The following is a 55,913-nucleotide window of genomic DNA, read 5'->3' on the forward strand; positions in this document are numbered from 1 at the left end:
AAGGTTAGTAAAAACTACGGATTAAACAAATCACAGACTTATGCACAGGTCACAAATACTACCATGGATGGATAAAATCCGGCATATCAAGACCTTGTCACAGTAAAAATACACAAGATATTCACGTAAATTTAGAAATGTAAATATAACTTAAGGAAATTTTTGCTTAACGAAATCAATTAAAGTGCGGTTATTTTTTTATCAGAAATATTGGCTCTATTTTGAAAAAATAAGATTGAGAATAAATGTTGATAACGCTACGTGAATTCTGATGAAAAATCAGGATAAAAAGTACAGAAATGTACAGATAATTAAAATGCTGTTAGCTTTGTTATTTCTGAAAAAATGTATTTCATGATAGTCGATAAGCAAAGTCAGGAAATTTAGCTTTTTTACATTTTATTAACTCATATAAAATACATCAAATTCTCATGTGACAAGGTCACCTTTAAATTTAAAATCTTTGTTACTATTTTTATCTTTTTGTTTTTACTGTTATTTTTCAATTGCTTTTGGTGTATTTTTAGCCTTTACACCTTGCTTTATGGTAAAAAATTATTTGTGATCCCTTTCACAAAAGCGAAATAAATCCATTTACTTGTTGTGAGTTTATGATATTAATTAACGGTTCATTAACAAAAAATTTCATTGGAGGTCTTATGACTTTTCAACTCGCAAATCCCCTCTCTGATTTACGTCGGGAAATTACTCAATACTATCGAATTGATGAAAAAATTGCGGTCGATAATTTGCAAAAAACACTTATTTTCACGCCTGAGCAAGAAAAGACGATTACGCAAAATGCGGTTGAATTAATTCAAAAAGTGCGCAAGATTAAGCAAAAACAATATGGTGTTGATGCCTTGATGCAAGAATTTTCCCTTGGTGATGAAGAAGGTATTGCGTTAATGTGTTTAGCGGAAGCATTATTGCGTATTCCTGATGATCAAACACGTGATGAGTTAATTTCTGATAAATTGAAAGAGGGTGATTGGAAATCCCACATTGGTAAGTCGAATTCTTTCTTTATTAATGCTGCCAGTTATGGGCTGCTGCTGGGAAAAAATATTAGTAACTTAGATGATCAACAGCTCTCCAATGCCCTCACCAAAACCCTCACTCGTCTCACTACCCCTTTAATGCGCTTGGCAATGTTACGTGCCATGAAAATTTTGGGACAACAATTTGTCACCGGTATCACAATAAATGATGCCCTTGAGCGTATTCGTAAAAAGTAAAAAAGGCTATAGTTTTTCTTTTGATATGTTGGGCGAAGCGGCTATGACTATGAAGGACGCCGATCGCTATTTCCAAGATTATATTAATGCTATCAAAGCAGTTGGCGAAGAGGCGCAAGGAAAAGATATTTTTCGCGCCAATAGTGTTTCTATCAAACTTTCAGCGCTTCATCCCAAATATTATCGTGCCAAATATGAGCGCGTAATGAATGAACTTTATCCTCGCATTAAACAACTTTTTGTATTAGCAAACCAATATAATATTAGTGTTAACATTGATGCGGAAGAAGCCGGCCGCCTCGAACTATCCCTTGATTTAGTTGAAAAATTATTGGATGAACCGGAATTACAAGGTTATCGCGGAATTGGTTTTGTGATCCAAGCTTATTCTAAACGTTGCCCGAAAGTGATTGACTATTTGATTACCTTAGCGAGAGAAAAGCAGGCGTATTTGATGATCAGATTGGTAAAAGGTGCTTATTGGGACAGCGAAATTAAATGGGCGCAAACTGATGGATTAAATGCCTTCCCTCTTTATACTCGAAAAAATCACACTGATATTTCCTATCTTGCCTGTGCGAAAAAATTGCTTGTGGCGCAAGATGTGATTTATCCGCAATTTGCCACCCATAATGTACAAACACTTTGTACGATCAATGAGTTAGGCAAAGGCAAAAAATTTGAGTTCCAATGCTTACATGGCATGGGCGAAACCTTGTATGACAATATTGCCGGCAAAGAAAATTTTGATCGCCCGGTGCGGATTTATGCACCGGTCGGTACTCATGAAACTTTACTGGCTTATTTGGTTCGTCGCCTATTGGAAAATGGTGCCAACTCCTCTTTTGTGCATCAATTAGTGGATGAAAATATTCCTGCCGAGCATTTGGTGGTGCCGCCTTGGAAGATTTATGCCTCATCTCAAGGGTTGCCAAATTTAGCAGTACAAACAGCGGATAAACTGTTTTCTGATCGCAAAAATTCCTATGGCTTTGATTTAACGAATGAAATTGAATTAGCAAAATTGGAGCAAGAATTAAACGCAAGTCAAATTGAAAATGCATATTCTTTGCTGAATATCACAGCGCAAGAAGATGCAAGCTTTCATGCTCCCGCACGGAATGTTTTCAATCCTGCTACGCAGCAACCGCTGGCGAAAATTCAATTTTTAAAGACAGAACAGGCAAAAAGCGTTTTCAATGCTGCAACTACTGATGAATGGAAAGCCAAAAGCGCGGTGGAAAAAGCGACGATTTTACGCAAAACCGCAGATCTTTATGAACAAAATTATGCTTTATTAATGAAATTAGCGGTTTTAGAAGCGGGCAAAACCTTACCGAATGCTATTGGCGAAGTGCGCGAAGCTGTAGATTTTCTACGTTATTATGCGGCGCAATTGGAAAAATTGGCAAGTTTAGATCAATTAGCCGAACCACGAGGCAAAGCGCTCTGTATTTCCCCATGGAATTTCCCATTAGCGATTTTCACTGGGCAAATTTCCGCCAATTTAGCGGCGGGAAATGTGGTAATTGCTAAACCGGCAGAACAAACTTTATTAATTGCCTTTGCCGCAGTGCAATTATTTTACCAAGCCGGACTTCCCCGCTCCGCGTTGCAATTAGTGTTAGGTGATGGTGAGTTAGGCGCAGAATTGGTTAAACAACCATTTAATGCGGTCGTCTTTACCGGTTCAACGGAAGTAGCAAAATTTATTAATACGCAATTGGCGCGACGTGATGATGAACCTTTATTGATCGCAGAAACCGGTGGGCAAAATGTTTTGGTTGTGGACTCCTCTGCCTTGCCGGAACAAGTGGTGGCAGATGTATTAACTTCCGCCTTTGATTCAGCCGGTCAACGTTGTTCCGCGTTGCGTATCTTGTTGTTACAAGAAGATATCGCAGAAAAAATTTACCCAATGCTAACGCAAGCTATGCAAGAATTGTCAATCGGTAATCCGCAATTTTTAGCTACGGATATTGGACCGGTGATCGATTTGGAGGCAAAACAGCGTTTGGAGCAACACAAAGCGAAAATGCGCCAAATTGCACAACGTTACGTCGAATTAGATACGCCGACAGATGGTCACTTTGTCGCCCCAGCGATTTATCAGCTCGCCGATTTATCACAACTTAACCAAGAGGTTTTTGGACCAATTTTACATATTGTCACCTACCAAAAATCTGAATTATCGACGCGTATTGATGAGGTCAACAATAAAGGATATGCTTTAACTGGCGGTTGCCATAGTCGCATTCTAAAGCAAGTTGACTTGGTGGAAAATCAATTAAAATGTGGGAATTTTTATGTAAACCGCAATATTATCGGTGCGGTTGTCGGCGTTCAACCTTTTGGTGGGCATGGATTATCCGGAACCGGTCCGAAAGCCGGTGGCGAATTTTATTTACAACGCTTAACCCAAGCGAAACGCTACTACAGCGAGTTTGGACAAGCATCACATTTAGTCCATCAACGTCCGATTGTACCGAGTATCACCGGTGAAGAAAACTCCTTAGCCTATTTGCCTTGCGAAGTGGCTATTTTAAACGGGAATTTGGAACAAGCACGAAATGCAGCAGATAAATTACTATCCCAAGGCTTTCGTATTTTGGTGGAACCAAATCATCCGCTTGCAAATATAGCTGACAAAGGTATTCGCGTATCAACGGAATTAGGTACCTGCCAAAAAGGAATTTATCTTGCGCCATTAAGTCAAGCGCAACGGATTTGGCTGGCTGAACATAGCAAGGCGATTTTTAAATGTGTTGATTGGCAGCAAGAGCAAGACACCTTATTGTTATTTGACGAATTTTCACGTAGCGAAAATACCACTGCCGCCGGTGGAAACGCCTCTTTAATGGCGATGGAAGAACAATAATTTAGGAGCGTAATTATGCAAAATTATCAAATTTATATCACCTTTGGTCTCTATTTAGTGATTATTTTAGGCATTGGCGTGTATGCTTATCGTTCAACGAAAAACTTTGACGACTATATTTTGGGTGGACGTCGTATGGGCGGCTTTGTAACCGCCATGTCCGCCGGTGCATCCGATATGTCCGGTTGGTTATTGATGGGGCTGCCCGGTGCCATTTTTACCTTTGGTTTATCCGAAGCTTGGATTGCTATCGGCTTAACGATCGGAGCGTATTTAAATTACCGAGTAGTCGCGGCGCGCTTACGGATTTTTACCGAAAGCTACAACAACGCTTTAACGTTACCGGAATTTTTTGCACAACGTTTCCCTCGCCGAAAAAAAGCATTAAAAATTATTTCATCTTCTATTATCTTGTTTTTCTTTACTATTTATTGTGCCTCCGGTGTGGTTGCCGGTGCGAAGTTGTTTCAAAGTTTGCTTGGTTTGGAATATTCCGGCGCACTTTGGCTCGGCGCATTAGCGACCATCATTTACACCTTTATCGGCGGTTATTTGGCTGTTTCTTGGAGCGACACAATTCAAGCAACCTTGATGATTTTTGCTCTATTATTAGCCCCGGTTATGGTGTTAATTCATCTTAGTTGGGATGAGATTGGAGTAGCGTTGGAAGCCAAATCACAACTCACCCAAATCCCATATTCCGATTGGTTGTATAATGTTTCCGGTATCGGCGTCATTTCCGCTTTAGCTTGGGGATTGGGCTACTTTGGTCAACCGCATATCCTTGCCCGTTTTATGGCGGCAAGCTCAGTACAGGCTTTGGATAAAGCGAGAACCATCGGGATTACTTGGATGTTTTTATGCTTAGGCGGTGCGGTGGCGGTTGGCTATTTCGGTTTAGCCTATTTTACGGTCAATAATATTGCCTTGGATAATAGTGAAGCGATTTTTATCGAATTATCCAAATTAATGTTTAACCCATGGATTGTCGGCATTGTATTATCGGCAATTTTAGCGGCGGTAATGAGTACGTTATCGGCGCAATTATTAATGTGTTCCGCGGCAATCACCGAAGATTTCTACAAAGGCTTTATCCGCAAAGATGCCTCTACGCAAGAATTGGTGTGGATTGGACGGATTATGGTATTAATCATCTCAGTCGTGGCAATTCTTATTGCTCAAGATCCGAACTCTAAAGTGATGGGATTAGTATCTTATGCTTGGGCAGGCTTTGGCGCCGCATTCGGTCCGGTGGTGATTCTGTCCTTATTTAACCGTAACATCAGCTCAAAAGCCGCGTTATGGGGAATGTTATCCGGCTCAGTCACCGTTGTCGCTTGGTCTCCATTAATGAAGTATCTTGGTTGGGCAGATTTAGCAAAACTTTACGAGATTATCCCCGGCTTCCTTATCTGTTCCTTTATTACACTCACCTCCTCTATCTTTGCGCCGGTACATCCGCAAGTCGCAGAACAATTTGATGCCGCATTAGCGGATTTTGAGCAGAAAAAAGCATCGAGTTAATTTATCTCAAACTAATAAAGGGGAAATTTAGTTTCCCCTTTTATCTATAACCGCTATTCTATTGATCACTTTTCTTACGATTACAGCCTTTACACAACATTTGCCCATTGCTCAAATCTGTCTTACCGCCTTGCGACCAAGGGGTAATGTGATCAGCTTCCATTTGAGTAATTTCAAACATCTGTTTGCAATACGGACAAACGCCTTTTTGTCGTTCAAACAAAATCCGCTTATCTTTATCGCTAAAAGTGCGTAAATTCAAGTAACGTTCATCTCGTGTTAGCACATAAGCATAAACTCCAGCTTTTTTACTGACTTCATCATCTTCCATTAAGGTTTTGATTTCATTTTCAAGTGCGGTTGGATTTAAATCAGTATCTTTAAATTGATTATAAAACACTCCCCATTCCAAGCCTTTCATCTCTTTGCGATAAGTTGGAAATGTATTTTTTACCCAGTTAATCACTGACTGAAAATAATTCCATAATTTCGTGGAGTGCTCATCGTGTTGATGCAATGCCATATAGCTTTCAATGCTTTTATGTGGCTTATTTTCAGTGTCATTTTCGGTGCAGTAAATCCATTCTAATGCTGTTTGCAATAACTCTTGGCGAATAGGCGAACCTTTGACATATTTATCGCCTAGGTTGGATGCTACACAACCTGATTTTGAAAAATAGCGTTTAGCATCGGTTAGCCAACTGCCCGCATAAACCGCATTACGTAACTCTTGGTCGGTCAGTTTTTCGCCTGCAATATTGATCGTCTTAAACCATTCCAGCTTTTCGCTATCCGTTCCCTCGCATTGATAAACAGTTAATTCATAATCCAAAAATACGTCTTGTTTGTCTTTGGGGAGATTATGAAAATATTGATATTCAACCGAAAATCGCCTTTGACAAATTGGCAAATAGAAATCGTCCGTTGCTGTCCGTCTAATACTTCAAATGTGCCATCTTCACGTTTTACCCAGTACATCACATTAAGCGGAAAACCTTTACGAACCGTATCAATCACGGCATTACGTTGTGCTTCTTTATAGACAAATTCACGCTGATATTTGGGGCGAATATCTAGTTTGCCGTGATAACCTGTTACGCCGTTTTCGGCAGTGTCGGTATAATCAGCGACCAAATCACGTATTTTGATTTTAGCTAATTCGATTTTCATACTCATTTTATCCTTTTGTCATTTACGCTTAATTAAAATACGGGCATATAATTGCTTTCCGCCTATCAATCCACGATGCCTATTTTTCATATCCAATCGTAAATGATCAGTTTCTTGGCTTGTATCTCCACTATGCGTTTGACCAATAATTTCAAATTGATTAGGATTATATTTATCCAAAAAAGTAATCGGGACTCCCATTGCACCATCGTAATCCATCGGAATATCTTTTACTTTATTGACTTCAATCGCATCATAATTATCATATTTAGGATATTCTTCGGGCGAATAAGTTTTATAAAGCAATAATTCTTCGTGCCGTTTGGCGTGCTCTAAATTGGTGAACCAACAAATATTTCCCAAACTACGCCATTTTTGTCCGGTTTCATCTTGCCAATAGCGCGTTGCTTTTTCTTCGTAAGAATCCGGTACTTTAAATGCCATATCGCCACTTTTATTGCCTAGCCAAATTTTATTTTCTTTAATTAGCTTAAAGGTTTCTTTATAAGTAATTGCATTTTGATTACCTACAATCACAAATTTTTTCTTATATTCCATTAACTGTGCGACATATTCACGGAATAGGGAGAAAGGTGGGTTTGTAATCACAATATCCGCTTGTTTGAGAATTTCTACACATTCAGGGCTACGAAAATCACCGTTTTGCGTTAAATGAATACGCTTAATGTCGGCAAAATCAATTTTGCCATCTGCATTTAAATCTAATTCACGGTCAATTTCTAATTTGTAAGTGGGGTGCTCTGCGTCAAAATGCGTGGCAATGAGTTTTTTAATGCCAAGATGTTCAAAATTGAGTGCAAAATAACGGAAAAAATTACTCTCTTCCGGATCGTCACAGTTGCAGAAAATAATTTTGTCTTTGAAATGTTGAGTGTAATGGCGTAATTCGTTTTCAATATCGACAAGTTGAGTGTAAAACTCGTCATTTTTCTCACGGTTAGCGCGGTGAAGATTTTTGTTACCTGCCATTATGCCACCGCCTTTTTATTTTCAAAAAGGCTTGACAGGCAAGCGATTGATTTTAAACTACGTTTTGTTTTGTTTTGTTTTGTTTTGTTTTGTTTTGTTTTGTTTTGTTTTGTTTTGTTTTGTTTTGTTTTGTTTTGTTTTGCATTTTAACCTCACTATATAAATGTCAAGTAAATTTTGATAAAAACACAAATAATCCGATATCTGGTAAATATTTTATTTACTTCTTTTTTGTGACGATGTCACTCATCATCCCAATAATTTCACGCCATATTCATACACTTGCTGCAACAACGCTAATTTTTCCGGGTTATCTTGCTGTTCTTGAGCCAGTTTTTGCAAATCTTGCTCAAATTGTACCGCACTTTTTTCCAGCTTTCGCCGGCGGTATCTTTGCCATTGCAGCTGTTCTGTACGCGTCAAGGTTTTATAAAAATGTCTGGCACGATAATGAAATAACAAGGGTGCTATGCGCTTGTCTTGGAAAGTTAATTGATGATCTGATAATCTTTCCGGCGGTAAATCGCGCAAAATCGCCATATTATTTTTATCGTTATAACCAAAAAAGCCGCTGTATAATTCCGTTTCTACATTTTCACCGGGTTCAAATGACCGATCATCATTAAAAATTTCAATTACTTTATCCCGAATATTAATTTGGCGCAGTTTAGCCAAATTTTGCAAACAAAAGTCGCGATCAATGCCCAAACGTTGCGCGTTTTCAGGTAATAAGGTTTTCGCCGGCGCTAAAATCGGACATTTATTAATATGCACCAATTTTAACGGAACCGGCAGCACACCTTGCGCTTCAAGCGTGACTTTGGGCGTATATAAAATCTCGCGTAATTCCACCGCACTTTTCGTTAATAAGTCGCTGATATCGCGTGCTAAATCGCATACAATAACCGCATTTTGATTGCTCGGATGCCATGCCAAAGGAACTACCCAACTGGTATTACCGCGATAATTGCCCAACATACCGGAAACGTGAACCAGCGGTGTTAATTTTGCAGTGTCAATCAGTTCTGCTAGAGATTTTTTATCTCGGTGCGTAAAAAAATAGTGAAATAATTTACTATCTATACTGTCAAAACCAAAAAGATTTTCTAACCTATTCCAACGACTTGGATTACCAGACATACGAATAACAGAGCCAGATATTTTTATGCTAACTTGATCACAATAACTACCTTTATGATGATATGTACCAGTTCTCACACTTGTTTGTATTTCACCGGTATCTAAATGAATTCCTATCATTCCAAAATCAAAAATAGAACAAAGGATTGAATTTGGAATATCAACTCCGAAATCCTGTTCTATCTCTAACCAGTCAATAAAGTAATTCATAAATTGCTCACAGTTTCACAAGTGATAATAAAATAAATCAAAAAGCATTTGTGAGCAAGTGAAAATATTCACAAAACAAAAAATAATTTTGTGAGCTATTATATAGTTTCACAAGAAACCATTAACAAACAAAGAGAATGAGATGAATAAACGAAAAAATCTAGGTGTGCCTCCTGATACTCATATGAAAATTGAGAGAGTGGCTGTAGAAATTACTGCTAAAACGGGAAAAGTCACTAAATGGACTGATGTGGTGAATTTTATGATTGATAACTATCTTAACGAAGCTAAATTAGATATGATCGGCAGGATTGACCCTCAATCGAAAGAAGCATTTATCGCAAATGCAGCATTCAGAGAGAATAAAAAACTCTAAAACTACCGCAGAATATTGTGGTAAAGTTCGGGTGTAACAGAACTTCCGAACTTTTTTGAACAAAAAACAACCATTGAAATATAAGGAAATTCATATGGATATTCTACAAGATACCAACAATATACTAAGCTTTATACTACAATCAATTTCTAGCAAATTTCTATTTTGGATATTACTCATAGGTTCAGTCTATGTCCTGTTAAAATCATATGATAAAAATTGGACAAGATTATCCTGGCTGACTGCTACCATTAGCTTTTATATAGGAGTGATAGTTCCTATTTTAAATTGGAAATCTGGAGCTTATAAATGTATTGTACAAGGAGAAAAGACAAACCGTGGCGGATTGGATTTTTGTCGTGAAGGAATGTATGCATGGTATGGAGAAAACCTATGGCAATGGATTTTTGGAATAGCGATATTTCTTATTTTTATAGGATATTTTTATATAGATAGAGATAAATATTAGCTATCTGAAAAATTTCTTCCCTGATTAATATCTATATTGTTTTATAAATTCTTCTAAATCAACAGGAACTGATGAATTTGTCAGTTCCGTTAAAAACTCCCCCAAATGTTCCATTTTCTCAAATCTTGCTTGAGCCTGTTCTGCATTCCAATCTATCAAAAACAAAACGAATTTCAACCGTATCATAGCTAAATCTTATATTATGCTCAGTTTGTTTGAGAAGTTTCACTGCCTCATAAAAATGTCTTGGTGTGATATGCTGAATGGTAATATTTGACATAAATTCAATAACTTAAAATTTCGCATAATGGCGGATTATGTGTAAATTCTTGCGCGGTGCCAATGGCGATTATACCGCGCTGCGAATTGTAACATAATCCGAAAAAACATTATGCGAAATTAGTTATTGGGTGAGCGGAAACTACGGATTAAACAAATCACAGAGTTATGCACAGGTCACTTTTACTAGTTAAACAAGGGAGAATAATGATTTTACGAACCTGTCACGGACTGATTTAGGCAGTTGCATACCTATACAACTCAAATGTAAAGAAAATTTAAAGAAAAATGTGCTTTACAACTGTAATGATAACAGTATCTCAAGCTACAAGAATTGAACGTGTTATACAAGGCTATAAAATAATAGCCCCGTCCTCACAAGGTTGCGAGCGGGGCTATTATTTCATAGCACTTTTCTAAATTTTTAATGAATCCCTTGCTTATTTTTAACCATTTCCATTAACTTAGGTAATTCTAATGGAGGGAAATATTCTGCATTAGGATTATCTAGCAATCTTAATGTATTCAGTAATCTGTAAAGTCCGGCATATTCAGCGTATTTGACCAAAAATGTTGTTTCATTTTCTACACTAAGATTTTCAGCTAATTTAATTGCTTCCAATAAAGTAGTATTCATTTCATCTGCTACTGACTCTATCAAGGTTGAAATTTGCTTTGCAAGTCTGACTAACTCCAACAGATATTCTTTTAGAATTGGATCATCTTGCTCTTCAATTTTTTCTAATATTCCCATAACTACCGCCTTTCGCTTCGCTCCAGTTGCTGAAGTCAAAAAATAATCTAAAGCAAGTTTAGATTATTTTTTAACTTTACATTAAATTTTTATTAAAGTTACGTTGTACCATTCATAGTCTCTATTCAGGATTATTTGGAGACCACAAATTTCCATAATTATAAATAGTTTCTCATACTAAAATCATATTTATTGATTTGTTCAAATGTTAGCAATTTTTGACTATACAGCATTTCCGACACCAATTTCCAATCAACACAAGGGCGATAAAAATGGCAGGACCATTTCGGAATGCCTAATGCAATATCATCAATAATAAGATCTCCATAGGCTTTAGGAGAACTGGTAAACTTAGATTGTTCAGGATTGATATTAACAGCGTATAAATCAATCCCATTATTTTTGAACCATGCCAACGCATCATTAAGATAACAATCTTCCGATCTCATTGTGAATAAAATCAAGTTATGACCATTCTTAACCAAATCTCTTAATACTTGTGCAGCACCAATATCTTCGCCTATTTCAGGAAAATTATGCGTTACACAAGTACCATCAAAATCAATTAAAATATTCAACCCTCTTCTCCTCTATAAATTTTAGTAAATAAAATTATAGTTGTTACGTTGTCTCTTTTATTTTATTTACCAAATACCTTTTCATCCTGCATTTCTAGATATTGCTATTATCAATATAACTTACGAAGTAAAGTTGCTCCATATTCATATACTTGTTGTAACAACAATAATTTTTCAGGATTATTTTGATACTCTTCTACTAGACGTTGTAAACTTTCCTCAAATTGAACCGCACTTTTTTCCAGTTTACGTTGGCGATATTTTTGCCATTTTATCTGTTCAGAGCGATCAAGCGTTTTATAGAAATGTCTTGCTCGATAATGAAATAATAAATCCGGGATACGTTTATCTGAAAAAGATAAATTATGCTCGTTTAATTTCTCAGGAGATAATTGACGCAAAATCGTCATATTGTTTTTATCATTATTACTGAAAAACTGATTGTATAACTCAGTTTCTACATTATCACTGTGTATTACTTCTCTTTCATCATGGAAAATTTCAATGACCTTATCTCGAATATCTGGAGATTGACGCAGTTTTTGCAAATTTTGCAAACAGAATTCTCGATCAATTCCCAATTTGGTTGCATTTTCCGGCAATAACGTTTTTGCAGGAGCAAGAATAGGACATTTATTAATATGCACTAATTTAAGCGGTACAGGTAAAATATTATGTTGTTCCAATTCAACTTTTGGTGTATACAAATTTTGACGTAATTCGACCGCACTTTTAGCCAATAAATCATCAATATCCTTTGCTAAATCACAAACAATAACGGCATTCTGATTTATAGGATGCCAAGCTAATGGCACAACCCAGCTAGTATTACCTCGATAATTACCCAACATGCCTGATACATGTACTAAAGGTTTCATATTAGCGATATCAATCAACTTCTCAACTTCCCTCTTTCCTCTATTTTCAAAGAAAAATTGAAAAAGTTTTGGTTGTTTTTGTTTAATCAATTTTGCCATTGCAATCGTGGCATAGACGTCAGCCATTGCATCGTGAGCATTACCATGCTCTATACCATTTACCTGTGTTAATTTTTCCAAACGAAAACTCGGCATTCCATCATCATCGTAAGCCCAATTTATTCCATCCGGACGTAAAGCGTAACAAGCTCGGACTACATCTATTAAATCCCAGCGAGAATTGCCGTTTTTCCAACTGTATTCATAGGGATCAATAAAGTTACGATAAAAGGTATAACGTGTCATCTCATCGTCATAACGGACATTGTTATACCCCATAATACAAGTGTTGGGGTGACTAAATTCAGCTAAAATTTTCTCTGCGAATTCTGGTTCGGGAATACCTTTCTCATTACAAATTTGCGGTGTAATACCGGTTACCAAAACCGATTCCGGCGACGGTAAATAGTCATCGGTTTGCTTACAATAAAACATTACAGGCTCGCCAATAATATTAAAATCTTGATCTGTACGAATACCGGCGAATTGAGCCGGTCTGTCAGTGGCTGGATTAATCCCAAAACTTTCGTAATCGTAGATAAAAAAACTGAAATCATTTTGCATATACAAAAACCTTAAAAAAACTTACCGCACTTTGTGCAATTTATTAAAACCTTCCCCCAATCCCCTTAAATTTTTCCACAAAGGCGGAAATCTTCTCAAACACCGTCTGTTTTTTCATTTTATATTGTGGGTTAAGCGGACTCATTTTCGGCAAAATATCATTTAAATCTGTACCGTTCTCACTCGCATATTCTCGTTTAAGAGAGGTCATTATATACCGTTTTGCTGCATCTATATTTAAATTTTCGCTCTCAATTAAGTTCTCCGCCTCTCTTTTTTGCTCTTGCTGAGCAAATAGGAAAAACTCTTCAATAATAGTTGCTTTATCCGGAATTTTATCTAAATCAGTTTGATGGATAAAATTAACAACCAGCCCTTCTTTTGCTCGGTTATCCAAACTCGAACGAATGGTTCGGCTAATTTCCTCAATGAGTGCCGGTTTATTTTTGCGTTTTTTATTATGTTCAAAAATCAATTCTAAAATATAATCTAAATTGATTTCTTGTGATTTTAATAAATCGATTTCAAAAACCACATCGCTCCAATCAATTTGAGATTTTCCAGCATTACCATTTTGATTTTGTTTTCTCTGCCATTCCCGAATATCATTATATGTTGAACGATAATCTTGTAATTTTCTCTCCGGCAAAATCACATTATTTCCAACAATATATGTGCCATCAGGCTCTTTTACGCTATTTTCATTCTGTTCAGTATTTTTTAACTCGTGAAATTCATCGTAATTATGCAACACATTTTCCAAACGCAGATATTCACCAAATAATTTGGTAAACTCTTTTTTACCTTCCTCAGTTTCGAGTTGAGCAGGATCAGGGAATTTTGTTTGCAGCTCTTTAACTACTTCTTTATAACCTCGATGATAATTTCCCTGAGCATCTTGATAACCGTCCATATATTCTTTAAAGCTGCGTTCTAATACCACATTACGCGTATTTTTATTACCAAATAAGGTAATGGCATCAATGGTATCCTGCTCTAAATCACGGAAAGTCACGATATTACCAAATGCCTTAGTCGCATCATAAATTCGATTTGTACGGGAAAAGGCTTGCATTAAACCGTGATAACGCAAATTTTTATCGACAAATAAAGTGTTTAACGTTGGGGCATCAAAACCTGTTAAAAACATTCCAACCACAATCAATAAATCGATTTCCTGATTTTTAACCCGCATTGCTAAATCACGGTAATAGTTTTGAAATTCTTTACTCTCTACGCCGTAATTTGTTTTAAATAAAAGATTGTAATCATCAATTGCCAAACTCAAAAATTCTTTTGCCGAACTATTCATTGCGGTAGGTTCAAAAGTTTCATCGGCAATTTCACCAATCGCATTTTGCTCTTCATTTGCGGCAAACGAGAAAATGGTTGCAACTTTTAACGGATTTTGAACCGCTTGTTGTTGCAATTTAAACTGCTCGTAATACAGTTTTGCTGCTTCAACCGAACTTACGGCAAACATTGCATTAAACCCTTTTCCTGATGAATTTAAACGGTGTGTTTTTTGCTTGAAATGGGTCAAAATATATTGCGTAATTTCCTTAATACGTTCCGGGTGTAATAACGCCTGTTCATTTTCAAGTGCGGTCAATTTTTCTTGATTTTTTTCACATTCAATTTCTTTGAATTTAGGACGAACATTATTGTAATCCACCTTAAATTTCAGCACTTTTTCATCACGAATAGCATCGGTGATGACATAAGAATGTAGCTGCGAGCCAAAAACTGTCGCTGTGGTTTCCGCACCCAGTGCGTTATCAGCAAAAATTGGCGTACCGGTAAAACCAAACTGACAGAATTTTTTAAATTTCTTTTTCAGATTTTTTTGAGCTTCACCAAATTGAGAACGATGACATTCATCAAAAATAAATACCACAGGCTGTTTATAAATTGCTAAATTATCTTCTGATTTCATTAGGTTATTCAATTTTTGAATAGTAGTCACAATAATTTTATTGTCTTCTTTCTCTATATTACGTTTTAAACCTAATGTACTCTCAGAACCATTTACACTATCAGGTGAAAAACGTTGGTATTCTTTCATTGTTTGATAGTCTAAATCTTTTCTATCTACCACAAAAAAGACTTTATCAATAAAATCCAAATCGGTGGCAAGGCGTGCTGCTTTAAAGCTAGTTAGGGTTTTCCCCGAACCTGTAGTATGCCAAATATAGCCACCACTTTCCGTACCACACCAATTATTTGCCAAATATGAACTACGAATTTTCCATAAAATCCGCTCTGTTGCAGCAATTTGATAAGGACGCATCATTAAAAGTGTATTATTCACATCAAATACCGAATAATGAATCAACACATTAAGCAAAGTATTTTTCTGTAAAAACGTAGCGGTAAAATCTTTTAAATCCTTAATCAAAGTATTATCCGATTTCGCCCAATTCATCGTAAAATCAAAACTGTTTTTGTCCCGCTTAGTCGTATTCGCAAAATAACGGGTATCCGTACCGTTTGAAATCACAAAAATTTGTAAAAACTTAAATAACGAATTTTCAGTATTAAAACTCTCTTTGCTATAACGATGAATTTGGTTAAAAGCTTCACGAATTGCCACCCCACGCTTTTTCAATTCAATTTGTACCAACGGCAAGCCATTTACCAAAATAGTTACATCATAGCGATTAAGATGAGAACCTCTTTGCTCAAATTGATTGATTACCTGTACTTTATTACGGGCAATTTCTTTTTTATCTAACAAATAGATATTTTGAATACGCCCATTATCAAACACAAAGTCATAGATATGATCCTGATGAATTTTTCGGGTTTTCTCAATAATGTTCTCGGAGGCTTTATCGAGATATTCATCAAGAAAGCGTTTCCATTCCGAATCTAAAAAACGCACATTATTCAAACGTTCCAACTGCTCACGCACATTGTCTAATAAAGCCTGTTGCGAGTTTAAATCAGGACGATATTCATATCCCTGAAATTGTAAATCAGCAATCAGCTCTTTCTCTAAATCAGATTCAGATTGGAAAGAACTTGGTTGGGTGATTTTTTCATATTTATCTAAAACGATGAAATTATTGGTTTCGGTGATGGGGGTGGTTTCTAACATATTATGTCTCTTTGTTACGGTTCGTTTTGGGGCGAATGTGATTCGCCCCTACGGAATTACATATCTAAATCGATACACATAAAATACCATTGTAGGGGCGAATTACATTCGCCCCAATTTCATATCCAATGGTATGGTTAGTTTATATTCTATTTCACGAATTATAAAATCTATCTTGTTCCCACAATATCGGATTATTCTCAATATATTCTATGATTTGATTATAGGATTTTTCATTCCGAATAATGTGTTCATAATAATTCCGTTGCCATATATCATAATGCTCTGTGTTTTTTCTTGCCCAAGATGTTACACCAGCCTTAAATCCTCGAATCATTGCACCTATGGTTTGAGATGTTCCATTAAATGTTGATTGATTGTGTAGGGGCGAATCACATTCACCCCAATTTTCATTCGATGCAATTTCAATAATGCCGTGAATATGATTTGGCATAATAACAAATGGATGTAAATTAACCTGTGGATAATAATTTTGGATTTTTAGCCAACATTTTCTAACCATTTCACCCAAATTGTTTAAATTCATTTCATCATCAACGATATTACCTAAAAGGCACTGTCTATTTTTACAACAAATTGTAATGAAATATAATCCATTTTGACGATAATCATAATGTTTAAATCGTAATGATTTTCTGTGATGAATGTCAGGATTGAATTTCATTATTTACACCTGTTTTCATTTTATGTTGATTTATTTTTGGGCGAATGTAATTCGCCCCTACGGAAATCACAAATTCAACCAATATACGTAAAACACCATTTAGGGGCGAATTACATTCGCCCCAAATATCAATTATCGGGGAAAATCCAACAACTGCTCCCGATAATACTCATATTGTTTCCGTCTTAACGCAATTTCTTTTGGTAATCCTTCGCTGATTGAATTTGTTAGACTGTCGAATTTGTCTAGGATATTGACGATTTTTTGCTGTTCAGATAATTCAGGGACCGGAATTTCATATTTCAGTAAATTTGCAGAATTAAGCCGAATAACTTTCGTTCCCAGTGCATATTTTTCTTTATATTTTGCAAAATGTTCTGTCTGCAATAAATAGGTAAGATATTTTGTATCTAAATTTTTATTAGGTCTAAATGCAAACATATCCCCAGAAAAAACAATGTCATCGCCCAACCAACCTAATGGTTTCATTACATCTTCAACATTTTCACTTACTCCTGCAATTAATACATCACCTTTTTGTGCTTTTTTCAGTTTTTTAGCCAATTCCGCAGAAACGAAAGATTTTGTTTTATCTGCAAAAGTACCGTAATAAGTATAAATCTGCCCATAATGAATTGCAGGTACGCCAGTCTCTGTAAAATCTTTTTTCTGTAATCCATTCCCTCGAATTAATTCACCCATTTCCCCCAAAGCCTTAAACACCACTGGCGTATTGTGATACAAGGCTTTGGCAATTTCGTTATACCCCCTATCTAAATCTTGTGGGAATGTCAATAGGTTTTCTCGGTAATACTGATATTGTTTTTTACGCAGTGCTAATTCAGCTTCCAGCGTAGCTTCCAGCTCGGTGAATTTGTCAAGTGTTTTTACAATTTTTTCTTGAATTTCGAGTGGGGGGATTGGGATTATTATTTTAGCTAATTCCTTCATTGGAACACTTTTAACCGTACCTCCAGCAGATTTACTTAAAAAATCTTTTCTAATGAAATCTATTTCAAAAAGATATAAAAGGAATTTAGGCAAAATTATATTCTTCTTTGGTTTTATGGCATAAACTCCTTCTTTGATATTCCAATTCCTAGGTTCTTTGTCAATCAGTGCTACATTTCCAATAGTCCCTGTTCCAGAAAATAAAATATCTCCAATTTCTAAATTAGAACGGTTATTACATAATTTCAACGCTTCATCATTTAATTTATCAGTTTTATCAGTAAAAATGATTTTATGATTTTGTAATTCTCTAATTGTTACATAGTAATTAGTTGCATCAGGTGTATTTAATGTAAAAAATTGTCTTGGATTTAAACCTGTTTTTATCGAATGACAAACTTCCCCCAACGGCTTCCATTCCACCGCTGCCCCATTTAATAATTTCTCAATAATTCGATTACTCATTTTGCAAATTTTCCTTGATTTTATACCGCTTGTTTTAGATTGTGGCGAATGTAATTCGCCCCTACGTTTTGTATTTAACCCAATAATGTTTTAACAATGCTTTTGTAGGGGGGATTACATCCGCCCTTTTGTATTAGCCTATGTTTTCGATGGGCTAAAGCCCATCTTACTCTAGTAATTTAAGAAAAGTTCAAACAAAGGTTTGTTAATATAAAAATTATATTTTCCTATTTTAGCTTTCTCTAATAATCCGATTTTTGTAATTTCGTCTAAATATCGTTTAGCCGTTTGCCAACTTACCCCTAATTCTGTTTCTATAAATTCAATTTTAGTGTAAGGGTGTTTAAAAAGTTGGTTAAGCAATTCTTGTTTATAAATTTTTGGCAATTCATCTCGCAAACGATGTTTAAAAGAATGCATCTGTTGTTTGATTTCCTGAATGAGATGTAATGTTGATTTTGCCGTATCTGCGATTGCATCTAACATATATAAAATCCATTCTTCCCATTGCCCTGTATCTCTCACATTTTGTAAATGATGGTAGTATTTTTGTTTATTTTGAATTAAATACCGACTTAAATATAAAACAGGAATATCTAGAAGTCCTTGTTGCACAAGATATAAGATATTCAAAATTCGTCCTGTTCTACCATTTCCATCATAAAAAGGGTGAATACTTTCAAATTGATGGTGGATAATTGCCATTTTTATCAATGGATCGGTATCCGGCATTATCGTTTCATCATTAATAAACTCAATCAGATTATTCATCAACCTTTCCACATCATCTTTATGTTGCGGTGGAGTATAAATAACTTTACCGGTTCGAGAATTTTTTAATTCTGTTCCCGGAATTGATCTAAGACCGGCTTTATTTTCCTCTAAACGATTTTGAATACCGATGAGTGTTTTAAGGCGAATAATCTTATCTTTTTGAATTTCAGAGAAACCATAATGTAACGCAAAACTGTATTGTTGTACTTCTTTAGCTGCCGGATTACTAAAATATTCTGCATTCAAATCAGCTTTAAATAGCTCATCTTGAGTTGTAATGATATTCTCAATTTCAGAGCTATGTTTTGCTTCTTGTAATGATAATGTGTTTAAAAGAATTGCTTGATTCGGTATGGAAAATAAAACCCCTTTTAATTCGGCTAAAGCACGGTTTGCAATCGTTACTTTCTTCAAAATTGCAACAGTATCAAATTGGTTAGGTTCTAATGGTAATTCATCAACAGGACAATCAAATAGCATACACACACTCATTTTCTATTAGTATTGTGACTCTCATCGATAGAAAAATGCCATTTTCTATCAGTATTGTGACTCTCATCGATAGAAAAATGCCATTTTCTATCAGTATTGTCATTCTCATCGATAGAAAAATGCCACTTTCTATCAGTCATAGGATTTTAAACTATGGTTTCCGTAACTCTGTAGGATGGGCTTTAGCCCATCATCATAAAACCGATTGTTTTTGATGGACTAAAGCCCCTTCTATTTTGGTTATGATTTTTCAATCTCCGCTACAATGGCATCAATATCTGCCCGCAAGCGGTCAATTTTAGCAACAGTTTCGCTAATTTCGGTATTAAGCTCGGTGATGTTAATCACTTCTCGGGTATCTTTTTGCTCCACATAAGAACTTACTGCTAAATTGTACTCATTATCCGCAATTTGGCTGTTTTCGACAGATTTTGCGAGATGCTCAACATCAACTTTATCCGCAAAGAGTCTTAAGATTTCCGCAATATGCTCATTAGTCAGTACATTGTTGTTGGTTTCTTTTTTAAAGAGACCACTTGCGTCAATAAATTGGGTTTTAGTATCGGTTTTATGTTTGGAAAGCACCAAAATATTCGTTGCAATACTTGTGCCAAAGAACAGATTTGGCGGTAGTGCAATCACAGTTTCTACAACATTTTGCTCAATGAGATATTGACGAATTTTTTGCTCTGCACCACTGCGATAGAAAATGCCGGGGAAAGTGACAATCGCAGCACGCCCTTTTGCAGAAAGGTAATTTAAGGCGTGCAGAATAAAGGCAAAATCGGCTTTGGATTTTGGGGCAAGAATACCTGCCGGTGCGAAACGTTCATCGTTAATTAAGGTTGGGTCATCTGAGCCAATCCATTTAATCGAATAAGGGGGATTAGAAACAATAGCATCAAAAGGTTTATCATCTTTTAATTTTGGATTGATTAAGGTATCGCCTAGTTCAATATGGAATTTGTCATAATTGATATTATGCAAGAACATATTCATTCGAGCGAGGTTATAGGTGGTATGGTTAATTTCCTGCCCAAAGAAACCTTCTTCAATTAAATGATCATCAAACTGCTTTTTGGCTTGGAGCAATAAAGAACCTGAACCGCACGCAGGATCGTAGATTTTATTGACCGCACTTTGACCGTGTAGAGCAAGTTGTGAAATCAGTTTAGACACATTTTGCGGCGTAAAAAATTCACCGCCGGATTTACCTGCATTGGAAGCATAGTTGGAAATCAAAAACTCATAGGCATCACCAAAAAGATCGATCTGATTATCCGCAAATTCCCCGAAATTTAACGCTTCAACGCCTTTTAATACCGCTGCAAGTCGTTTATTTTTATCTTCAACCGTATTCCCCAAACGGTTACTTTTAGTATCAAAGTCAGCAAACAATCCTTTAATATCATCTTCAGAAGCAAAACCCACCGCAGAACTTTCAATATCGGTAAAAATATTTGCCAGTTCAATATTCAGATTTTTGTTTTGTAAGGCATTTTTAGCGACATTTTTAAATAATTGACTCGGATAAATAAAATAGCCTTTGGTTTTGATGGCATCTTCTTTGATACCAAATGCATCAATGTCTTCATCTGAATATGTAGCGTAATCAATATTTTCATCACCTTGCTCAATATAGGCGGCAAAATTTTCACTGATGAAGCGATAAAACAGTGTGCCTAATACATATTGTTTAAAATCCCAACCATCTACTGCTCCACGAACTTCGTTTGCAATTTGCCAAATTTGGCGATGGAGTTCAGAACGTTGTTGAATGCTGATTGTCATTTAATTTTCCCTAAACCCGTAACAACAAAATAGCGACAAGACCTAATAAGATCCCAATACCATTGAATTTGCTGATTTTTTCTTTAAATATAGTTGTACCGACTAGTGTACCAAGACAGATTACGCCGAGATCCATTGTGGCAAAAACAATGGTTGGATTTTCTTTGAAATGTTGATGTGCGTAGATATAAAACAGGATATTACCGAAATTCAAGCAACCTAAAATAATGCCACCAGTCAGGCTGGATACTGTCCAATTAGTGCGTTTGATTAATAGGTAGATAAACATAATCACGGCGGCTAGAACAAAAGTGATAAACAAGGTTGTAGGAAATGCACCGCCCATTAGTGCAATTTTCTTAAATAAAATCCCTGTTGCTCCCCAAATTAACCAAACGCCGGCAAGAGCAAAAGCGGCTTTGACCGCACTTTTTATCCCTCCGGCAGGTTTGCTTAATAGGAAAAATAAAGCGAAAAATGCGACAATGATACCGACAATTCGCATATCGCTTAAGGTTTCACCGAAAATCACAACTGCAGCGATAATTTGCAAGAACAATGCCAAACGTTGTGCAGCATCTGTGCGAATAATACCGCCATATTCCACTGCTTTCGACATCACTAAAAAACCGACAGGCAATAAAATCCCTAAACTAATAAAGATCGGCTTAGCTTCACTTTGTACAAAAAATTCGGTAAAAGTAAGTCCTTTAAAATTAGGTGCTAATAAAAAATAGCTCAATGACAAGGCAACCACATAACCAAAAGCGATCATTTGTGTGGTTACAATTTGATATTTTTTGGTGAATTTAAATAAAATGGAAACAGAAACACTACAAAAAATAGCAAGAATTAGATAATACATTATTTCTCCTAAACAGTTTGTTTAACTAAACTCATAATATATTCAATATAGAGAGCTTTTGTGTTTTTTCTTTTTGGAAAACCAACATATATTATTTTCCTCAAAAAAGTGCGGTCAAAAATTGCTTATTTTTAACCGCACTTTCTTTTATTTGACTACTCTGTTGCACCAAATCCACGCAATCCGACAACATGAACATGTTCTTGATTGCCTGAAATTTTACGCACCAATTTGTAAGTTGTCCCTTTTTCCGGACTGATATTTTCCGGCGCGGCGATAAGCAATTGCATATCCAAGCGTTCGCATAATTCAAACAAGGTGGAAATAGATTTTGCATCCAAACGCGCCGCCTCATCTAAGAATAATAAACGACATGGAACAATATCTTTACCACGAATTCGGCGACTTTCTTCCTCCCAACTTTGAACGACCATCAATAAAATAGACATCCCGGTCCCGATAGCTTCACCGGTGGACAAGGCGCCGCTTTCCGCGCGCAACCAACCGTCCGCGCCACGATAGACTTCCACTTCAAGATCGAGATAATTACGATAATCCAGCAATTCTTCACCAATGGTTTGCGCGGTACGCTGCCCCATATCGATATGAGGATTAATGCGTTGATACAATTTCGCCATCGCTTCAGAGAAGGTCATACGGTTGTCGCTGAATAAATCTTGATATTCCGCCTGATTGCCGGATAATGCATCCAACAACATGGCATGAGTATCGCGAATATTAACCACCAAACGCACGGATTTAACTTGACCAAAAGCAATATTTTGTAATCCTTGGTTCAACATACGAATTCGGTTTTGTTCGCGCTGAATGGTTTTGCGCATAATATTCGCTACACTTTCCGAGCTGATCGCCAATTTTTTCTCGCGTCCGGTTAACTCGGACGTTAAACGAGAAAGCTCAATTTCCATTTGCTCAATCGCATCAATCGGATCGTCGGTTTTGATAATATCTTGACGAATACGTTCGCGTAGATGTTGATATACCGCAATAAAGAACCGCACTTTGTTTTCCGGTTTACGACTATCTTCAGAAATACGTAAAGCATCACGCAAATATTCGTTATCGGCAACCGCTGTTCTCAACGCCCCCAAGGCTTTATCCGACATTGATCGCAAATCATCCGCGGATAAATATGCCAATTCGCGACGATTGAGGCGTTTTTCCACATCGCTGTTGCGAGATAAACGCAGCACCACACACCAACTCACTTTCGCCGCCACTACTAATTCGCGCTGGGTTTTATAATCCCGCTCCGCTTTACGAATACGACGCGTTAAATTCTCGCTTTCTGTTTCAATTTGCGTTAATTGTTTTTCAATATAAGTACGACGTTGGCGACCGGTAGAAAGTTGTTGATACAATTCATCACGACGAATACGAGCGCGCTCTTCTGCGCCATCATCAGCGCACACGCCAAGCTGACCGATCTCTCCAATCAGTTCGTTTAACATTTTATTTTTTTCATCAAAGGAACTGCGCAATTCAATATAAACTTGGTTATATTGCGCAAAACGCACTTGTTTTTGGCGCACAATTTCGCGTTGCTGTTCCCGTTGTTTTTGCACTTGTTCCAAACGTTGGCGCAACTGTTCATTTAATTCGGAAGTTTCAGATTTCACCGTATCTTCATAACTGAAATGCGCTTTACGTTGCACTACATCCGCCAAAGCAAAAACGCGTTGTTGAATTTGTTTTTGTAAACCGACCGCACTTTCGTAATCCGCTTTTAAACGCTCATAATTTTCAGGATCGCTTTGCAAGGTATTCGCAATCGGCTCCAATTGCGCTAAGGCGTTGCCATATTGACGGATAAAATGCGCAGCTTGTTCTGCCTCATCCAATTGTTCGCGACATTCTTCAATGCGATCCATTAAGGTCTCATCCGCTAAAACATTGACTTGCGGCAACAATTTATTCAACAACTGCATTTTCTCTTTGGCATTATCCAATTGCATCCGGATTTGTTGTTCACCGCTACTAAATTGGTTAAGTTCGCGCTCAATTTCATTACGTTCGCGTTGCACTTCCGCCATTAAGGTTTCCGGATTAGGTAAAAATGCCAAGGCTAAATGCAACCCCACAAATTGGCTGAAATGTTCATGTAAACGCTGACATTTTTGCACATCAAAAGCACGCTGCGCATATTGTTCAGCAATTTCATCCCGTTGTGCTTGTAATTCTTCCAAGCGTTTTTCCCGTGCGGCACGACCGAACAACGGAATTTCTGGGAATTTGGAATAACGCACTTCGCGATTTGACACTTGCACCACGACGCCCAATTCCAACTCTTGTGCATTAAAGACACTGTCGTCGAATTCTGCCGGATCGCCTTCAATTAAATATAAATCTTCCGGACAATCTTCCAATTGGCTCAATTGCTCTTTCACAGCGGTTAAATCGCGCACCACAATCGCATGACGCGCCGGTCCATATAACGCCGAGAAATAAGGCGCATCTTCAATCGGCACATCATCATATAATTCAGATAATAATACGCCGCCAAAACTTTCGGCAAGCGCATTTAAACGCGGATCTTCCGAACCGTCCGGCTGACTTAAACGAGAAATTTGCTCATCTAAATGTTGACGTTTTTGCTCCAATTGATCGCGTTCAATGGTAAATTCACGCTCTTTCACCAATTGTGCCTGCATAAAATTCATCACATCTTGGCTATCAGCAAAATTTGCGCCACTTTGTTCTTGTAGACGTTCCAAGGCTGCTTGTGCGGCTAACCATGCCGGTGCTTTACGTGCATTTTCTTCATAAAGTGCGGTCAATTGTTCGCGTTTTTGGCGTAATGTCGAACGCTGTTCCACTTGCTCGGATAATTCGGCAGACAAATCGTCCGCCAGCGCTTCCTGTTCGGCATAGAAATCTTCTAATTCCTCAACGCTTTCCAAGGCTAAATTTGCACGTTGGTTAACATCTTTTAATAAACGCACCGCACTTTGTTGTTGAGCGTAACGTTGTTCTAATTCATGTAATTTACCGCGCAATGATGCACTTTGCTGCGCTTGCACTTTTTGACGCGGATATTCACGCAATAAAGTTTTCGCGCTTTCCCACGCCGCCGAACGCGGCATCTCGCCCGCAATGCTACATACCAATTGATAAGCTTTATCAAATTGCGTTTTTGCCGCTTCGGAAATGGACATTTTCTGCTCTAATTCCAGCACTTTCGCGGTAATATCTTCTGCCTGCGCTTCAAATTCCGCATAATAATCTTCCACATTTTTTACCGACAACTCGGCTAAACCGCATAAATATTTGGCTTTTTCCAAGGCGCTAATCGCTTGGTTATATTGCAAAGCACGGGTTTGTTGCGCATCAAGCGCTTGTTGATAATCTGCCAATTGGTTACGCAGCTGATCCGCTTCCAGTTCTACTTGATCCAATTGCGCCTGACTGGCTTCTTGCTGTTCATTGGCTTCTTCTACCGCCATTTTTTGTTCTTCTAATTTTTCCCGTAAGGTGGCGACATTTTCATGATAACGGGAAATTTTTTCTTGATGGCGCAAGGCATTTAACACTAAATTTAAATGATCGACCGCACTTTGGTGATCCGCTTCCAGCATTTTTTCATTTTCCGCCAACTCTGCCGCTTCGCGACTTAAATCAATTAAGCGATGTTGCGATAAGTCTTGTTCCGCTTTGGCTTTATACCAATCTTGACGGAAAGAAAGTGCGGTTTGAATATTGCCTAAACGCTCGTTGGCGTTACGCATATAATCGGAGGCGACATAATTAGTGGTTTCCGTGATCAAATGTTTAAATAAATCGCGGTCAGCTTGCGTAACTTTAATGGCTTCAAGGGTCATGCGGTTTTCGCGTAACGCACTTTCCATATCTTGGAACGCTTTGCGTACGCCTAAATTTTCCGGTAATAAATAATCACGCAAGGATTTGGTAATCGCACTGGAAATCCCGCCATATAAAGACGCTTCAATCAATTTATAGAATTTGCTACGGTCGGAAGAAGAACGTAAACGTTTTGGAATAATACCCAAATCAAACATCATCCCGTGGTAATCTGTGATGGAAGGATATTGTTTAAATTGCGCGCCTAGGTTTTCAATTTTATCTTTTAGCTCATTTAAATTTAATACGCGCGCTTGTCGCTCGCCGACGGTTTCCGTAAAAACTGCGGTCGGATTAAGGGATAATTCCAAACCTTGAATCGAAAAAGTTTTAATATCAACTTTTTTATCGCGCCCCGCCACTTGCTGCAAACGAACACCGACAACAATACGCTGATGACGAGAATTAATCGTATCTAAGGCAGCATAACACACACCCGGACGCAATTTACCGTGCAATCCTTTATCACGCGAACCGCCGGTTGAACCCGCTTCCGTAGTATTACGGAAATGCAACAAGGTTAAATCCGGAATCAATGCGGTGACAAATCCTGCCATTGTCGTAGATTTACCCGCACCGTTTCCGCCCGATAAGGTCGTTACTAATTCATCCAAATCAAAAGTACGCGCGAAAAAACCGTTCCAGTTAATCAAGGTTAAAGAACGAAACTTCCCTCTTTCTACACCGACTGATTGTAATGCCGGATTAAATTGTGACATTGTCACAGAGTAAGTCTCTAAATCCGCTTTTTCCAAAGACATTTCGTCAATGTCATTTGCAATAATGCCCTTTTCAAGATCAAGTATTTCGTTTTCTTGCTCAAATATATCAGACATTATTCTTCTCCCTCTTGATCTTCAACATCTTCAATTTCTTCGTCTTTTTCTACCGCACTTTTTTCTAATTGCAAGGATTGCGGATTAGCCGCTTCTCCATCACGAATTAAACGTAATTGCGCTTCTAACGGATCATCCCCGGAACGTACTTCCGCGCCAAAACGGAAAACCGACTCGGAAATGGTAAATTTTCCGCTGTTTTGCTCGCCAATCGTATGAATCATGCCCAAACGACGCAAACGCGTTAACGCCGCACGCACTTTTTCCGCTAATTTTTGTTTATCCAAATCAGAACCGGAAGAACGCTGATTGACTGCTTTTAATAGTTTGCTTTCATCCGCCAAATTCAATAATTCGTCATACACTTCTTGGATAGTAAAAATCCCTTGTTGAGCCAAACGTTCCGGACTTAAATATAAATAACACAGCACTTTGCCCACTAACATTTCCAGCTCTGTCAATACGGAACGCGCGATTAATGTTGTCGCTTTCGGGCGAAGATAGAAAAAACCTTCCGGCGCACGAATAAGTTCCACATTATAACGACGATAAAAATTATCCAACTCCCGCTGAAAATCCAGTAAAAATGCATGGTTATCCAAATGCTCCATGCCGATATGTTTACCGGAACGTAATTGACTGTCCACCACGGGAAACAGCGGATTGGCAATTGCCGCCACCAATTTGCTTGAAATTGCATCTTGAAGATTATCTGTCATTCATTCATCTCTTTATTTATATTCGTCAATAACCTGTGCCTGTACTTCGGCACCTTGTTGATTAATCGTTTCCCATGGCGCATAAACACCGGATAAATCCGCACTTGCCATTCCTAAACGCACCGCCTGATCAACGATAATACGCGCCACATCAAAATGACGGGACAATGGGTAATTTTCTAATTGTTCTTTTAAGACCAAACTAAGGTTAATCGGACGATTTTGCTCACGATAGGAGATTAATAAGGTTTGCATCTGCTCCATAATTTGATCTTGTAATGTAGAAAATTCTTCAAATTGCAACGCTTCCGGCAACTCGCCTAACGCATCTTCTTCGCGCAGTACCAATTCCTCATCACGCAAATCAACTAAGCGCTCTGCCTGCGCGGTCCACAAATACCAAGGCTGATCGAAATAATGGCGGATGGATTGACGTAAACGCTGTGAAAAGACTCGGTTTTTATCCATATCAATGGCGGTACGAATGAATTTATGTACATGGCGATCATAACCAATCCACAGATCGATTGCTTGTTGCCCCCAACTAATAATTCGGTCAAGTTTCGACTGTAAATCAATAATCAGTTGATCAATAAAATACAACTCATCACGCCCAATCACACAATCTTGAATGCGCAATAGTTGCGCTTGCAATTTATCACCGGCGGCATTTAGCGTATCTTGCAATTCACGCAAATTGCCGGAGGTTTCATCTAATAATTTTTCACAACTGCTAATTGCCGCCTGCCAATCTTTGACCAATAAATCAGCAATCTCTTCTTTAATGGTTTGCTGATTTTCATCCATAATACGCTGTGAATAATCGATACTATCAAAAATTTCCGCCACCGAATATTTCAGCGGGGCAAACACATTGCGACGCCAATGATGCTCGTCACCATTTTCTTCCGCCACTTCAGAGGCGCGCTGAATTTCATCAGCTACAATTGAAAGTTGCACGGATAAACGTAAGGCGGAAAATTCTCGCTGACGAATATAATAATCAGATATTCCAACACCCAGCGGCGTTAAACGATAAATCGACAAGCCTTCCGTAAATTCACTGCTAAAACGATTTAAAAAACGCTGTTTTACCATTTCATTAATGGCATTATTCGCTCGCGTAGCAATGGTTTCTTGTGACTGTTCAAAAGCGGAAGAAATATGGCGGAAAATATCAATTAAATCGGTTTCCAGCATTTCACCATCTAAGCGCTCGTTATTATAAATCGCAATCGCCAGTAAAAATGCCAAGCGTTCCGTAGGAAGGTTTAGGCTAAATTCACGTTCCTTGACCCACATCACCAATTCAGGAATGGTTTGCGATGCTTCAAACATTTAAAAATCTCATAGTAAAAATCGACATAAAAGTGCGGTCGATTATACAGGATTTTTTAACGTTCTTGTAGCGTGAATTTTACACGAAAATTACCTCAAAATGACCGCACTTTTGACAAGCTTGCAATTTCCGAATAGACCAATGAAATTTGCTGCAGTGGTATAAATAATATTTTTCATTGCTTTCATGAAGATCATGTTTCTAAACATTTCATCATTCATTAAATGCATTTCACCTTTTTGAAACATTTTTAAATCAGCAGAAGATAACGTAGATCCGATAAATTGATTTTTATTATCAATTTGTATATTTCGATCAATGCCAACAACTTTGCCCCAAAAATCAAGACCAATTCCTTTGGCGGTATTTAAATTCCAAATCAAATCATAAAATGATTTAATATCAGATTTGGGATCAATAGATTTATTCAAATCCAGTAATATTCGACAAATAATTGGACTATTGGCGTATTGACTGATCATGGTTTCTTTTAATTTCATCATGCTAATATGACCTTAATATTGTCGCCGGATAAAATAGGATATTGATCTATCCCTAATTCAATTGAATCAACATATAGAGAGGGCTTTATTCACTTTTACCGAGGAAATATCTCGACTACAAAATCCACACATCCCAATATCGCCCACTTGAGGATCAATAATGACCGCATTTTTCCCACCTTGTAAGCGAAAATAAGGAATATTATGAATAATGCCATGCTCATGTGCGTTTTGGATAAAAAAACGCCCATAAAGAGCGGTCGGTTTTCGTTAAGTTTTACAAGTTAAATATTAACCAATCTTGCTAAGCATTGCGGTTGATAAGCGCGCAAGGTTTTAAATGCGCGATAGTAATGTGCGTCTTCATACGGATCGACCTCATAATCCGCAAGCATTGGTTCAAAAACGCGTTTCATCGCCCCTAGTGTAGTTTTATACTCAGCAGCGTGAGTGTAAGCAACAACACCGTAGTGAGAGCCTAGCATTTGAAGCGGTTTGTGGATTTGAGCCAATAACTCTAAGCTGTTGTATAACGCAAACCACATACTCACTAAACGTACTGCATGGTCACGTTCGATTTTATAGTCAGCCTTTGGCTCATTGGAAAATAAATCAAATAATTATAATAAATTGTTTGATTTATTATAATTTTAATAACATATTCACATCTGGCAAGGGGTTAGATACAAGAAACCCCGCCTTGTGGAAGCGGAGCTATCTTAAGGAGAACTAAGTAATGAACGAATTTGAACGAACTTTCATTATCTTAGTTATCTGGGGAATTATAATGCTAAGCATTAAATCCTAGGTAAAGCAGGTGGGGAATGTTCCAATCCCCACCTAACTCCTTAAATCTTAATCAACTTTAACCAACAAATCAAGGAGAAAAATAACACTACCTGCTTTCGATCTGCCCCCCTTTCCGATCTAATCTGGCGAAATCTTTACATCCTTGAGCGTTGCCGTTATCACATGCTTGACCGTAGAATGCTTTAGCTGTAGAAACATTTTTTTGTGCCCCTTGCCCTTTTTCATACATCACGCCGAGATAGAGTTGTGCTTCTGCAATGCCTTGTTCAGCGGCTTTTGTGAACCAATAGACGGCTTGTTGATAGTTTTGAGCAACGCCTTGTCCGTTTGCATACATCACGCCGAGATAGAGTTGTACTTCTGCAGCTCCCTGTTCAGCGGCTTTTGTCCACCAATAGACGGCTTGTTGATAGTTTTGCGTAACACCTAGTCCGTTCGTATACATAAAGCCGAGCATAGATTGTGCTTTTGCATCTCCTTGTTCAGCGGCTTTTGTGTACCAATAAACGGCTTGTTGAGAGTTTTGTGTAATACCCTGTCCAAACATATACATTGTGCCGAGCACAGCTTGTGCTTTTGCATTTCCTTTTTCCCCCAGTTGTTTGAATAAGGGAAAAGTAGCAGAATAATTTTGTTGTTTGTAAAGTTGAGTAGCTCGGTCAAATTTTTCGCTATCTGTTTCGGCAAGTGCAGATTGGGCAATACCGAAAGAGAGCAAGGCGATAAGTAGGGATTTTTTTAGGTTCATTTTATGTTCCTTAGTAGTCATTGTTAAATAAATTTATTTCACTATGTTGGATTTTATCATCTAATTTATCAAACTCATATTGGTTGATAATTTTAGTCTCTCTGAAAATAACTTCTATATCTTGTGTTTTAGAATCTGATTGTTTTAACCAATTTATTTTCCATATATCAGAAAGATTTCCGGATTGAGTTACTGAATCACATAATTTTTCATTAAACTTAAATGTGTGCAGTTTAAAAGTAGAGGTGCTAAATTTACCTATACAACTGCTTGCTAAGTTTTGTGTAATGAGAAGATTAACGCACACCCTGCTGCTTTAATCTGGCGAAATTTTTACATCCCTGAGCGTTGCCGTTATCGCATGCTTTACCGTAGAATTCTTTAGCTGTAGAAACATTTTTTTGCACCCCTCGTCCGAATTCATACATCACGCCGAGACTGACTTGAGCATCTGCCAATCCCTGTTCGGCAGCTTTTTTGTACCAATAGATGGCTTGTGTATCGCTTTGGGCAACACCTCGTCCGAGTTCATACATCATGCCGAGACCGAATTGTGCTTTTACATATCCCTGTTCGACAGCTTTTATGAACCAATAGACGGCTTGTTGAGAGTTTTGTGTAACACCTCGTCCGAGTTCATACATCACGCCGAGATTGAATTGAGCATCTGCCAATCCCTGTTCGGCAGCTTTTTTGTACCAATAGATGGCTTGTGTATCGCTTTGGGCAACACCTCGTCCTTCTGCATACATCATGCCGAGCTTGAATTGAGCATATGCAAATCCCTGTTCGGCAGCTTTTATGAACCAATGGACGGCTTGTTGAGAGTTTTGTGTAACACCTCGTCCGAGTTCATACATCACGCCGAGATTGAATTGAGCATCTGCCAATCCTTGTTCGGCAGCTTTTTTGTACCAATAGATGGCTTGTGTATCGCTTTGGGCAACACCTCGTCCTTCTGCATACATCACGCCGAGATTGTATTGAGCATATGCCAATCCCTGTTCGGCAGCTTTTTTGTACCAATAGATGGCTTGTGTATCGCTTTGGGCAACACCTCGTCCTTTTTCATACATCACGCCGAGATTGTATTGAGCTTTTGCAAATCCCTGTTCAGTAAGTTGTTTGAATAAGGGAAAAGCGGCAGAATAATTTTGTTGTTCAATAAATTGGTAAGCACGATCAAATTTTTCGCTATTGGTTTCGGCAAGTGCAGATTGGGCAATACCGAAAGAGAGCAAGGCGATAAGTAGGAATTTTTTGAGTTTCATTTGAGTTCCTTATTTGACGATTATTTGAATTCAATACACAAAGTTTGTGGATTGAGAAAACATCTTCTTCCCGTTTCAAGAGGGGTGATTGGATTCAAAATATTTAAATCAGGCTCAAATAATTGAGAACTGCCATTAGCAATCATTTTATTGACGATTTCATCCACCTCTTTTTGTTCATTAGGATTGATGGCTTTTATATTGTCGTAAACATAAGGCGAATCTGAGGTATCTCCAAAATAATTCTTATAAATATTAACAGTAATTTCAATACGATTTGACATGTTTTTTTCCTCTTACTTGATTTTATATGTGGCGTCCGCTACCTACTATCAAGTAGGTAGGATGTAGAGTATACTCTACATCCTATAAAGGATTGCTAAACCCTTTGCTCGGTGTCGATTGGTTTATTGAGTGTTATTTATACAGCAGTATATTACAAAACAACTCCGGTTTGAAAACCGGAGTTGTTTAGAGGTATTAGGCAAAAGTATCTAAATATTGATCTGTTATTTGGAAGACTTATTTGACTAGCCCGCCACTTCTTCATTACGAAAAATAATTAAGTGAGAACGATGGTATTTTTTCCCGTTGATTTGCCAATATGTCGGATCATAAAAATATTGTGTCGCCGGATTATTTAATTCACCCGATACCAAGATAGGGATACACCAATAAGGATCGACTTGGATAATTCCTTTATAGCTATTAGGCTCAACGCCATCAATATTGAACGGTTTTTCATAAAAATCCGGGTCACTTGAATCAATATCAAAAATCGCAATTCTTATACCAAAAATACGACCAAGCCGAACAAACTCCTCACAATTCTTTTTAATTTTGAATTTTTTATCGAACTTTTGAATTATTTTTATAGTTTCATCCGGAATATCGTCACCGTTAACAGTAACGATATTAAATCCATTTCTCGTTGCATCCCTTGCCGGTGTTGAACAAGCTTTCCCAATAAGCCAATTTTGAGACAAAATCGCACACATCTGATAACCGATAAATGATTTACCGGCATACCAGTTAGCTAATGCTATACTGATAGCACTAGGTCTTTCTGTCGGCATTTTAAGTGAGCTGTCACCATTACTATCTTGACCTGCAACAAGTGAGGCTTGTAATTTGTTATTCGCATTCACAAGTTCATCTAATTGATTGATAAAGAAGTCATTCTTGTATTGGTGATGAAAATGGCCGCTTGAGTAATAGGAATACTCTTTCTTTTCCTCTACTTCATCAGGTGCTTTTATTTTTTTGAAAAATCCGAACATATTTTTTTATCCAAAGTAAGAACTTCTATATGTAATTAATGGTTCTAATGCATAACGAATTGCATCAATATAGTGATTGTTTTCATCAAGCAGAACAAGCAAAATATCCCCCGATTTCTTATCTACTTTGTAACTGTATAAACGAAATTCTTTTGCGGTATTTTCGCAACGAGGGTGAATAACAACCTGTTTATACGACTTAATATGCTCAATACCATCTTCAACGCTCCCTTTCCATTTTGAAACAGGTTCAAGGCGATTTAATCCGTGACGCCTTAAATAACTAATACTTTCAGGACGCGCATTATCTGCACGAGACACATATTTTTCATAATCAGGAATGCGTTTTAAAATAAAAGAGGCGGTATCGTCCAGCTCTAATCCAATCCCCCGGGCTTCATATTCCACATAAAGCGTTTCATCATATACCCAAACCCGCACGGTAGCGGTCGGATCTTGCGCAAAGCCAAAATCCAATCCTTGATAGGGACCGGACCAATTTTCTTGTGGTTCAAACTCATCAATACAGAATTTCCCGTTAAACACTTGTGCATCAGATTTGGTGTTATATTCACCAAGCCAAACATGACCAAAACTCGAGGGATTATACTTGCGGTCATACTCCATCTCTTTTTTCAGCTCATCAGGCAAAAATGGATTTTGATCGAAATTAATATGGTTAAGCAAAAAACTATCCGGATCGTTTTTTACCCCCTCTAAAAAGAAACTATCTACTGCATCAGTACTTTGATCCGGGTTCCAAGTAAAAATTAATTCACTTCCGGATTTACGAATTGTCGGATGCAATAATTGAAGACTTCGATATGAACAAGTTTGAGCTTCTTCAAACCATGCACAATCAAACCCTTCAAGTGATTTAATACTATCAGCAGTGTGATCTTGCATACCCTGAAAAATGATTATCCCGTCAGCCTCTTTCCGCTTAATTTCAGTGAGAGTAATATCAAATAAATGGCTTACCCCCATTTGTCTAATTTTTGATTCAATTAATGCTTTGGAAGAAAACTTCAATGATTTTTGAATTTCACGAATACAAACCGTTTTATAATTCGGATCAAGAATATGCTTTTCTACAATAAATTCACCGACAGTATGTGATTTCCCGCTTCCTCGACCACCTCGAATCCCTTTGTTTCGGCAAGGATTGAGGTAAGGGATAAACCATCTTGGAGTATTAATCTTTAATTCCATTTGGATCAACTATTACACGAGTAATGATAGTGGGTTGTAATGATTCGCCGTTGGTTGTCATATCAATACGATCTTTAAACATCCCCAAATGCTTACCCAGCAACTCAAGCGCCTTGTTTGCTCCTGACGGTTCAAACATAAAAATAGCATTATCAACAGCCTTGATCGTTCCCTCTTGATTGCTTTTCACTGTATCTGTCACTATGACGGATTTTCGCCCCATACACATATCACGAAGTTCTTGCAAGTCTCTCAATACCTCATCTTGTGTAATTTGAGTGCGTTCTGAACGTTGTTTTTTAGCTTCGGAAATAGCTTTTTGTATTGTAGTATTTTGTAGTAATTTATTTGCATTGGTATTAGCTAAATGTTCACTATACCCTGCTCTAATCGCTGCTTGAGTTGCATTAAGATCAATCAGATATTCTTCTACAAATCTCTGTTGTTTATCGGTTAATTTGATTTTACCCACGCCTTTAGACGTGGATTTACCCTCGTCTTTATTAGCCATTGGGTAACTCCTCTTATTTTGTTACATATAGATTACATAGTTTGGGTATTTTCTCGGAATCTAACCCAACCAACCACAAATTACGCACAAATTATATGGCGTTTACTTTACACAAAAGAAACTCGCCATCGAGTGCCATAGCGGTTATCTTTCTATTCCCTCTCGCCACTCAATAATCCCTTTAATTCGACCGGCACACACATCACGCTCACTCATCACTTGGCGTAAAAAAACGACCGCTTCCCCGTAGGTTTTACCGGTAAATGAAGATTGATCACATGGAACGGTATAGGCTTGTGGCGGAAACCAATAAACGGATTTAGTTTGACTGTTGCAACCGCTTAATAACATCATCAGGAAGACGAGTGTCAAAACAACGGTTATCTTTAATCGTTTTATAAATGATTTTAACATCCTCACCGGCTTTCCCTCTTTCCAACTGCTCCAGAGCACGTTGCTTTTGCATTGCCTCTCGCTCTTGCACCATTTGAATATGCATTTGTGAAATCACCTGCTCATTTTGCTTAATGGTTTGGGCTTGCGCTTGGTTCTCGGCTTTTAAGCTATTTATCTTCTGTGACTGGTACCATAACCCTGTACACAAGCCCAAAATCACAAAAAATACCACGGTCCACAATTTCGATCTAAGCATAAACACCCCGATCAAACAACGCTTTCTCTCTTTTCCGTCGTCTCAATAATACCGGACGACCACCCGCGTATTTCCACGCCAAAATCTGCTCGCTTGCCCCCGAATAATCGCCTTGATTTAATTTCTTAAGCAACGTAGATTTTAAAAATGCCCCCTCGCCAATATTGAACGCCAAGCTGACCAACGCATCAAACTGATGTTGTGACAGTGGCAAAACCACCTCATTATTGACCGCCCTTTCAAACCGTCTTAAATCTGCCAGTAAGATTTCCCGAGATTTCTCTTGTGAAATCCGCATCCCTTCACAAACGCGCTTATCATCCACCCATCCCGTATGCCCCACACCTATAGTCCAAATACCGACGATATCCCGGTAAGCGCATAGACGTTCCCCCTCCTCACGAATTAAGAAATCAATCCCTTGCTTACTCATATTCATTGTCATTACCCATACTTCTACGATTAATGAATTTAAAAAGAAACTCCCTCAACTTCTCCGTTCCAACAAACCCAATCATCGTCCCGGCAAAGCTCGAAAATTCAGTATGCCCCACAAGATGGGCAAGCAAAGGAACGATAGTCCCTGCAATAGACGCACAGATTGTCGCATCTAATAAAACATATTTAATCGCGCGCTTTTTCCGCATAAAGCCCGCACGTAACAACGACATCACAATAGCGGCAATCGCACTGTTAATGGGCTGTATCCCAATATTGGTTGTCACCCAATTCCATATCTGCGTCCAAATATCATATTGATTATTCGGCATTCCTACCTCCTCACCTCCTTTTCGAGGCAAAAAAAGCCCACCATTAAGGTGAGCTATCATTATTTGAATGAAGATTTTATCTAAAGTCTAAAATTTCACTTGATAAAACCTAATAAACTTATAAAATAGACTTATAAAACAAACCTAACAAATATGAAATAAATCATCTACCAACCCAACGCATTAAAGCAGTTACGGAAAGTTCCAAGCAAAGCACACATTATTGAAAAATGCGAAACGCTAAAATTATTCCCTGATTGCACCAATATAAAAGCATTGGCTCATCATCAATACGAATATCGCTATCGTATTGGCGACTATCGTGTTTTCTTTAATATTGTCGGAAACACAATGAATATCGTATCTATCGAAAGGTTAAAAAAAGAGATGAACGCACTTACTAATGTCCAATATATCAACAACGCACAAGGTGTACCTGCCTTTGCCGTTATCCCTTTACAAACCTTTAACTGGTTAAAACAAAAAGCCAACCTTGCCGATCCGCTTGAAACAGGCATCCCGGAAGAAGTAGCAAAACGGGCTTTATTAAATGACTACTCCGCTTTGCGTGCATGGCGTGAACATTTAGGATTAACTCAAGCAGAAGTTGCCAAACGACTTGGTATCTCTCAATCCGCCTATTCCCAACAGGAAAACTCACAACGTCTGCGTAAAACAACCCGCCTTAAAATGGCAACGGCATTAGGCATTCACTCGGATCAGTTAGATTTTTAATAAAGTACTTTAAGCAAGTACTCCGGCACGTCTTCACCGTTTATTTTAATTTTATCGCCTAAAGTAAGTTCCATTTTTACCCCAACAAAAAACCCCGACCGTTTCCGATCAGGGTTATTAAAATCAATTCATGCGCTTTATATACAAGAACCGCATGATAACGCAAATCATACACTTTACCGGTACCGGTTGCAAGTATTTTTTAGTGCGTTATATTAAATTGGGAATTCATGACTATAACGTATCTTATTTGGAAGAAAAACAAAACGGTATTCAACTATATGGCGTCACTGTTTATTTTACAAGCGGCTCGGTTGGATTAGCGGTAAAAGAAAATTACTCTGATTTTAAGAAAAAATTTCATCAAATTTAATTCATTTTATAACCGCTCTATTTGAGCGGTTTATTTTTATCTACGCTATCAGCGTCTTAATCTAATACGTTGTTTTTATTTGAGTTTTAGTTATCTTTGTGCCGAATGATATTTCTTGCGCGTTTCCGGTTCACTAGGGAACATAATGCCCTTTCGGTCGTTTCGAAGGGGTATTTTTTCTCCGGCTCAGGCAGCGCAAGTTATTGCGGCAAGCAGCGTTTAATCACGCAAAAAACAACACATCTCCCCGCAACAAATACCCTTTTAAAAAATTTTCCGCTTGCCGCAGCAAATTTTGTCTCTTTTTATCGCTGATATGTTTAATTCGACAAATATCAACACGATCGTAACGTTCAACATAGGTCAACATAAACACATGAAACTGATCAAAATTGATTTGTTTCATCAAAACCAAACCGCCATCAATCACCATCCCCTCTTCATCACTTAGCGGATCTAAAAATGGCTTGGTTCTTGCCGCGCCTTTAATACCACAAGTTACCACCGGATAATCCATTTCCAAGCGGGATTTCCCCCAATACCCAAACCGTCTAAATTTTGCTTTAAAATTCATTCAAAACACCCCCTTACGCTTCTCCAAAAATTTACATTTTTTATTAAAAATCCGCTTAATTCGCCTCAAATCTTCTTTAGAATAGTGTCTCGCCCGTTGGTCTTTCTCGATTGCTTCCACTTTCTCCACCCCAAGCCTATCAATCAACCCAAGCCGAAATTGCTGATAATTACCGCCTAAATAACGGTTACAACGCTTACACTGACCTGCAATATTTAGAGTGTAAAAACGCAAATGTGGCGCACTGCCCCGACTGCGATAATGCCCCGCATCAAATCCCCCGCCAAATCCCTCACGCACCAACGAAACCCCGCAAGAAATACAGGTTTTACCCTAATCACGCAACCGAACATACGCATTCACCGCTGCTTGCGCCTCTTGGGTTAAATTATTCAGTGTTTTATTTTCCTCCCTAAATGCTTTCCTACGCTTATTATTGACTTTTTGTTCCGCTTCCGCCTTACCCTGCCGAGCAAAAATCAAAGCGCAATCCATAGAACAACACTTCTGTAAACTGTTTCTAGGCGTAAACCCATTGGCACAAATCTTGCATTTTTTTGACCGCACTTTATTCATTTTAATACCCATAATAACTACAAAACACTGGACTTATTCCCTTTTAAGGGTTATAATAACCCCAATATTTAAACAACAATGGAGAAAACGTGGATAGTGATACCATGATAAAACTTCTCAAAAAGAACGGATGGGAACTTGACAGCATAACGGGCAGCCACCATCACTTTGAGAAGAAAAACCAAAAGGGAGCCGGTAAAGTTACTGTTCCTCACCCGAGAAAAGATTTAGGCTTTCTCGAGAAGAAAATTAAAAAACAAGCGGGACTATAAGTCCCCTTATCCACGTTGACTCAACAAGGAGCATTTATGTTATACCCAATCATTCTTGAACAAGTTTCAGACGGTTATGTTGTCGCTGTACCTGATATTGACGGTTGCTACTCCGCAGGTGACACCCTACAAGAAGCCTACAACAACGTAAAACAAGCCATTGAAAGCCATCTGGAGCTTGTCGTAAAAGACGGTGGCGAAATTCCACAACCGACTTCAATCGAAAACCACCGTAACGATCCGGATTTAGCCGAACACCATGTTTTTTTTGGTATAGTTGATGTTGATTTATCTCACCTCATGGGAAAAACCGAAAAAATCAACGTCACCTTACCAAGTCATCTCATCAAACGCATTGATGCTTATGTTAGCCAACACGTTGAATATAAAAGTCGTAGTGGTTTTTTAGCAAAAGTCGCTGCCGACCGCATTTTTTCCGTATAACCGCCAACGCTTACCGGTCTCGCCCTATGTTATACGTAGGGCCTCATCTTCCCCAAAATCCCCACTTATCGTTAAAATGAACGCCATTTTGCACACCCCACGACAAAATATACTCAATCAAACTTGCCAACCGCTTCACGCTCATTTGCGCAGTACTTTCACGCAAATTAATCACCTCACCCTCCAGCCCAATCGCCATTTCCGCATAACCGCCCGTTGCAATTTTATGCGCCGAAACAAAAATCGCTTTCCACGTATCAACATCCCGTTTTTTACCCTGAAATTCACACTGTTTCGCAATATCACTTAACATCGCGTGTAACTTCGCATTTTGCTCAAGACTGCGTCTCATCAGCTTAATACTCACCACAAGCGGATTTTTCTCATCAATTGGCAAAGTACGAATAAACTCCATTGCATTTAACCGCACTTGTTCGCCACGCAAGAAAAACGATTGTTTAATTTCCATACCCGCCCACCTTTTTCAAAAAATCCAACCTTACCGAACGTTGCACAAAATCTTCCATCGTCGGATCGAACACCACGACCATTTGACCTTTGCTATTCCCCTTAACTTCTTCACCTGTAACCGGATGAATAAAGGCAATTCGTCCACCGATAATATCAATCACTTCGTTTGCCGTGTTGTGAACAACATTTATTTTTCTCATCCGCACACCCATCAATATGAAAGTGAGAAAAACGATACTCCAACCAACGGAAAAAATATTTCGGCGTTTGCCACGTGTCTTTGTCAAACTCGCTCATCAATGCCCCCTTAAAATCTGTTTACACATGGCTACACCACGTAAATTAATCGCTTGTTGAACATCTGATGGCGTAAAACCGGCTTTTTTCGGCAGCGTGATTTTAGGTTCCGGAATAGCTTCACCGCGCTCTAACCGTTGTACCATGGCAAATAATTTTTCCTTAATCGCCTTTTTCACCTCGAAAACCGTATGCATACGCATTTCCCGATAAAGTTCGGTTAATAACCAAAATTCTGCATGAGAATGAAATTTAAACCGGTGCAATTCCCCCATGCCAAATGCTTGAAACTGCACCAAGCGCCGGTATAACGCCTCCTCATTCGGCAATCCCCAAACTTGAAATTGATCTGCTTTGCACCATGCAATAAATTTCCCCACACTTGGGAAAAAGTCATCCGGTTTTGACCGCACTTTACGCATACCTACTTTCACTTGCTCAAGGGTGTTAATTCCGTTTTCGGCAAAAGCTAATACCCAAGTCCGCTTAGCAAGATTTAATTGCGCCTCATCCGAAAACTGCGCGCGCATTGCCGGACAAGTGGCAAGCAGTTGATCAAAAATTTTATCGACAAGCACTCTTAGCGCATCAGGTAATACCCCTTGAGATGTCGCGGCAGTTTGGTTAACAGGCAAATTCATCAAAGCATCTCCTCCCATGCCGCGGCATTGTTCCAATCGGAATTATTCATCTCCGCCCAAGATTTCTTTTTCGGTTTTCCACGCTCAATCACCAAGCGATCCCAATGTTTACGTAAGTTCTTCGGTGACAAAATATTTTTACACCAAAAATCGTCTTGATTGGCAAACCGGAATAATTCGCAAATTTCACGGTGCGAACGCTTATCACGCTCTCGGATAAGGCGAACCTCATCCGCCCAAGTATCAAAATTTGGTGATTTAGCTTCAGGATTAATTTCCAAAATCAGGTTAAAAATCCAATATGCGGTTTTTAAGTCATCATCAGAAAAATTTTTCCGTTTCGGCGACGTTGCAACTTGTTGCGACGTATTAATATGATCTGTTGTATATTTATAATTAGTATTATTATTTGTCGGATCTATTTCCGAGTTATTTCGGATTTCAATCCGAGTTATCTCGGATTTATTTCCGAGTTCAACAGGAATATTCGGATCTATTTCCGAGTTATTCGGATTTAAATCCGAGTTAAACTCATTCCAAGTTTTCCCTTTTTCAGTTAAACGAATTAAATCTTTATCGCCACGCTTTCCTTGCTTGAGATAAATAATCAACCCTTTAGTTTCCAAATCACAAAAATGGCGGTAAACCGTATCTGCTTTCTTATAAAAAAGCGGCAATTCTTCTAAGACTTTATTTCGTGAAACCCAGTAATACACAACACCATCAACAAGGATTTCTTTTGCCCATGAGCAGGCCTGATTTAGCAAATCAAACAACGCCCCTTGATTAGCGTTTAAACCCCACTCAAGACATTTTTGATTATTTATGTAACTACTGAATCTCATAGCATTAACTCCGAAGCATAACGTGACGCAATAAACTCAACGCCTTTGCTTGTCACGCGTGTTTGTGTGAAATTGTGACCGTGTTCTGCCGTACCCGTTTTAACAGTAAACAAACCACGTTCTTGCGATTTTTGATAAGGCAATAAATTACCCGATTGACGATACAAAAATTTATCCAACACTAAGCACTCAATCATTTTACGTTCCGGCATATTGAGAATTTTCGCGGTTTCCCGTAATGATTTTGTCGTGCCGACTTCCACATAGTGATCAACAAAATCGACCTTAGGTTTCATCTCTTGATTTTCCAATGCTAAAACCTGTTTTTGTTTCTCGCTTTCCACCAACGCCTCAAGGGCTTGAAGATAATTTTGCGGTAAAAGTGCGGTCGGTTTTTGTCGGTTTTCCAATTCTTGCCAACGGTCAATAATACGCTTGCGAAGTTTGACGTTGTATCCGGCAATCAGGGTTAAGGTTAAATCTTTTGGCAAATTGTAACAGCGAAGCATTCTACCGGTGCTGTCTTTGTACTGAGCCGAAAAATCGGCTGAGTGAATTTCCAACTCATTCAACATCTTGTCAATGTCTGCCAAAACATGCGTATGGCGTTTTTCGCACAATTCCGCAATCTCCCGACTACTCATCGTAAGAGTTGCATTCTTATGTGAAATCGGTAATAATCTATCCATTTTTAACGGCTCCTTGTGAGTTTGTAATCAGCCACCGTGACTGCGGTGGCTTTTTATTGCTCTAAAATTCGGTTTTTCTCGGCATTTAACCCTTTACTTGCCAAATCAAAAACCGTTTCCAAATGATCTATATCCACAAAAACCTGATCTTGTGGAACAACTTTCAACCCAATAGCAGTCGGCTGAATTTCGTGATCTTTTGATCTCCTTTCCATTTTGAAATCGCCGAACCACAAACGCCGACGATCTCGCCAATGTTGTCCAAATCATTCAGCTCAATCTGTTTCAAGATTTCACTCTCGATTTCAAGGGCGGTCATTTCTTTTGCTTTTTTATTGCGTGCCATTGCGTATCTCTTGAGGTAAGTTAATTATCAGCAGGAAAAACTTCATCGATTGAAACGCTCGCGCCATTTTCATTTAAGGTATCAACAATAAGCCGAGCCATTTTTACTGTTGGCGTTCTGCGTCCATTCTCATAATGAGCCAGCGCCCCCTGAGTTAAATTCAACCGTGCTGAAAATTCTTGCTGAGTTAGATTTATTGATTTTCTAAATTCAGAAATTCTGTTCATTTTCCAACTCCATACAAATACACTAAATAATACAATATGTACATCATTAAGTAAATATTTCATACATTAAGTATTTTGATTTTTTAATACAATCCGTAATAATTTATAAAAAATAAGGTAGGTAAGCATGAAAAAGCAGTGGAATGAATATGTTCGTGAATTAATGGATAGAAACGGGATTAATCAAAATGATATTGCTGACGCGATAGGTAAAACACAAGGGGCGGTTGGTCACTGGTTAACGGGTAAAAGGAAGCCTAATTTTGATGATGTTACAAAGATCCTTGATATTGTCGGCGCGAAAAAAGTGCTCTTAAATCAAGACGGAACAGTAGAAGATTTTGATAACAACGCAAAATTCACTCGTATTATCAAATCCTACCGTTATCCACTGCTTAGCACAATACAAGCGGGACGTTTTACCGAAGTGGAACACTTCAACCACGTGGATGAACTCAATCAATACGAAATGATTGAATCACAAATCAAAGCCGGTCACAATGCCTTTTATCTCAAAATAACCGAGGATAGTATGCTGCCACGCTTTAAAGATGGCGACATGGTGCTAATCGATCCCGACATCGCACCGACACCTGGCAAATTTATCGCCGCCATCAACCCCGACGGCGAAGCCACATTCAAGCAATATAAGCAATTAGGCACAATCGACGATCACGGCAGACCACACTTTAAACTCGTTCCATTAAATGACAACTACCCAACATTGAGTAGCGAAGATCACCATATTCAACTTATCGGCGTAGCGGTTGAGCATAGACAAGTGTTGTAACCGTATTTATCGGAGAAAGAGATAAAGCTACGGTTATAGTTGAGCGTAGGCAGGTACTGTAGAAAGTTTTTGACAAAAAAATTCCTATACCAGCATAAACGCTGTACAATGGATGACAAAATTTAACTATATGAATACTCAATTAGCCCTTGTTTTTGATGAACAACATACAGAATTAACCTTTGATGACTTTGCCAATCAAAATGGCATCGTGTATTGGTTTGCGTCTGATTTGGCAATCATGCTAGGTTATAACGATATGCAAGCTATTTCAAAAGCCATCAATAAAGCTTATGCAGTATGTAATAATTTAAATATTCCAATTATTGATAATTTCATTCAGGCATCATCAAAAAATACCCCAAACGACCTGAAAATGACTCGTTTTGCTTGTTATCTCACCGTAATGAATGGGAATATTTCTAATCCTAAAGTCGCTGCTGCTCAAGCGTATTTCGCTAATTTAGCAGCTGAAATCCATGCGGCATATCAAAGTGCTGATGAAGTTGATCGCGTTTATTTACGTGGCGATATTTCAGATAGGGAAAAAAGTTTAAGCCATATAGCTTATAAGCACGGTGTAGATAATTACGCATTTTTTCAAAATGCCGGATATCGCGGTATGTATAATATGAATATCAAAGCCTTAAAAAATAAAAAAGGACTTTTTGATGATAAAGCATCGTTGCTAGATTATATGAACAATGAAGAATTGGCGGCTAATATCTTCCGTGTAACCCAAACAGAAGCCAAAATTAGAAACCAAAATATCAAAGGTCAAGTAGCATTGGAAAATGCCGCTGAAACAGTAGGACGCGCAGTGCGAAATGTAATGATACAAAATACCGGTACAGCCCCGGAAGATTTAAAACTCTCCCAAGAGAAAATCAATAAAATTCAAAGTAATATAAAGAAAACGCATAAAGCACTAACCAAACACGACAAAAAATAACCAATTGCCTATTGTTGCCTAAACGAATGAAAAACAAGGTTTACCTCCAGAGTAATATTCTAAGCCAAAACAAAATACAACTTGATTTTTTAAAATAAATCCTTATATTAGTTCGCAGAAGCAGAGGGTTGCAAAATTCTTTGCTGCTGATTCCGAGACCCAATCTTTATGGTTGGGTTTCCGTGTTTTTAGACTATGGAAAATATATGTCTCGTTCTCGTACTTATATTGTTTATCTTGATGAATTCGGTCATGTTGGACCTTATGTTAACGTAGATCACCCAACGCACAAAACCCACCCTGTTTTTGGGTTAGGTGGATTTGTCCTACCTATTGAAGAAGTACGCCCATTCTCTTCTTTCTTTTTCAATTTAAAACAACACTTATTTGAAAATTATGACATTCCTCAAGCGAGAAAAAAAGCCAAAGAACAAGGCGAGACATTTAAGCTTTCAACGTGGGAAAAGAAAGGCTCTAAGCAATATTCAGTAGCAAACTTACAAAACTACACAAAACATATTACTCGACAAATCGTATTATAAATCAAATAACCGATCGCGGTGGTTTCTTATTTTATGTCGGTGAAGCCAAGCAAAAAGAGGTAAATAAACACGATGCTCAACGAGTTTATTTATCTAGTTTAAAAGAGATTATCAAACGCCTAGATGATGAATTTAAAAACCAAGATGCTCATTTCTGATTTTTATGGATGATAGTGAATCAAGTGCAAGTATTGTAAAAAATGCTATTTATGAAATGCATCAAAATGGGAAATTCCAATTAATAGAAGCACCTGTGCAGGTTGATAGTAAATTATACCAGACAATTCAGTGCGCTGATTGGCTATGTGCAATTTACGGTAAGCTAGCTTTTTATGAAGTAGAAGCTGATTCAAAACCAGAATATGAAATTTTCAAACGATATTTTGGTGATAAGATAGCTAAAGCTCAAAAACGTAGTAATGTAAGAAATAATTTACCTAAAAAAGCATCTGAAAAATCGTTAGAAAAGCTTTGTAAAAAATTTAATAAATAACAAAACCGCCCTCGTGGCGGTTTTTCTTTATTCCACCTCCAAAAATAACCGCACTTTAAACATATCCATGAGTAGATACATGAAAAGGTGAAATGCGATAGCTACGCTTTTGTTTTAATTCCCATAAATCATATTTAGTTTGTAAATTAAGCCACAACCTCGCAGTGCCAATCCCCGCTTCTTCCAGACTTAATGCTAAATTTGCCGTCATAGGCGTTTTGCCATGTAATACTCTCGATAACGTTTCTCGAGAAAAACCGAGATGATCTGCCAACGCTTTAATTTTAATATTATTCGACTCAATAAATCCGTCCAGCAAAACTTGTCCCGGATGTGCCGGTTTACGCATTAAAGCCTCCTTAATGATAATCTTCATAATTTAAGATATACGCATCTCCATTAATAAATTCAAAGGTAATGCGCCAGTTTCCGTTAACCGTCATGGAATAAACGCCTTTTCTATCTCCTTTCAATTCATGACATTGATAAAATGGCATAAATTCATCAACACGTTCTGCCGAGTCAATCAAGTCAAGAATACCGTCAATTTTTCGTTGATGATTAAGCTAAATACCTTTTGTTATTCCTTTTTCAAAATATTGCTTTAAGCCTTTATGTTTGAAACTCTTAATCATAATGATACCTATCAAATTAAAGTGATATATTTATATCACAAAGCATAAAAAAAATACAACAAATTTTAGCCGCACTTTTCTATCAATCCATTTTTACTGCTCAAAAAACAAGCAATCAAACAAAATTCTTAAAAATATTTTTCATTGAAAATCATTAATTTGATTACTTATTGTATTATTTTACATATTAATTAATACACTTGGTATTTACAGTTAAAATACATTTTGTAATAATGCCTCTATCAAAACAAGATCCCCAAGGGCTTGAATAAAGGTTCCAACCCGCCCGAAAAGGATTGCTCTTTAACAATTTGAGAAAACACATTATCGCCTGATGGTGAAAGCGAGTTCGAGTAGAAATACGAGAGGAAGCCCATAAAACCCCCACTTGCTCATAGCGGTATGCCCTTTACTTAGGGAAAACAGACTTACCCCGATGATGTGTTTAGGTGAAAACTGGGCGCGCATAATAAGGCGCAAGGGAGTAACCGAAGACGCAGCTAAACGCGTGACACTTGGAGAGACAAGAATTTCAATAAACCGCACTTAGCGATTTATCCTTATGCTTTTGCGTTTGAAAACACAATAATGTTAAGTGCGGTTTATTAAGAGAGAAAAAGAACGCAAGTTTCTTGTATTAACCGAATAAATCAAGACGTATTTTACTAAGCCTATGATTTTTCATGGGCTTTTTTATTTGACAAACCTCCCCACTTCGGATTAAGATGAACGCACTTTATAGCTGTTTTTTAACAGCTTTTTTTATAGGAGAAACCACAGTGACAGCACCGAATACAAAACCCGTTAAAATGGAATTAAAAGGCGAAGCAGGAAAACGGGTTGCACTTTCTGCGGCGAAAAGAATTATCAAAACGCACAATAAAGAAATCAAAGCACTCGCCTACAAATGATTACAATTGAACTCGTTATCGCCATTCACGAAACCATTTTAGATACCGAACGGGGCTAAAAGGTCAACCCGATTTAGACAAACTAGATGGCGCATTGGCACGCATTGATAAATACCGAAAGGAAATAAGCTCCGCTGTCTATGAGCAGTAGTTGAAGCCCGATTAACCCTACTAAGGTCAATCGAAAGATAAACTAACTCATAGGGGCATAAAAATGTTAAACTTACAAATCTTAACTCGTGCAATTCGCACTTTCGAAAATCTTTACTCATTAAACGATCTTCATGTAGCAAGCGGAAACTTAGATAAACACCGCCCTACTTGGTTTGTTAAAAATCAACAAACACAAGATCTAATCACCGAGATTGAAAAGCAAACAAATTCAACCGCACTTAAAACCATTCGCGGAACACAAGGCGGCACATACGCCTGTAAAGAAATCGTCATCGCCTACGCTGCGTGGATTTCGCCACAGTTTCATCTTGTAGTTTTGCGTGCGTTTCTAAACCAAGTTGAACAACCAAAACAACTTGCCCTACCGGAGCCGGAAAAGAAATACCCTTTTAATCACACCGAGCAAGAACTACAACAATTAGCTTGGGAATGGTTTGCGCTTTTCAAATGCGTGGAGTTTACCCACAACCTCATTCCGGCACTGGACAGCATTCAATCAAATTTTGCAGCACGGGCGCACGGTATCGTCAGTGAATATGGTTCAATGCTGCGCAGACATCAACCGCTCATCCAAAAGCTCACCGCCGACTTTCACGTTGAGACTTGGGGTGATGAAAAGTGGAACCGAGTTCTCCCAACAATTCGGGATAATGACATTCTAAGACCAAAACGCCGATTAGGCGACTTCTAAAATTTAACCGAAACCGACCGCACTTTTCCAAAGAAAATCGTGTGGCGGTTTTCTTCACGCAAAATTCAGCAAATTGGTTAAAAAGGAAACTAAAATGAACGCATTAAAATTCATCATAAACCACCGTTACGTAATCGGAATAGCGCTTATCGTCTCCATTGTCAGCATCTCCGGCAAGCTTGACTTTAACGACCGAATCACTATCGAAAAAGCCCGCTGCGAACAGCTGGGCGGACACTGGAGTGCAAATAAAAGCTTTATTGCCACCGATTTTGAATGTGTATTTAAGGATTAATGAACATGAGTAAGTGGACATTTATCGTTGAAAACCGCAATGACGGTACAGGTTGGTGGGCAGTGCAGAGATATAACAAAACCATTGGACGACAACAAAACTTTGCTGCAAAAGAATTAGCGCAAACCTGCCTTAACCGCTGGCGCGCGTTTATTGAGGGGGAAGCGGCAAATAACCCCGTAAAAGTCTTTACCAAGCAAGAAATTATGGCATTTTGCGGGGAAAATAGCGTGAAAAAACGCGGGAGACCGAGAAAATGAAAAGAATTTTACCTCCTCATTTCTTCGACAGTGATGAGGATTATCATGACCAGTTTCATCAAGTTGAAGAAGAACAAGACGAACCGGATGATGAATATCAATTTGAAGATAGAGATCGCGATTGTGATTATTGGCGGCGAATTATGAGGGACTTCTGATGAAAACCAAAGACGAATTACTGATAAAAACCAAAGACGAATTACTGCGTGAACTTGCCGACCGGTTGTTGTGCGGCATGATAACCAAAGCAGAATTGCTGGAATTAATCGAACAATATGACAGGGAATTGCCCTTCTAAGGAAACCTATGATTATCACATTTGACATTGAAACCATTCCGACACAATGCTCGGACGTTGTGGCACGTTTAGCCAAAACCGTTAAAGCCCCGTTAAACTATAAAGACGAGGAAAAAATTCAAGCCTATATTGCCGAAAAGCAAAAAACCGTTGCCGACAACACCTGTCTTAACGGCGCCTACGGAGAAATCCTATCGATTGCCTGCGCCATTGATGACTTAGAGCCACAGGTGTTTTGTATTGATGATTTAACGTTCCCCGATCGGGAAAAAACGATTTTAACCCTGTTTTTCCTCTACATCGAAGAACATTATCGCGTTAATCGCGACCTGCCGCCAACGTGGGTAGGGCATAATATCGTGAATTTCGATATTCGCTTTATTTACCAACGGTGCATTATTAATCAAGTAAAACCCTTTGCACACTTCCCCATTAATAAAAAACCTTGGGATAAAGCGATTTTTGACACCATGACCCAATGGGCGGGCAAAAAAAACGCTATCTGCCTTGATGACCTGTGCTTTGCGCTTTCTATTCCCACGCCAAAAACCGATCTGGACGGATCGAAAGTTTGGGAATATGTCCAAGCCGGCAAAATAAATGAAGTGAGCGAATATAACCGCCAAGACGTCATTGCCACCAGAGCGGTTTATAGAAAAATGACCTTTAGGGAGGGAAAATGAGTATTTATCAAAAACTCGCGCAAGCCAGAGTGAAATTACAAGAAAAAGGACTAAAGAAAACGGGGAAAAATCGCAACTTTAGCTATTTTGAGTTAAAAGATTTTCTCCCGTCCGTTAACGAAATTTTCAACGAATTAAAAATGTGTTCGGTGGTCAGTTATAACAATGACCTTGCCACCCTCACCATTTATGATGGCGAAAAAGACGAAAAAATTGTCATTACCTCGCCTATGGTGCAAGAAGCCTTGCCAAGCGGAAACGATATTCAAAACCTAGGCGCGATCCAAACCTATCAACGACGCTATCTCTACCTCACCGCCTTAGAAATTGCGGAAAATGATGCGGTAGATTGTCTTGATACGTCGGATCAACACCCCGCGCCGAGCACGAACGCTACGCCATCGGACAAATTTAAAGAACTAATTAACGAACGGTTAAATCGGTGTCAAACAAAAGAAGAATTGACCGCACTTTATGGCAAATTAGAAGCATGGGTCAAAGAAAAACACCCGGAATATTTAGATGAATTTAGCCTAATTTTTAACGACAAAATCTTAAGTTTTCAATAGGAGTGCGCAATGGCAGGAATTAACAAAGTGATAATTATCGGTCGGCTGGGCAACGATCCGGACGTTAAAACCCTCCCCAATGGCGACCTCGTCGCCAAAATCAGTGTCGCCACCAGTGAAAGTTGGACAGATAAACAAACCGGCGAAAGACGAGAACAAACCGAATGGCACAGCATTATTGCCTATCGACAAACCGCAGAGATTATGCGCCAATACCTCAAAAAAGGCTCACAAGTCTATATCGAGGGAAAGCTTCGCTCCCGCAAATGGCAAGACCGAAACGGACAAGACCGCTACACAACGGAAATTATTACCGACCGAATGCAAATGCTAAGCAGTACAAGTCACCATAACGGAACGCAACCGCCACAAGGGAAACACCCAATACCACAAACCGCTCAAGACTGGGACGGATTAACCGATCAAGAACGCGCCGACTCACAAGCAGAACAGTTTGATGATCAAATTCCTTTCTAATTTTAACTAAACGCCTTTTCTTAAAATAAGCAAAGGCGTTATTTTGAGGAGGAGAATAATGTTATTGAGTTACCCGTTGTCGTAAAAAAGGAGTTATGCCCCTTTTTGAGATTGCTCAAACAGCTCGACCGCCTGTATAATTAACTGATTTTGCGGAATGCCATTATCTTTGGCGAGTTGTTCGATTTTGGCAACAACCGCAATAGGTAATTTGTAGGTTTTGGCTTGCATAATTGCTGAAAACAAGTACATTAAACATCAGTGTACTGATTTAATCAGGTAGTATTTTAGAAAAGCCTACAATTTTTCATAGGCTTTTTTATTTGACAACCGCCATTTATTCGGATTAAGATAACCGAGCTAAAAACGCTCTCAAACGACTTTATGCGATTAAAAAACGGTATAAATAAATACATTTATGCCTTTTGACAAAACAAATTTATTTATATGCCAATGTTGCTTTCCGTATTTTTTACGTATAATTATGCGCAACGACAGATAAATCCTAGTTAAACTGTGAAGCGGTTACCCGTATCGTAAGCGTATGTGAAGTACGCCAGCATTAGGGGCTGTCGTCACAAGTTTCAAGCCACCAGTTTTATGATAAATTGGTGGCTTAATTATTCGCACAAAAGGATAATAAACATGCAAGTATCAGTTTATCTTGATGAAAGTGGTGATCTTGGCTGGAAATTTGATGCACCTTATTGTCGAGGTGTTCAAGTCGTTATCTAACAATTGCTACGATCTTAATACATCACGATAAACGACATTTGCTTAAACGACTGATGAAAAGTTTGTACAGAAAGGCAAAAACGCCTACAGGCAAAGAGGTCAAATGGGCGGCATTCACACCAGACGATCTCCTTTGGACAGCAGAAAGATTAGCTCAATTCAAAACAAAACACGGGAATGATGTTCAATACTTCTGTATGACGGTAAATAAAGAAAAAGTAATGCCGCATATTCGTCAAGATCCAAATAAACTCTATAACTATATGATAAAACTCTTATTGGCTAGAGAATTTGCAAGGTATGATGAAGTTATTTTTAATGTTGATCAACGAGCGATAAAAGTAGAAAGTGGTAACTCATTACACGATTATCTACAAACCTCCATTTGGTTTGATATTGGAGCAAAAACATTACTGAAAACAACTCAATGCGATAGTAAATGCCATCTCGGTGTTCAACTTGCCGATATTATTTCAGGAATAGTACAAAATCATTTTGAAGATGCCAAAAGCGAACCTTACAAAGTATTAAGAATACATAGCGAAATAAAAACGCTCTACTTTTAGTATTGATAACCGCTATTTATTCGGATTAAGATAACCGCACAACAATTCTGATAGCGGTTTCCGCACCCGATAGCATAGCGGTTTTTTTATGGAGAATTTAAAAATGACAACACAAAATAACGGTTGGATTAGCAACGATATACGCCCAGATTCTGATGGTACTTATCTTGTCGTTTTAGATGATTACACCGTAACAACATTGGATTTTGAAGAATGGGAAGGTCGCTGGGATTGCTATAATGATGATGCGGTTTTATTTTGGCAACCGTTCCCACCAGCACCTAATAGCAAATAAACAGAGTAAATTATAAAAAAAGCAGAAAAATTAATTCATAAATTATTTCCTGCTGTTACATATATTGAACCGGATAAAATTTTCACCGCAAGTTATTTCAGCCTGCCGAAGGTACATTAATGCAAACCTAGCAAACGCTAGCGCTAGATTTTTTATTAGGTAAAAATAAGGAGTTGAGGAATGGAAAACATGATTGATCTAAATATTTTTCAATCAACGATCTTGTTGAAAAAGGAATGGGTTCCAAAGCAAAAATAAAGCGCATGATATCAAGTGGAAAATTACCTTCTTATAAATTTGGAAGATCAAGACTTATTTCTGAAATAGACTTGGTAAACTATATCAAGTCCTGTCAGAAATAATTTCATCAAACAATCCATTAGCACACTTCTCAACATAATCATCCCACGCTTGAAATGTCTTTAGGCGATAAGGCATATATTCAGCCCGATTATAAGCATTACGCACATCACGTCATTTAAATGGCTTAGGTAAATCTCAATGATTTCAACATCTAAGCCAAGTTCTAAACGATGATCATTGCAATAACTGCTGAACAGCGTTCTAATACCGTGATTGTCATCAACCCTTTATATTTTCCATCTGCCATCGTTTTAAAAACAGCATTAGGCGTTTGACTGCCGACGTGAGTTTTCTGACTGTTAGGGGATGGGAATAAATAATCACCTCTAGAAATTTTTTTAGCATAATGCAATAACGTTTTAGCTTGAGTTGTTAATGGTACAAAATGTATTCTATCGCCTTTATTTCCCTTTTTAACAATATCATCATTGATATTATTAAATTTAGCAGAAACAGTTTCGCTTGCCCGCGTCACATTAAGTAATCCCCATAATATTGAAAGTAAAACCGGGTAAGTTGTGCTTGGTTGTCTAAGAGATTTTAACAATTCTGGCAATTCACTATAATGAATCGTCGCATGGTGTTTATTACGATCCGGCATGGGTAAATCTACCGATAGATATTTCCACTTATTCTGTGTCCAATACTCAAAGCGTTTCGCATATTCTGCAATCGCTTTTAATACTAAATACCATTTTCGCAACCCAAATAGATTTTTTCTTATTCTAAAAGGCTCAAGAACAGCCAACCCATGCTGTAATGTAATATCTTGAAATGGAATATCCCCTAGTTAAAGACAATTCAGGAAAAGCTCCTAAAGAAATTTCTGTTCTTTTATTCAGATATGGTTTTATATAATTAAATAACCATATTTTGGTTCCATTCGGATAGATAAGCAAACGCAGCCCGCCACCATCATATAAATATGATTTTTTATTTTTACTTAGCATTTTGTATTTACGTTACAGTCAACGGTTTAACGATTTTAGCAATAAGAGAACCTATTCTTTTTTAGTAGGTGCAAATTAGTAGGTTATAAAATTCACTCACTAAAACACCTACGATAATTTTGAATTCTTATGATACTCTATGAGCCTAATTGAGACAATAAAAAAGGTCAAAACTTTGAAAAATCAATAATTTTGACCCTACATGATACCACTGTATATTTATCAGTGGTGGGCTGGGGTCATCTGAATTGAGGGCGCTTAATCCTTATTTTATAAGGGTTTTGCTTATTTTGATTTTTGAAAATATAACTAAGCGTATAACTAAAACTCAAAATCAACCTCGGGGTGACCGGTTTAATTTTTACATCTTACAATACTACTTTTTACTACTTCAGGTTCAATGTCAACATTTGAAACAAAATCATTGAATTGCGGGCTTATGGTAACAGTTGAATTTCTCACTGTCATGCATTTTCATTTCCCTTGTTTTGGGTTAAAAAAGGGCTGAAAAACTGTAATAGCGATAAAATGGAGTTCTTAGGGCGGTATTTCGTTTCTTTTCGCTGAACTTTTTCCCCACCCCACCATTGGTGTAAGTTGATCGCTACTTGATACAAAAAATAAAATTATCTCTAAATTTCCCGGTCAAAATATGACTCAATTGCTTTTAATGCTTGCCGATAATCTTGCCCGTTCTGATTGGTGTAATGTTTATGTCTTAGCCCTCCACGGTTTCCGCGTTGAACTCGGAAATAAATCCGAATAACTCGGATTGAAATCCGAAATAACTCGGAAATAGATCCGACAAATAATAATACTAATTATAAATATACAAAGATCATATTAATACGTCGCAACAAGTTGCAACGTCGCCGATTTGCTTGAACAGTTTGATGTAACCGGTCAGCTTGCTTTTACTCATCTTTGCCCCCAGTGGTTAAGTCGTCCAGTTCATATAACGCGGAGTAAAGAATATTTCTTACACCCTCTATGGCAATACTAATATCCGTCCCGTCCATTTGATCAAGTCGTGCTTTTGACATAGCATCTAATATCGTTGCAGCTTGCCAGCCTTTTTTCATGGCTTTGTTAAATTTTTCTTGTTGATCAATGCGCATAAATCACCTCCTTGGCAAAAGTGCGGTCATTTTTAACCGCATTTACGTTGATACGTGAGGCAAGAATGAGGATAAAATCTTTTGCCAGTGCTGCCCGTGCTTGGGTTTCAGTTTCGGCAATAATGCGGATTTTATGCAGTTGGTTAGTCAGGTCTGTGCGACAAATTGCCACAAAAATAAAGAGTTTCATTGCGGTTTCTCCAGTGAGTAAATTTTTAGAGGTTACCGCTTGAAGTTTCCAGGCTTAGGGCGGTAACGTGTAACGGGCTGGAAAACTGCGATCACTGGAACACAGCAAAGGGCGAAACCTTTCCCGCTACACGCTACCATTGAGAGAAAAATAACCCGCTGAATGTGCTTGTTATTTTCTTTGGGTGTGCGTAGGCTACGAACAAAAAAAGCGCAAGGCGCGCTATTATTCGCCAGTGATAGATTATTCGAGTTTCCAGGCTCGGCGCTTGATTTTGCAAGTGCGTTATTAAAATAATCCAATGTGTTAAATTTGGCAAGCGTGTGGGGAAAATTTTTTCAATTATCGCGCTGAAAAAGGAAAATTTGAGAGATATCCTTGATCGGTTAATTAAATATGCGTTTATTGCCTCCTAAATCGCTCGTATTTGCGATATTTTTATTGATCAATATGATTTAACAAGTTATTTAAAAAAAATCTCTGTATGAGCCTCTTATTTGCGATTTTGAACACATCTATTTTTTCCACCATCAAGAACACGTTTTTTCTTTTTGCCTAGTTACCACCGAACCAATTTTGGTTTGTTTGGTTGAATATTTTATCCAATTTAGGGGGTAAGGGGGTTATATTTATTTT

Annotated in this window: 67 protein-coding genes and 5 pseudogenes (1 of these 72 running past the window's edge); 25 read left to right on the forward strand and 47 right to left on the reverse strand. The window is 38.0% G+C overall.

The window, feature by feature from the left end:
• The first annotated feature begins 659 nt into the window (after positions 1-659).
• Positions 660-4,116: pseudogene (putA, locus tag CFY87_RS05740) on the forward strand (bifunctional proline dehydrogenase/L-glutamate gamma-semialdehyde dehydrogenase PutA).
• Between the two features lie 15 nt (positions 4,117-4,131).
• Positions 4,132-5,640, forward strand: coding sequence for a sodium/proline symporter PutP (gene putP / locus CFY87_RS05745; RefSeq protein WP_094946294.1), 1,509 nt, complete (start codon positions 4,132-4,134; stop codon positions 5,638-5,640).
• A 58-nt stretch (positions 5,641-5,698) separates the two neighbouring features.
• Here the strand turns inward: putP and CFY87_RS05750 are convergent, their stop codons facing one another.
• From CFY87_RS05750 to sbcB (CFY87_RS05760), 4 genes are all read right to left on the reverse strand, one after another.
• Entirely contained in the window at positions 5,699-6,472 is a 774-nt protein-coding gene (locus tag CFY87_RS05750; RefSeq protein WP_201793242.1) for an HNH endonuclease, read from the reverse strand.
• Positions 6,457-6,810, reverse strand: coding sequence for a DUF262 domain-containing protein (locus CFY87_RS11935; protein WP_236757366.1), 354 nt, complete (start codon positions 6,808-6,810; stop codon positions 6,457-6,459). The genes CFY87_RS05750 and CFY87_RS11935 overlap by 16 nt, the downstream gene beginning before the upstream one ends.
• An 18-nt stretch (positions 6,811-6,828) precedes the next feature.
• A complete protein-coding gene (locus CFY87_RS05755; protein WP_094946295.1) occupies positions 6,829-7,800 on the reverse strand; it encodes an adenine-specific methyltransferase EcoRI family protein in 972 nt (323 codons plus the stop codon).
• Positions 7,801-8,049: 249 nt separating this feature from the next.
• Positions 8,050-9,150: an exodeoxyribonuclease I gene (gene sbcB / locus CFY87_RS05760; protein WP_094946296.1), complete on the reverse strand. Its 1,101-nt coding sequence runs from the start codon at positions 9,148-9,150 to the stop codon at positions 8,050-8,052.
• Positions 9,151-9,292: 142 nt separating this feature from the next.
• Here sbcB (CFY87_RS05760) and CFY87_RS05765 point away from each other — a divergent pair, with 142 nt between their 5' ends.
• Both CFY87_RS05765 and CFY87_RS05770 read left to right on the forward strand, forming a co-directional pair.
• The gene (locus CFY87_RS05765; protein ID WP_059245944.1) at positions 9,293-9,526 is read left to right on the forward strand and encodes a hypothetical protein; all 234 of its coding nucleotides are present in this window, start codon (positions 9,293-9,295) and stop codon (positions 9,524-9,526) included.
• A 94-nt stretch (positions 9,527-9,620) separates the two neighbouring features.
• The gene (locus CFY87_RS05770) at positions 9,621-9,995 is read left to right on the forward strand and encodes a hypothetical protein (protein WP_094946297.1); all 375 of its coding nucleotides are present in this window, start codon (positions 9,621-9,623) and stop codon (positions 9,993-9,995) included.
• A 703-nt stretch (positions 9,996-10,698) separates the two neighbouring features.
• On the opposite strand, the gene CFY87_RS05780 is transcribed toward CFY87_RS05770, so the two are convergent.
• The 24 genes from CFY87_RS05780 to CFY87_RS05905 all read right to left on the reverse strand — a co-directional run bounded on the left by CFY87_RS05780 (position 10,699) and on the right by CFY87_RS05905 (position 36,800).
• Entirely contained in the window at positions 10,699-11,028 is a 330-nt protein-coding gene (locus CFY87_RS05780) for a hypothetical protein (RefSeq protein WP_094946298.1), read from the reverse strand.
• 158 nt (positions 11,029-11,186) lie between these two features.
• Positions 11,187-11,606, reverse strand: a complete 420-nt coding sequence (locus CFY87_RS05785; RefSeq protein WP_094946299.1) for a hypothetical protein — start codon at positions 11,604-11,606, stop codon at positions 11,187-11,189.
• A 110-nt stretch (positions 11,607-11,716) separates the two neighbouring features.
• The gene (sbcB, locus tag CFY87_RS05790; protein ID WP_012340505.1) at positions 11,717-13,147 is read right to left on the reverse strand and encodes an exodeoxyribonuclease I; all 1,431 of its coding nucleotides are present in this window, start codon (positions 13,145-13,147) and stop codon (positions 11,717-11,719) included.
• Positions 13,148-13,190: 43 nt separating this feature from the next.
• Positions 13,191-16,247: a type I restriction endonuclease subunit R gene (locus CFY87_RS05795; protein WP_094946300.1), complete on the reverse strand. Its 3,057-nt coding sequence runs from the start codon at positions 16,245-16,247 to the stop codon at positions 13,191-13,193.
• A gap of 154 nt (positions 16,248-16,401) precedes the next feature.
• A complete protein-coding gene (locus tag CFY87_RS05800) occupies positions 16,402-16,932 on the reverse strand; it encodes a transposase (RefSeq protein WP_094946301.1) in 531 nt (176 codons plus the stop codon).
• 132 nt (positions 16,933-17,064) lie between these two features.
• Positions 17,065-18,348: a restriction endonuclease subunit S gene (locus CFY87_RS05805; protein ID WP_094946302.1), complete on the reverse strand. Its 1,284-nt coding sequence runs from the start codon at positions 18,346-18,348 to the stop codon at positions 17,065-17,067.
• A gap of 171 nt (positions 18,349-18,519) precedes the next feature.
• Entirely contained in the window at positions 18,520-19,602 is a 1,083-nt protein-coding gene (locus tag CFY87_RS05810) for a Fic family protein (protein WP_094946303.1), read from the reverse strand.
• 252 nt (positions 19,603-19,854) lie between these two features.
• Positions 19,855-21,405 carry a type I restriction-modification system subunit M gene (locus tag CFY87_RS05815; RefSeq protein ID WP_094946304.1) on the reverse strand — a complete coding sequence of 517 codons (1,551 nt, stop codon included), beginning with the start codon at positions 21,403-21,405 and terminating at the stop codon, positions 19,855-19,857.
• A 10-nt stretch (positions 21,406-21,415) separates the two neighbouring features.
• On the reverse strand, positions 21,416-22,270 hold the full coding sequence (locus tag CFY87_RS05820) for an EamA family transporter (protein ID WP_094946305.1): 855 nt from the start codon (positions 22,268-22,270) through the stop codon (positions 21,416-21,418).
• A gap of 155 nt (positions 22,271-22,425) precedes the next feature.
• Positions 22,426-26,868: a chromosome partition protein MukB gene (gene mukB / locus CFY87_RS05825; protein ID WP_419670252.1), complete on the reverse strand. Its 4,443-nt coding sequence runs from the start codon at positions 26,866-26,868 to the stop codon at positions 22,426-22,428.
• A 116-nt stretch (positions 26,869-26,984) separates the two neighbouring features.
• Positions 26,985-27,704 carry a chromosome partition protein MukE gene (mukE, locus tag CFY87_RS05830; RefSeq protein ID WP_094946307.1) on the reverse strand — a complete coding sequence of 240 codons (720 nt, stop codon included), beginning with the start codon at positions 27,702-27,704 and terminating at the stop codon, positions 26,985-26,987.
• A 12-nt stretch (positions 27,705-27,716) separates the two neighbouring features.
• Positions 27,717-29,042: a chromosome partition protein MukF gene (gene mukF, locus CFY87_RS05835; protein WP_094946308.1), complete on the reverse strand. Its 1,326-nt coding sequence runs from the start codon at positions 29,040-29,042 to the stop codon at positions 27,717-27,719.
• 90 nt (positions 29,043-29,132) lie between these two features.
• The gene (locus CFY87_RS05840; protein ID WP_094946309.1) at positions 29,133-29,546 is read right to left on the reverse strand and encodes a baseplate wedge 1 family protein; all 414 of its coding nucleotides are present in this window, start codon (positions 29,544-29,546) and stop codon (positions 29,133-29,135) included.
• A gap of 284 nt (positions 29,547-29,830) precedes the next feature.
• Entirely contained in the window at positions 29,831-30,097 is a 267-nt protein-coding gene (locus CFY87_RS05850; RefSeq protein ID WP_272896443.1) for a P22AR C-terminal domain-containing protein, read from the reverse strand.
• Between the two features lie 344 nt (positions 30,098-30,441).
• On the reverse strand, positions 30,442-31,104 hold the full coding sequence (locus CFY87_RS05855) for a tetratricopeptide repeat protein (protein WP_094946311.1): 663 nt from the start codon (positions 31,102-31,104) through the stop codon (positions 30,442-30,444).
• A gap of 296 nt (positions 31,105-31,400) precedes the next feature.
• Positions 31,401-32,375 (reverse strand): SEL1-like repeat protein, encoded by a 975-nt coding sequence (locus tag CFY87_RS05865; protein ID WP_094946313.1) that lies wholly within the window; start codon positions 32,373-32,375, stop codon positions 31,401-31,403.
• Positions 32,376-32,395: 20 nt separating this feature from the next.
• Positions 32,396-32,659, reverse strand: coding sequence for a hypothetical protein (locus CFY87_RS05870; RefSeq protein WP_094946314.1), 264 nt, complete (start codon positions 32,657-32,659; stop codon positions 32,396-32,398).
• A 246-nt stretch (positions 32,660-32,905) separates the two neighbouring features.
• On the reverse strand, positions 32,906-33,655 hold the full coding sequence (locus tag CFY87_RS05875; protein WP_094946315.1) for an anti-CBASS protein Acb1 family protein: 750 nt from the start codon (positions 33,653-33,655) through the stop codon (positions 32,906-32,908).
• 6 nt (positions 33,656-33,661) lie between these two features.
• Positions 33,662-34,867 carry a PBSX family phage terminase large subunit gene (locus tag CFY87_RS05880; protein WP_094946316.1) on the reverse strand — a complete coding sequence of 402 codons (1,206 nt, stop codon included), beginning with the start codon at positions 34,865-34,867 and terminating at the stop codon, positions 33,662-33,664.
• A complete protein-coding gene (locus tag CFY87_RS05885; RefSeq protein ID WP_094946317.1) occupies positions 34,851-35,378 on the reverse strand; it encodes a terminase small subunit in 528 nt (175 codons plus the stop codon). Before CFY87_RS05885 ends, CFY87_RS05880 begins: the two co-directional genes overlap by 17 nt.
• Positions 35,379-35,522: 144 nt before the next feature.
• Positions 35,523-35,732: an Rz1-like lysis system protein LysC gene (lysC, locus tag CFY87_RS05890; protein WP_236757367.1), complete on the reverse strand. Its 210-nt coding sequence runs from the start codon at positions 35,730-35,732 to the stop codon at positions 35,523-35,525.
• Complete coding sequence (locus CFY87_RS05895) at positions 35,698-36,030, reverse strand: DUF2570 family protein (RefSeq protein ID WP_094946319.1); 333 nt, start codon at positions 36,028-36,030, stop codon at positions 35,698-35,700. The genes lysC and CFY87_RS05895 overlap by 35 nt, the downstream gene beginning before the upstream one ends.
• The gene (locus CFY87_RS05900) at positions 36,023-36,469 is read right to left on the reverse strand and encodes a lysozyme (RefSeq protein ID WP_094946320.1); all 447 of its coding nucleotides are present in this window, start codon (positions 36,467-36,469) and stop codon (positions 36,023-36,025) included. Before CFY87_RS05900 ends, CFY87_RS05895 begins: the two co-directional genes overlap by 8 nt.
• Positions 36,456-36,800, reverse strand: coding sequence for a phage holin, lambda family (locus CFY87_RS05905; protein WP_094946321.1), 345 nt, complete (start codon positions 36,798-36,800; stop codon positions 36,456-36,458). The genes CFY87_RS05900 and CFY87_RS05905 overlap by 14 nt, the downstream gene beginning before the upstream one ends.
• 222 nt (positions 36,801-37,022) lie before the next feature.
• Between CFY87_RS05905 and CFY87_RS12575 the strand changes: the two are divergent.
• The 3 genes and pseudogenes from CFY87_RS12575 to CFY87_RS05920 form a co-directional block, all read left to right on the forward strand.
• Positions 37,023-37,109, forward strand: a pseudogene (locus CFY87_RS12575) (type II toxin-antitoxin system RelE/ParE family toxin); the annotation flags it as partial.
• 78 nt (positions 37,110-37,187) lie between these two features.
• Positions 37,188-37,535, forward strand: a complete 348-nt coding sequence (locus tag CFY87_RS05915) for a helix-turn-helix domain-containing protein (RefSeq protein WP_094946322.1) — start codon at positions 37,188-37,190, stop codon at positions 37,533-37,535.
• 154 nt (positions 37,536-37,689) lie between these two features.
• Positions 37,690-37,908 carry a hypothetical protein gene (locus tag CFY87_RS05920; protein WP_094946323.1) on the forward strand — a complete coding sequence of 73 codons (219 nt, stop codon included), beginning with the start codon at positions 37,690-37,692 and terminating at the stop codon, positions 37,906-37,908.
• 223 nt (positions 37,909-38,131) lie between these two features.
• On the opposite strand, the gene CFY87_RS05925 is transcribed toward CFY87_RS05920, so the two are convergent.
• Together CFY87_RS05925 and CFY87_RS05930 are read right to left on the reverse strand one after the other, a co-directional pair.
• The gene (locus CFY87_RS05925; protein WP_094946324.1) at positions 38,132-38,482 is read right to left on the reverse strand and encodes an antiterminator Q family protein; all 351 of its coding nucleotides are present in this window, start codon (positions 38,480-38,482) and stop codon (positions 38,132-38,134) included.
• Positions 38,483-39,058: pseudogene (locus CFY87_RS05930) on the reverse strand (recombination protein NinG).
• Positions 39,059-39,147: 89 nt separating this feature from the next.
• Here CFY87_RS05930 and CFY87_RS05935 point away from each other — a divergent pair.
• The gene (locus CFY87_RS05935) at positions 39,148-39,330 is read left to right on the forward strand and encodes a type II toxin-antitoxin system HicA family toxin (protein ID WP_094946325.1); all 183 of its coding nucleotides are present in this window, start codon (positions 39,148-39,150) and stop codon (positions 39,328-39,330) included.
• Positions 39,331-39,366: 36 nt separating this feature from the next.
• Positions 39,367-39,774, forward strand: coding sequence for a type II toxin-antitoxin system HicB family antitoxin (locus CFY87_RS05940; RefSeq protein WP_094946326.1), 408 nt, complete (start codon positions 39,367-39,369; stop codon positions 39,772-39,774).
• Positions 39,775-39,817: 43 nt separating this feature from the next.
• Here the strand turns inward: CFY87_RS05940 and CFY87_RS05945 are convergent, their stop codons facing one another.
• From CFY87_RS05945 to CFY87_RS05975, 8 genes and pseudogenes are all read right to left on the reverse strand, one after another.
• The gene (locus CFY87_RS05945; protein ID WP_094946327.1) at positions 39,818-40,243 is read right to left on the reverse strand and encodes a recombination protein NinB; all 426 of its coding nucleotides are present in this window, start codon (positions 40,241-40,243) and stop codon (positions 39,818-39,820) included.
• Positions 40,233-40,542, reverse strand: a pseudogene (locus tag CFY87_RS05950) (DNA N-6-adenine-methyltransferase). Before CFY87_RS05950 ends, CFY87_RS05945 begins: the two are co-directional and overlap by 11 nt.
• Complete coding sequence (locus CFY87_RS05955) at positions 40,542-41,183, reverse strand: replication protein P (RefSeq protein ID WP_236757377.1); 642 nt, start codon at positions 41,181-41,183, stop codon at positions 40,542-40,544. The pseudogene CFY87_RS05950 and the gene CFY87_RS05955 overlap by 1 nt, the downstream one beginning before the upstream one ends.
• Complete coding sequence (locus tag CFY87_RS11940) at positions 41,183-42,028, reverse strand: hypothetical protein (RefSeq protein ID WP_174904592.1); 846 nt, start codon at positions 42,026-42,028, stop codon at positions 41,183-41,185. Before CFY87_RS11940 ends, CFY87_RS05955 begins: the two co-directional genes overlap by 1 nt.
• A complete protein-coding gene (locus tag CFY87_RS05965) occupies positions 42,025-42,717 on the reverse strand; it encodes a Rha family transcriptional regulator (RefSeq protein WP_094946329.1) in 693 nt (230 codons plus the stop codon). Before CFY87_RS05965 ends, CFY87_RS11940 begins: the two co-directional genes overlap by 4 nt.
• Positions 42,718-42,770: 53 nt before the next feature.
• Entirely contained in the window at positions 42,771-42,932 is a 162-nt protein-coding gene (locus CFY87_RS11690) for a hypothetical protein (protein ID WP_158216616.1), read from the reverse strand.
• Positions 42,881-43,063, reverse strand: coding sequence for a CII family transcriptional regulator (locus tag CFY87_RS12700; protein WP_094946330.1), 183 nt, complete (start codon positions 43,061-43,063; stop codon positions 42,881-42,883). Before CFY87_RS12700 ends, CFY87_RS11690 begins: the two co-directional genes overlap by 52 nt.
• A gap of 20 nt (positions 43,064-43,083) precedes the next feature.
• Positions 43,084-43,290, reverse strand: a complete 207-nt coding sequence (locus tag CFY87_RS05975) for a helix-turn-helix transcriptional regulator (protein ID WP_094946331.1) — start codon at positions 43,288-43,290, stop codon at positions 43,084-43,086.
• Between the two features lie 127 nt (positions 43,291-43,417).
• Here CFY87_RS05975 and CFY87_RS05980 point away from each other — a divergent pair, with 127 nt between their 5' ends.
• From CFY87_RS05980 to CFY87_RS05995, 4 genes are all read left to right on the forward strand, one after another.
• Positions 43,418-44,080 carry a LexA family protein gene (locus CFY87_RS05980; RefSeq protein WP_094946332.1) on the forward strand — a complete coding sequence of 221 codons (663 nt, stop codon included), beginning with the start codon at positions 43,418-43,420 and terminating at the stop codon, positions 44,078-44,080.
• A gap of 112 nt (positions 44,081-44,192) precedes the next feature.
• Positions 44,193-45,032 carry a BRO family protein gene (locus tag CFY87_RS05985; protein WP_094946333.1) on the forward strand — a complete coding sequence of 280 codons (840 nt, stop codon included), beginning with the start codon at positions 44,193-44,195 and terminating at the stop codon, positions 45,030-45,032.
• 206 nt (positions 45,033-45,238) lie between these two features.
• Entirely contained in the window at positions 45,239-45,574 is a 336-nt protein-coding gene (locus CFY87_RS05990) for a DUF3800 domain-containing protein (protein WP_094946334.1), read from the forward strand.
• A 163-nt stretch (positions 45,575-45,737) separates the two neighbouring features.
• On the forward strand, positions 45,738-46,067 hold the full coding sequence (locus CFY87_RS05995) for a DUF3800 domain-containing protein (protein WP_094946335.1): 330 nt from the start codon (positions 45,738-45,740) through the stop codon (positions 46,065-46,067).
• A 55-nt stretch (positions 46,068-46,122) separates the two neighbouring features.
• Here CFY87_RS05995 and CFY87_RS06000 read toward each other — a convergent pair whose 3' ends face one another.
• Together CFY87_RS06000 and CFY87_RS06005 are read right to left on the reverse strand one after the other, a co-directional pair.
• Positions 46,123-46,416 (reverse strand): HigA family addiction module antitoxin, encoded by a 294-nt coding sequence (locus tag CFY87_RS06000; protein ID WP_094946336.1) that lies wholly within the window; start codon positions 46,414-46,416, stop codon positions 46,123-46,125.
• A gap of 10 nt (positions 46,417-46,426) precedes the next feature.
• A pseudogene (locus CFY87_RS06005) lies at positions 46,427-46,702 on the reverse strand (type II toxin-antitoxin system RelE/ParE family toxin).
• A 779-nt stretch (positions 46,703-47,481) separates the two neighbouring features.
• On the opposite strand from CFY87_RS06005, the gene CFY87_RS12465 reads away from it, so the two are divergent.
• The 9 genes from CFY87_RS12465 (at position 47,482) to ssb (ending at position 51,060) form a co-directional block, all read left to right on the forward strand.
• On the forward strand, positions 47,482-47,613 hold the full coding sequence (locus tag CFY87_RS12465) for a hypothetical protein (RefSeq protein ID WP_272896444.1): 132 nt from the start codon (positions 47,482-47,484) through the stop codon (positions 47,611-47,613).
• A gap of 214 nt (positions 47,614-47,827) precedes the next feature.
• Positions 47,828-48,478, forward strand: coding sequence for a P22AR C-terminal domain-containing protein (locus CFY87_RS06015; protein WP_094946337.1), 651 nt, complete (start codon positions 47,828-47,830; stop codon positions 48,476-48,478).
• 94 nt (positions 48,479-48,572) lie between these two features.
• Entirely contained in the window at positions 48,573-48,773 is a 201-nt protein-coding gene (locus CFY87_RS06020; RefSeq protein ID WP_094946338.1) for a hypothetical protein, read from the forward strand.
• Positions 48,774-48,778: 5 nt separating this feature from the next.
• Entirely contained in the window at positions 48,779-49,033 is a 255-nt protein-coding gene (locus tag CFY87_RS06025) for a hypothetical protein (RefSeq protein WP_094946339.1), read from the forward strand.
• Positions 49,030-49,191 (forward strand): hypothetical protein, encoded by a 162-nt coding sequence (locus tag CFY87_RS11695; protein ID WP_158216617.1) that lies wholly within the window; start codon positions 49,030-49,032, stop codon positions 49,189-49,191. The genes CFY87_RS06025 and CFY87_RS11695 overlap by 4 nt, the downstream gene beginning before the upstream one ends.
• Positions 49,191-49,331: a hypothetical protein gene (locus CFY87_RS11700; RefSeq protein WP_158216618.1), complete on the forward strand. Its 141-nt coding sequence runs from the start codon at positions 49,191-49,193 to the stop codon at positions 49,329-49,331. Before CFY87_RS11695 ends, CFY87_RS11700 begins: the two co-directional genes overlap by 1 nt.
• Before the next feature lie 8 nt (positions 49,332-49,339).
• Positions 49,340-50,014: a ribonuclease H-like domain-containing protein gene (locus CFY87_RS06030; protein WP_094946340.1), complete on the forward strand. Its 675-nt coding sequence runs from the start codon at positions 49,340-49,342 to the stop codon at positions 50,012-50,014.
• Complete coding sequence (locus tag CFY87_RS06035; RefSeq protein WP_094946341.1) at positions 50,011-50,583, forward strand: ERF family protein; 573 nt, start codon at positions 50,011-50,013, stop codon at positions 50,581-50,583. The genes CFY87_RS06030 and CFY87_RS06035 overlap by 4 nt, the downstream gene beginning before the upstream one ends.
• Before the next feature lie 9 nt (positions 50,584-50,592).
• A complete protein-coding gene (ssb, locus tag CFY87_RS06040) occupies positions 50,593-51,060 on the forward strand; it encodes a single-stranded DNA-binding protein (RefSeq protein ID WP_094946342.1) in 468 nt (155 codons plus the stop codon).
• Positions 51,061-51,153: 93 nt separating this feature from the next.
• On the opposite strand, the gene CFY87_RS06045 is transcribed toward ssb, so the two are convergent.
• Positions 51,154-51,312 (reverse strand): ribbon-helix-helix protein, CopG family, encoded by a 159-nt coding sequence (locus CFY87_RS06045; RefSeq protein ID WP_094946343.1) that lies wholly within the window; start codon positions 51,310-51,312, stop codon positions 51,154-51,156.
• A gap of 521 nt (positions 51,313-51,833) precedes the next feature.
• On the opposite strand from CFY87_RS06045, the gene CFY87_RS06050 reads away from it, so the two are divergent.
• The 3 genes from CFY87_RS06050 (at position 51,834) to CFY87_RS06060 (ending at position 53,018) form a co-directional block, all read left to right on the forward strand.
• Positions 51,834-52,361, forward strand: coding sequence for a DUF3800 domain-containing protein (locus CFY87_RS06050; protein WP_236757369.1), 528 nt, complete (start codon positions 51,834-51,836; stop codon positions 52,359-52,361).
• A gap of 103 nt (positions 52,362-52,464) precedes the next feature.
• Positions 52,465-52,656, forward strand: coding sequence for a hypothetical protein (locus CFY87_RS06055; RefSeq protein WP_094946345.1), 192 nt, complete (start codon positions 52,465-52,467; stop codon positions 52,654-52,656).
• 263 nt (positions 52,657-52,919) lie between these two features.
• A complete protein-coding gene (locus CFY87_RS06060; protein WP_236757378.1) occupies positions 52,920-53,018 on the forward strand; it encodes a MerR family transcriptional regulator in 99 nt (32 codons plus the stop codon).
• A gap of 164 nt (positions 53,019-53,182) precedes the next feature.
• Here CFY87_RS06060 and CFY87_RS12245 read toward each other — a convergent pair whose 3' ends face one another.
• The 6 genes from CFY87_RS12245 to CFY87_RS06085 form a co-directional block, all read right to left on the reverse strand.
• Positions 53,183-53,767 carry a site-specific integrase gene (locus tag CFY87_RS12245; RefSeq protein WP_236757370.1) on the reverse strand — a complete coding sequence of 195 codons (585 nt, stop codon included), beginning with the start codon at positions 53,765-53,767 and terminating at the stop codon, positions 53,183-53,185.
• On the reverse strand, positions 53,754-53,969 hold the full coding sequence (locus CFY87_RS12580; protein WP_336595880.1) for an integrase arm-type DNA-binding domain-containing protein: 216 nt from the start codon (positions 53,967-53,969) through the stop codon (positions 53,754-53,756). The genes CFY87_RS12245 and CFY87_RS12580 overlap by 14 nt, the downstream gene beginning before the upstream one ends.
• 914 nt (positions 53,970-54,883) lie before the next feature.
• Positions 54,884-55,087, reverse strand: coding sequence for a hypothetical protein (locus tag CFY87_RS06070; RefSeq protein ID WP_094946347.1), 204 nt, complete (start codon positions 55,085-55,087; stop codon positions 54,884-54,886).
• The gene (locus tag CFY87_RS06075) at positions 55,077-55,277 is read right to left on the reverse strand and encodes a host cell division inhibitor Icd-like protein (RefSeq protein ID WP_094946348.1); all 201 of its coding nucleotides are present in this window, start codon (positions 55,275-55,277) and stop codon (positions 55,077-55,079) included. Before CFY87_RS06075 ends, CFY87_RS06070 begins: the two co-directional genes overlap by 11 nt.
• 32 nt (positions 55,278-55,309) lie before the next feature.
• Entirely contained in the window at positions 55,310-55,579 is a 270-nt protein-coding gene (locus CFY87_RS06080) for an ash family protein (protein ID WP_094946349.1), read from the reverse strand.
• Positions 55,580-55,832: 253 nt separating this feature from the next.
• Positions 55,833-55,913, reverse strand: partial view of a hypothetical protein gene (locus CFY87_RS06085; RefSeq protein ID WP_094946350.1) — the final stretch only. It continues 192 nt past the right edge of the window; 81 of the gene's 273 nt are visible here — the last part of the coding sequence; its start codon lies off the right edge, out of view — the gene reads right to left on this strand; its stop codon occupies positions 55,833-55,835.

The sequence above is a fragment of the Actinobacillus seminis genome (genome assembly GCF_002263215.1).
In the GTDB taxonomy this organism is placed as follows: Bacteria; Pseudomonadota; Gammaproteobacteria; order Enterobacterales; family Pasteurellaceae; genus Actinobacillus_B; species Actinobacillus_B seminis.

What these genes read in the sequence shown, in the direction of transcription:
- putP (WP_094946294.1), top strand. Translation starts at nt 4,132, where the DNA reads ATGCAAAATTATCAAATTTATATCACCTTTGGTCTCTATTTAGTGATT.
- CFY87_RS11935 (WP_236757366.1), bottom strand. Translation starts at nt 6,810, where the DNA reads ATGAAAATCGAATTAGCTAAAATCAAAATACGTGATTTGGTCGCTGAT.
- CFY87_RS05755 (WP_094946295.1), bottom strand. Translation starts at nt 7,800, where the DNA reads ATGGCAGGTAACAAAAATCTTCACCGCGCTAACCGTGAGAAAAATGAC.
- sbcB (WP_094946296.1), bottom strand. Translation starts at nt 9,150, where the DNA reads ATGAATTACTTTATTGACTGGTTAGAGATAGAACAGGATTTCGGAGTT.
- CFY87_RS05765 (WP_059245944.1), top strand. Translation starts at nt 9,293, where the DNA reads ATGAATAAACGAAAAAATCTAGGTGTGCCTCCTGATACTCATATGAAA.
- CFY87_RS05770 (WP_094946297.1), top strand. Translation starts at nt 9,621, where the DNA reads ATGGATATTCTACAAGATACCAACAATATACTAAGCTTTATACTACAA.
- CFY87_RS05780 (WP_094946298.1), bottom strand. Translation starts at nt 11,028, where the DNA reads ATGGGAATATTAGAAAAAATTGAAGAGCAAGATGATCCAATTCTAAAA.
- sbcB (WP_012340505.1), bottom strand. Translation starts at nt 13,147, where the DNA reads ATGCAAAATGATTTCAGTTTTTTTATCTACGATTACGAAAGTTTTGGG.
- CFY87_RS05795 (WP_094946300.1), bottom strand. Translation starts at nt 16,247, where the DNA reads ATGTTAGAAACCACCCCCATCACCGAAACCAATAATTTCATCGTTTTA.
- CFY87_RS05800 (WP_094946301.1), bottom strand. Translation starts at nt 16,932, where the DNA reads ATGAAATTCAATCCTGACATTCATCACAGAAAATCATTACGATTTAAA.
- CFY87_RS05805 (WP_094946302.1), bottom strand. Translation starts at nt 18,348, where the DNA reads ATGAGTAATCGAATTATTGAGAAATTATTAAATGGGGCAGCGGTGGAA.
- CFY87_RS05810 (WP_094946303.1), bottom strand. Translation starts at nt 19,602, where the DNA reads ATGCTATTTGATTGTCCTGTTGATGAATTACCATTAGAACCTAACCAA.
- CFY87_RS05815 (WP_094946304.1), bottom strand. Translation starts at nt 21,405, where the DNA reads ATGACAATCAGCATTCAACAACGTTCTGAACTCCATCGCCAAATTTGG.
- CFY87_RS05820 (WP_094946305.1), bottom strand. Translation starts at nt 22,270, where the DNA reads ATGTATTATCTAATTCTTGCTATTTTTTGTAGTGTTTCTGTTTCCATT.
- mukB (WP_419670252.1), bottom strand. Translation starts at nt 26,868, where the DNA reads ATGTCACAATTTAATCCGGCATTACAATCAGTCGGTGTAGAAAGAGGG.
- mukE (WP_094946307.1), bottom strand. Translation starts at nt 27,704, where the DNA reads ATGACAGATAATCTTCAAGATGCAATTTCAAGCAAATTGGTGGCGGCA.
- mukF (WP_094946308.1), bottom strand. Translation starts at nt 29,042, where the DNA reads ATGTTTGAAGCATCGCAAACCATTCCTGAATTGGTGATGTGGGTCAAG.
- CFY87_RS05840 (WP_094946309.1), bottom strand. Translation starts at nt 29,546, where the DNA reads ATGATGAAATTAAAAGAAACCATGATCAGTCAATACGCCAATAGTCCA.
- CFY87_RS05855 (WP_094946311.1), bottom strand. Translation starts at nt 31,104, where the DNA reads ATGAACCTAAAAAAATCCCTACTTATCGCCTTGCTCTCTTTCGGTATT.
- CFY87_RS05865 (WP_094946313.1), bottom strand. Translation starts at nt 32,375, where the DNA reads ATGAAACTCAAAAAATTCCTACTTATCGCCTTGCTCTCTTTCGGTATT.
- CFY87_RS05870 (WP_094946314.1), bottom strand. Translation starts at nt 32,659, where the DNA reads ATGTCAAATCGTATTGAAATTACTGTTAATATTTATAAGAATTATTTT.
- CFY87_RS05875 (WP_094946315.1), bottom strand. Translation starts at nt 33,655, where the DNA reads ATGTTCGGATTTTTCAAAAAAATAAAAGCACCTGATGAAGTAGAGGAA.
- CFY87_RS05880 (WP_094946316.1), bottom strand. Translation starts at nt 34,867, where the DNA reads ATGGAATTAAAGATTAATACTCCAAGATGGTTTATCCCTTACCTCAAT.
- CFY87_RS05885 (WP_094946317.1), bottom strand. Translation starts at nt 35,378, where the DNA reads ATGGCTAATAAAGACGAGGGTAAATCCACGTCTAAAGGCGTGGGTAAA.
- lysC (WP_236757367.1), bottom strand. Translation starts at nt 35,732, where the DNA reads ATGATGTTATTAAGCGGTTGCAACAGTCAAACTAAATCCGTTTATTGG.
- CFY87_RS05895 (WP_094946319.1), bottom strand. Translation starts at nt 36,030, where the DNA reads ATGCTTAGATCGAAATTGTGGACCGTGGTATTTTTTGTGATTTTGGGC.
- CFY87_RS05900 (WP_094946320.1), bottom strand. Translation starts at nt 36,469, where the DNA reads ATGAATATGAGTAAGCAAGGGATTGATTTCTTAATTCGTGAGGAGGGG.
- CFY87_RS05905 (WP_094946321.1), bottom strand. Translation starts at nt 36,800, where the DNA reads ATGCCGAATAATCAATATGATATTTGGACGCAGATATGGAATTGGGTG.
- CFY87_RS05915 (WP_094946322.1), top strand. Translation starts at nt 37,188, where the DNA reads ATGAACGCACTTACTAATGTCCAATATATCAACAACGCACAAGGTGTA.
- CFY87_RS05920 (WP_094946323.1), top strand. Translation starts at nt 37,690, where the DNA reads ATGATAACGCAAATCATACACTTTACCGGTACCGGTTGCAAGTATTTT.
- CFY87_RS05925 (WP_094946324.1), bottom strand. Translation starts at nt 38,482, where the DNA reads ATGAATTTTAAAGCAAAATTTAGACGGTTTGGGTATTGGGGGAAATCC.
- CFY87_RS05940 (WP_094946326.1), top strand. Translation starts at nt 39,367, where the DNA reads ATGTTATACCCAATCATTCTTGAACAAGTTTCAGACGGTTATGTTGTC.
- CFY87_RS05945 (WP_094946327.1), bottom strand. Translation starts at nt 40,243, where the DNA reads ATGGAAATTAAACAATCGTTTTTCTTGCGTGGCGAACAAGTGCGGTTA.
- CFY87_RS05955 (WP_236757377.1), bottom strand. Translation starts at nt 41,183, where the DNA reads ATGAATTTGCCTGTTAACCAAACTGCCGCGACATCTCAAGGGGTATTA.
- CFY87_RS11940 (WP_174904592.1), bottom strand. Translation starts at nt 42,028, where the DNA reads ATGAGATTCAGTAGTTACATAAATAATCAAAAATGTCTTGAGTGGGGT.
- CFY87_RS05965 (WP_094946329.1), bottom strand. Translation starts at nt 42,717, where the DNA reads ATGGATAGATTATTACCGATTTCACATAAGAATGCAACTCTTACGATG.
- CFY87_RS11690 (WP_158216616.1), bottom strand. Translation starts at nt 42,932, where the DNA reads ATGGAAAGGAGATCAAAAGATCACGAAATTCAGCCGACTGCTATTGGG.
- CFY87_RS12700 (WP_094946330.1), bottom strand. Translation starts at nt 43,063, where the DNA reads ATGGCACGCAATAAAAAAGCAAAAGAAATGACCGCCCTTGAAATCGAG.
- CFY87_RS05975 (WP_094946331.1), bottom strand. Translation starts at nt 43,290, where the DNA reads ATGAACAGAATTTCTGAATTTAGAAAATCAATAAATCTAACTCAGCAA.
- CFY87_RS05980 (WP_094946332.1), top strand. Translation starts at nt 43,418, where the DNA reads ATGAAAAAGCAGTGGAATGAATATGTTCGTGAATTAATGGATAGAAAC.
- CFY87_RS05985 (WP_094946333.1), top strand. Translation starts at nt 44,193, where the DNA reads ATGACAAAATTTAACTATATGAATACTCAATTAGCCCTTGTTTTTGAT.
- CFY87_RS05990 (WP_094946334.1), top strand. Translation starts at nt 45,239, where the DNA reads ATGTCTCGTTCTCGTACTTATATTGTTTATCTTGATGAATTCGGTCAT.
- CFY87_RS05995 (WP_094946335.1), top strand. Translation starts at nt 45,738, where the DNA reads ATGGATGATAGTGAATCAAGTGCAAGTATTGTAAAAAATGCTATTTAT.
- CFY87_RS06000 (WP_094946336.1), bottom strand. Translation starts at nt 46,416, where the DNA reads ATGCGTAAACCGGCACATCCGGGACAAGTTTTGCTGGACGGATTTATT.
- CFY87_RS06015 (WP_094946337.1), top strand. Translation starts at nt 47,828, where the DNA reads ATGTTAAACTTACAAATCTTAACTCGTGCAATTCGCACTTTCGAAAAT.
- CFY87_RS06020 (WP_094946338.1), top strand. Translation starts at nt 48,573, where the DNA reads ATGAACGCATTAAAATTCATCATAAACCACCGTTACGTAATCGGAATA.
- CFY87_RS06025 (WP_094946339.1), top strand. Translation starts at nt 48,779, where the DNA reads ATGAGTAAGTGGACATTTATCGTTGAAAACCGCAATGACGGTACAGGT.
- CFY87_RS11695 (WP_158216617.1), top strand. Translation starts at nt 49,030, where the DNA reads ATGAAAAGAATTTTACCTCCTCATTTCTTCGACAGTGATGAGGATTAT.
- CFY87_RS11700 (WP_158216618.1), top strand. Translation starts at nt 49,191, where the DNA reads ATGAAAACCAAAGACGAATTACTGATAAAAACCAAAGACGAATTACTG.
- CFY87_RS06030 (WP_094946340.1), top strand. Translation starts at nt 49,340, where the DNA reads ATGATTATCACATTTGACATTGAAACCATTCCGACACAATGCTCGGAC.
- CFY87_RS06035 (WP_094946341.1), top strand. Translation starts at nt 50,011, where the DNA reads ATGAGTATTTATCAAAAACTCGCGCAAGCCAGAGTGAAATTACAAGAA.
- ssb (WP_094946342.1), top strand. Translation starts at nt 50,593, where the DNA reads ATGGCAGGAATTAACAAAGTGATAATTATCGGTCGGCTGGGCAACGAT.
- CFY87_RS06045 (WP_094946343.1), bottom strand. Translation starts at nt 51,312, where the DNA reads ATGTACTTGTTTTCAGCAATTATGCAAGCCAAAACCTACAAATTACCT.
- CFY87_RS06055 (WP_094946345.1), top strand. Translation starts at nt 52,465, where the DNA reads ATGACAACACAAAATAACGGTTGGATTAGCAACGATATACGCCCAGAT.
- CFY87_RS06060 (WP_236757378.1), top strand. Translation starts at nt 52,920, where the DNA reads ATGATATCAAGTGGAAAATTACCTTCTTATAAATTTGGAAGATCAAGA.
- CFY87_RS12580 (WP_336595880.1), bottom strand. Translation starts at nt 53,969, where the DNA reads ATGCTAAGTAAAAATAAAAAATCATATTTATATGATGGTGGCGGGCTG.
- CFY87_RS06070 (WP_094946347.1), bottom strand. Translation starts at nt 55,087, where the DNA reads ATGCGCATTGATCAACAAGAAAAATTTAACAAAGCCATGAAAAAAGGC.
- CFY87_RS06075 (WP_094946348.1), bottom strand. Translation starts at nt 55,277, where the DNA reads ATGAAACTCTTTATTTTTGTGGCAATTTGTCGCACAGACCTGACTAAC.